General features: G+C 72.8%; 25 protein-coding genes (1 of these 25 running past the window's edge). 19 read left to right on the top strand and 6 right to left on the bottom strand.

The genetic code is table 11. The features are described 5' to 3' along the window. From ACWD01_RS27540 to ACWD01_RS27505, 8 genes are all read left to right on the top strand, one after another. A protein-coding gene (locus tag ACWD01_RS27540; protein ID WP_451165489.1) for a polysaccharide lyase 8 family protein crosses the window boundary here: on the top strand, positions 1–1448 show its 3' portion. Its footprint begins 970 nt before the window's first position; the window shows 1448 of its 2418 coding nt (coding positions 971–2418); its start codon lies off the left edge, out of view; the stop codon is at positions 1446–1448. Positions 1449–1483: 35 nt separating this feature from the next. Continuing rightward, a complete protein-coding gene (locus ACWD01_RS27535) occupies positions 1484–2212 on the top strand; it encodes a heparin lyase I family protein (RefSeq protein WP_451165488.1) in 729 nt (242 codons plus the stop codon). A gap of 126 nt (positions 2213–2338) precedes the next feature. Continuing rightward, the gene (locus tag ACWD01_RS27530) at positions 2339–3400 is read left to right on the top strand and encodes a substrate-binding domain-containing protein (RefSeq protein WP_451165487.1); all 1062 of its coding nucleotides are present in this window, start codon (positions 2339–2341) and stop codon (positions 3398–3400) included. A gap of 28 nt (positions 3401–3428) precedes the next feature. Beyond that, complete coding sequence (locus tag ACWD01_RS27525) at positions 3429–5204, top strand: beta-galactosidase (protein ID WP_451165486.1); 1776 nt, start codon at positions 3429–3431, stop codon at positions 5202–5204. A 154-nt stretch (positions 5205–5358) separates the two neighbouring features. Next, on the top strand, positions 5359–6669 hold the full coding sequence (locus ACWD01_RS27520; protein WP_451165485.1) for an ABC transporter substrate-binding protein: 1311 nt from the start codon (positions 5359–5361) through the stop codon (positions 6667–6669). Positions 6670–6733: 64 nt separating this feature from the next. Next, positions 6734–7636 carry a carbohydrate ABC transporter permease gene (locus ACWD01_RS27515; protein WP_451165484.1) on the top strand — a complete coding sequence of 301 codons (903 nt, stop codon included), beginning with the start codon at positions 6734–6736 and terminating at the stop codon, positions 7634–7636. A 2-nt stretch (positions 7637–7638) separates the two neighbouring features. Continuing rightward, positions 7639–8556, top strand: a complete 918-nt coding sequence (locus tag ACWD01_RS27510) for a carbohydrate ABC transporter permease (RefSeq protein ID WP_451165483.1) — start codon at positions 7639–7641, stop codon at positions 8554–8556. 38 nt (positions 8557–8594) lie between these two features. Further along, the gene (locus tag ACWD01_RS27505) at positions 8595–9575 is read left to right on the top strand and encodes a hydroxyacid dehydrogenase (protein WP_451165525.1); all 981 of its coding nucleotides are present in this window, start codon (positions 8595–8597) and stop codon (positions 9573–9575) included. Positions 9576–9590: 15 nt separating this feature from the next. Here the strand turns inward: ACWD01_RS27505 and ACWD01_RS27500 are convergent, their stop codons facing one another. Then, positions 9591–10373 carry an aminotransferase class IV family protein gene (locus tag ACWD01_RS27500; protein ID WP_451165482.1) on the bottom strand — a complete coding sequence of 261 codons (783 nt, stop codon included), beginning with the start codon at positions 10371–10373 and terminating at the stop codon, positions 9591–9593. 100 nt (positions 10374–10473) lie between these two features. On the opposite strand from ACWD01_RS27500, the gene ACWD01_RS27495 reads away from it, so the two are divergent. After that, positions 10474–10692 (top strand): hypothetical protein, encoded by a 219-nt coding sequence (locus tag ACWD01_RS27495; protein ID WP_451165481.1) that lies wholly within the window; start codon positions 10474–10476, stop codon positions 10690–10692. Then, entirely contained in the window at positions 10689–11417 is a 729-nt protein-coding gene (locus ACWD01_RS27490; protein ID WP_451165480.1) for a 4'-phosphopantetheinyl transferase family protein, read from the top strand. The genes ACWD01_RS27495 and ACWD01_RS27490 overlap by 4 nt, the downstream gene beginning before the upstream one ends. Here the strand turns inward: ACWD01_RS27490 and ACWD01_RS27485 are convergent. From ACWD01_RS27485 to ACWD01_RS27470, 4 genes are all read right to left on the bottom strand, one after another. Then, a complete protein-coding gene (locus ACWD01_RS27485; RefSeq protein ID WP_451165479.1) occupies positions 11410–12096 on the bottom strand; it encodes a LuxR C-terminal-related transcriptional regulator in 687 nt (228 codons plus the stop codon). The genes ACWD01_RS27490 and ACWD01_RS27485 overlap by 8 nt on opposite strands. Positions 12097–12460: 364 nt before the next feature. Further along, on the bottom strand, positions 12461–15304 hold the full coding sequence (locus ACWD01_RS27480; RefSeq protein ID WP_451165478.1) for a helix-turn-helix transcriptional regulator: 2844 nt from the start codon (positions 15302–15304) through the stop codon (positions 12461–12463). Positions 15305–15308: 4 nt separating this feature from the next. Further along, complete coding sequence (locus ACWD01_RS27475) at positions 15309–18062, bottom strand: LuxR C-terminal-related transcriptional regulator (protein ID WP_451165477.1); 2754 nt, start codon at positions 18060–18062, stop codon at positions 15309–15311. Positions 18063–18133: 71 nt separating this feature from the next. Further along, positions 18134–21055, bottom strand: coding sequence for an AAA family ATPase (locus tag ACWD01_RS27470; protein WP_451165476.1), 2922 nt, complete (start codon positions 21053–21055; stop codon positions 18134–18136). 794 nt (positions 21056–21849) lie between these two features. Between ACWD01_RS27470 and ACWD01_RS27465 the strand changes: the two genes are divergently transcribed. From ACWD01_RS27465 to ACWD01_RS27425, 9 genes are all read left to right on the top strand, one after another. Further along, complete coding sequence (locus ACWD01_RS27465) at positions 21850–23247, top strand: glycosyltransferase (RefSeq protein ID WP_451165475.1); 1398 nt, start codon at positions 21850–21852, stop codon at positions 23245–23247. A 38-nt stretch (positions 23248–23285) separates the two neighbouring features. Further along, complete coding sequence (locus tag ACWD01_RS27460; RefSeq protein ID WP_451165474.1) at positions 23286–24344, top strand: DegT/DnrJ/EryC1/StrS family aminotransferase; 1059 nt, start codon at positions 23286–23288, stop codon at positions 24342–24344. A gap of 32 nt (positions 24345–24376) precedes the next feature. Next, on the top strand, positions 24377–25558 hold the full coding sequence (locus ACWD01_RS27455) for a cytochrome P450 (protein ID WP_451165473.1): 1182 nt from the start codon (positions 24377–24379) through the stop codon (positions 25556–25558). A gap of 36 nt (positions 25559–25594) precedes the next feature. After that, positions 25595–25789: a ferredoxin gene (locus ACWD01_RS27450; RefSeq protein WP_451165472.1), complete on the top strand. Its 195-nt coding sequence runs from the start codon at positions 25595–25597 to the stop codon at positions 25787–25789. A gap of 65 nt (positions 25790–25854) precedes the next feature. Further along, on the top strand, positions 25855–26610 hold the full coding sequence (locus tag ACWD01_RS27445; protein ID WP_451165471.1) for a thioesterase II family protein: 756 nt from the start codon (positions 25855–25857) through the stop codon (positions 26608–26610). Further along, complete coding sequence (gene pabB / locus ACWD01_RS27440; protein WP_451165470.1) at positions 26610–28670, top strand: aminodeoxychorismate synthase component I; 2061 nt, start codon at positions 26610–26612, stop codon at positions 28668–28670. Before ACWD01_RS27445 ends, pabB begins: the two co-directional genes overlap by 1 nt. Positions 28671–28775: 105 nt before the next feature. Then, on the top strand, positions 28776–33938 hold the full coding sequence (locus tag ACWD01_RS27435; RefSeq protein ID WP_451165469.1) for a type I polyketide synthase: 5163 nt from the start codon (positions 28776–28778) through the stop codon (positions 33936–33938). Between the two features lie 167 nt (positions 33939–34105). After that, positions 34106–35113 carry an ATP-binding cassette domain-containing protein gene (locus tag ACWD01_RS27430; protein WP_451165468.1) on the top strand — a complete coding sequence of 336 codons (1008 nt, stop codon included), beginning with the start codon at positions 34106–34108 and terminating at the stop codon, positions 35111–35113. Continuing rightward, on the top strand, positions 35110–35958 hold the full coding sequence (locus ACWD01_RS27425) for an ABC transporter permease (RefSeq protein WP_451165467.1): 849 nt from the start codon (positions 35110–35112) through the stop codon (positions 35956–35958). Before ACWD01_RS27430 ends, ACWD01_RS27425 begins: the two co-directional genes overlap by 4 nt. An 80-nt stretch (positions 35959–36038) precedes the next feature. On the opposite strand, the gene ACWD01_RS27420 is transcribed toward ACWD01_RS27425, so the two are convergent. Continuing rightward, a partial coding sequence (locus ACWD01_RS27420) for an SDR family NAD(P)-dependent oxidoreductase (RefSeq protein ID WP_451165466.1) occupies positions 36039–57671 on the bottom strand: 21633 nt, incomplete at its 5' end.

Genomic DNA, 57671 nt, shown 5'->3' with positions numbered 1-57671 from the left:
ACAACGGCCTGATGATGGACAACGTCTCCTCCCGCGGCATCAGCCGGGCCGGCACCTCCGACCACAGCCGCGCGCACCCGCTGATGGCCACGATTCTGCTGGTCGGCCAGGGTGCGACGGCGGAGGAGAACGCCCGGTGGCGTGCCATGGTCAAGGGATGGCTGCGCCGGGACTACCACTACCCCGCGCTGAGCAATCCCGGCCTCGGGCTCACCCGGACGTCCCTGCTGCAGGCCCTCCAGGACGACGACTCGGTCAAGGCGGCCCCCGAGCCGATCGAGCACCGGCTCTTCCACAACATGGCCAGGGTCACCCACCGCCGCCCGGGCTGGGCCGCCTCCCTCTCCATGGCGGCCAAGCACATCGCCCACTACGAGTTCGGCAACGGAGAGCACGCCCGCGGCTACCACACCGGCGCCGGCTGGCTCTCCTGGTGGGGGGACGACTTCGGACTCGAGCAGTACGCGGACGAGTTCTGGCCCACCGTCGATCCCTACCGGCTTCCCGGCATCACGGCCTCCCGCAAGCCGCTCCCGGACGGCGCGGGCGGCAACTGGGGACAGCCCTGCCCGGACGCCACCTGGGTCGGGGGCACCACCGACGGACGGTTCGGCGCCACCGGCCAGCACCTCAAGGGGCTCCTCAGCACGATGAGCGCCCACAAGTCCTGGTTCTGGCTGGACGACTGCGTCGTGTGCCTCGGGGCCGGCATCACGTCCCGCGACGGGTTCGCCGTCGAGACGACGGTCGACAACCGGAACCTGGGCGCGAAGGGCGCCCCCGCCCTGACCGTCGACGGCACCGTCCAGCCGTCCGCCCAGGGCTGGTCGGCCGCCTTCGACGGCGCGCGGTGGGCGCACATCGCCGGGCAGGCGGGGTACGTCTTCCCCGAGGGGGCCGATCTGCGCGCCGTCCGCGAGGAGCGCACCGGGGCGTGGCGGGACATCAACGCCAACGGCCCCACCACCCCGGTCACCCGCCGCTGGCTGACGCTGCTCACCGACCACGGCGCCGACCCCGCCGACGCCTCCTACGCCTACGTCCTGCTCCCGGGCGCCGGCGCCGCCGCGACCGCTCGGCGGGCGGCCGACAGGGGATGGCTGAAGATCCTCGCCAACAGCCGTGAGCAGCAGGGCGTCCGGGCCCCGCGGGTGGGCTTCACCGCGGTCAACTTCTGGGCTCCGGGGACGGTCGGCGGGATCACGGCCAGTGCGCCCGCCTCCGTGCTGATCCGGGAGAACCGGGACGGCACGGCCACCGTCGTCGTCTCGGATCCGGCGCGCCGGGCCGCCGCCCTGGAGATCGTCTGGGACCGCGCCGTCTCCGCCGTGCTGTCCAAGCCGGCCACGGTGACGTCGGCCCGCACCGGCGACGCGCTGCGACTCACCTTCGGCGACCTCACCGGCCAGGCCGGCGCCCCGCAGCAGATCCGGGTCCGCCTCACCTGACTCGAAATCCGTCCCACCTGCCCGGAAGGATCACGATGCCTCCCACACGGATGCACACGTTCCACATGTCCCGCACCGCCCTGAGCCTGGCCGCCGGGACCGCCGCGATGACGCTGGTCATGGCGACGGACGCCTGTGCCGCCGTCCTCTGGGACGGGGACGCCGCCAAGGGCCCCGGAGTGTTCGAGACCGTGCTGTGCCCCTCGCCGGGCGGCGTGAGCGTCAAGAACTGGGGCGACGCGCACGGCGACTTCTTCGAGTTCCTGAAGCCCGCCGGTTCCGAACGCTGCGAAGCCCACAGCATCAACAGGCCCGAACTGCTGCGGAACAACGCGACGCTCTGGTTCGGCTGGGGCTCCATGACGAAAACCGGCAACGCCCAGACCGTCTTCCAGTGGAAGTCCAACGGCACCAACGACCAGAACCAGCAGAACTACCCCGTGATCATGAAGGTCGAGGACAGCCGGCTGAAGGTCTGGTACGTCGCGCCGGATGAACGGTGGATCTCCATCGGGAGCGCTCCGTGGGCCCCCGAGTCCTGGCACTCCGTCCAGCTCGGCATCACCACCAGCTCCGTCGGCGCCGGCACGGCCGAGGTCTGGCTGGACGGCAGCCGCATCGCCCGCAGGACCGGGATGCGGACCTGGGACGACCTGGGCAACAAGCCCCGCTGGGGCACGTACGGCTCGACCATATCCGGCGTCTCCTCGACCAACTGGGTCGACGATCCGATTTTGGGCAACGCACGCGGGGACGTCGACTGAGACACCCGGTCCGGCCTGACCTCCTCACCCCCCTTATGTTCATTCGAGCAAAAACGTTCACAAGCGATCGCGTGGGCGCTAGACTGCAGCTCAGTGGACCAACGGATGACGAGGGGACCCGGTCACGTGCACGCCGAGGAAAGGCACCAGGAGATACTGCGGCGGCTGCGTGAGCGCGGCTCGATCCGGGTCACGGAGGTGGCCGCGGAGCTGAACGTCTCCCCCATCACCGTGCGCCGCGACGTGGAGGCGCTGGCCGAACGCGGGCTCGTGGAGCGCGTGCACGGCGGGGCCGTGCTGCCACAGGCCGCGGGGGCCGGGGCTCCGGACGCGCCGGACCTGCCGTCGCGGAACGGCGGCGAGCGGGTGTTCGGCCTGATCGTGCCGGCCGCCGACTACTACTACCCCGAGGTGATCAAGGGAGCCCGGGAGGCGGCCGCCGAGCGCGGCATCCGTCTCGTGCTGGGCATCTCGCAGTACAACCCCGACGAGGAACGGGCGCAGGCCCTGCAGATGCTCGCCGACGGCATCGACGGCCTGCTGATCACCCCGTGCGGCCCGGCGCAGGCGCGGAGCTGGCCGGCCGAGCTCGACGTGCCGTACGTGCTGGTGGAGCGGCGTCCCGAGGACGACGCCACGGGCGCCGAGCGCGTGGTGACCGATCACGTCCACGGCGCCCGGATCGCCGTACGGCACCTCGTCGAGGCGGACCGGAAGCGGATCGGGCTGCTGCTGCGCGAGGACAGCCCGCACGGCGCGCTCGTCCTGGAGGGCTATCGCGGCGGCCTGACCGCCGCCGGGCTGCCCGCCGCCGACGAGGCGTTGTTCCGGCTGCCGCCGCCGGGGGGTGACGCCGCGGAGCGGGAGCGGGTGCTCGCCGCGTTCACCGAGGCGGTCGCCGAGGGTCGGCTCGACGCGGCGGTCGTGCACAACGACCACGACGCGATCGTCGTCCTCCAGCGGCTGCGGGCCCGCGGCGTCGACGTCCCCGGTGACGTCGCCGTCGTCGCCTACGACGACGAGGTCGCCGCCCTCGCCGACATCCCGCTGACCGCGATCGCCCCGCCGAAGCACGCGGTGGGCGTCGCCGCCGTCGACCTGCTCGCCCGGCGGATCGCCGATCCGTCCCGTCCCCGGCACCGGATCGCGATCCTGCCGGAACTGCACGTGCGCTCCTCGAGCGCCTAGTCCGACCCCGCACGACTGGAGAACCCTCATGTTCGAGATCGCACCCGGGGGTTTCTCCCTCGACGGCCGTCCGCTGCGTCTGCTCTCGGGCGCGCTGCACTACTTCCGCGTGCTGCCGGAGCAGTGGCCGCACCGGCTGCGGATGCTGCGCGCCATGGGCCTGAACACGGTCGAGACGTACGTGCCGTGGAACCTGCACGAGCCGCGCCCCGGCACGTACGACTTCGCGGGCATCGCCGACCTGGACCGATTCCTGCACGCCACGCGGGAGGCGGGCCTGCACGCGATCGTGCGTCCGTCGCCGTACATCTGTGCCGAGTGGGACAACGGCGGGCTGCCGTGGTGGCTGGCCGCCGACCCGGAGGTGCGGGCGCTGCGCTGCCGGGACACGGGCTATCTGGCGCACGTGGACCGCTGGTTCGACCGGCTCGTGCCCGTCATCGCCCCGCACCAGGTCACCCGGGGCGGCAATGTACTGATGGTGCAGGTGGAGAACGAGTACGGCTCGTTCGGCACCGACACCGGCCATCTGGAGCACCTGGCCGGCGGGCTGCGCTCGCGCGGGATCGACGTACCGCTGTTCACCTCGGACGGTCCGGACGACTTCTTCCTGACCGGCGGGACGCTGCCCGGGAGCCTGGCGACGGTGAACTTCGGCAGCCGCGCCGGTGAGGCGTTCGCCTCGCTCGCCCGGCTGCGGCCCGACGATCCCGCTATGTGCATGGAGTTCTGGTGCGGCTGGTTCGACCACTGGGGCGCCGACCATGTCGTCCGGGACCCCGAGGACGCCGCGGACACGATGGCGGAGATTCTGGGCTCCGGGGCGTCCGTCAACATCTACATGGCGCACGGCGGCACCAACTTCTCGACGTGGGCGGGCGCCAACACCGCGGACCCGGCGACCGGTGAGCGCTATCTGCCGACGGTCACCTCCTACGACTACGACGCGCCGATCGACGAACGGGGCGGCGTCACCGAGAAGTTCCACGCCTTCCGCAAGGTGCTGGAGCCGTACGCGGACGGCCCGCTGCCGGAGCCGGAGCCGCCCGCGCCGCTGCTCCCGGCCGGGCGGGCCGGGCTGACGGAGTCGCTGCGGCTGTTCGACGCGCTGGACGCCCTGGCGGGCCCGGAGGCCGAGGCGCCGCTGCCGCCGTCCTTCGAGGATCTGGACGTCGGCCACGGACTAGTGCTGTACAGCGGGCGGGTCCCGGGGCCCCGGCAGCCGTATCCGCTGTCCGTGCAGGGTCTCGCCGACCGGGCGCACGTCTACGTCGACGGGGCCTTCGCCGCCGTCCTGGAGCGGGACGCGGACGAGAGGGTTCCGGACGTGCCCGTGCCGTCCGACGGGGCCCGTCTGGAGCTGCTCGTGGAGTCGATGGGGCGGATCAACTACGGGGCCGGCCTCGGTGAGAGCAAGGGCGTGCGGCGGGTGCTGCACACGCAGCAGATCCTGCACGGCTGGCGGGCCCGCGCGGTGGAGCTGGGGCACGGGACGCCGGGGAAGCTGCGCTGGGACGCCGGCGCGTCGGCCGAGCGGGGCCCGCTGTTCCTGCGCGGTCACCTCGAGGTGGCCGAGCCCGGCGACGCATATCTGGCGCTGCCCGGCGGCGGCAAGGGGTACGTGTGGGTCAACGGCTTCTGCCTGGGCCGCTACTGGGCCTCGCGCGGCCCTCAGCGGACGCTCTACCTGCCGTGGCCGCTGCTGCGCGCGGGTGCCAACGAGATCGTGGTGCTGGAGCTGGACGCGGACCTCGGCGCCGTCCCGGCGGCCGTGGAGCTGCGGGACGCCCCCGACCTCGGCTGACGCTTGTTCGTTTCGCCCGCCACCTCAGCCCAAACGAACATCCTGATGTTCATTTGGCGCACATCGCTGATTGATTGTTCACTTCCTATTGACTCTGATCACACTTGGCCGAAAGATGTGCGTCAATTCGCACCGAACTCCCCAGGAGTCAGCAATGAAGCCGTCCTCCCCCGCTCTCGCCGCCACGGCGGCATGCCTCGCCCTCCTCGCCACCGCCTGCGGCGGTCAGGACCAGAGCGAGGCTGGCGCCGGCACCGCCGACAAGCCCGTCGAGATCACCTACTGGTCCTGGATGCCGGGGACCAAGGAACTGGCCGCCGAGTTCAACCGGACCCACAAGGACATCAAGGTCACGTTCTCCGAGATACCGGCCGGCCTCAACGGCGGCCACGACAAGCTCGCCAAGGCCGTCAAGGCGGGCAACGCCCCCGACGTCATCAACGTCGAGTACCAGTCCCTGCCCGACCTGGTCACCCAGGGCCTGCTCCGTGACTCCACGGCGGAACTCGGCGAGGCCGTCGAGGGCTACGCCCCCGAGTCCGTGCGCGGCATGGTCACCCTCGGGGACAAGACCTGGGCCGCGCCCTACGACGTCGGGCCGCAGACCTTCTACTACCGCAAAGACCTGTTCGCCAAGTACGGCGTGGAGGTGCCCAAGACCTGGGAAGAGTTCGAGGCCGCCGCGGAGAAGGTGAAGACCGCCTCCAAGGGCAAGGCCCGCATCCTGGACTTCTGGGGCGACGACGTCGCCACCTGGGCCGGACTCTCCCAGCAGGCCGGCGCCCGCTGGTACGGCTCCTTCGGGGACGCCTGGAAGGTCGACATGACCGACGACTCGACCAAGAAGGTCGCCGGCTACTGGAAGAACCTGGTCAAGACGGACCTGGTGCTCAACCACAAGGCGTGGAGCCCCGAGGCCACCAAGGCCGTCACCGACTCCCGGGCCATCGCCCTGCTCGGCGCGTCCTGGAGCGCCGGCGGCATCAGGACCACCTACCCCGAGCAGGCCGGCAAGTGGGCCGAGGCGCCGCTGCCGCACTGGGGCACGCCCGCCACCGGCGCCGTCGGCGGCTCGTCGTTCGCCCTCTCCAAGGACACGAAGAAGGCCGAGGCCGCCGCCGAGTTCGCCATCTGGGCGACCACGGACAAGGCAGCCGTGAAGTCCCGTCTCGCGGCCGGCACCTCCAGCGGCCTGCCCGTCGCCGAGGACCTGCGCGCCACCGCCAGGGAGTCCTTCGACGCCTCCTTCTTCGGCGGCCAGGACATCTACGAGACCGCCGGCTCCCAGGTCCCCCTGATCGCCGAGGGCTGGATGTGGAGCCCGGTGCACAACTCGACCTCGATGACCCTGCAGACCGAACTCGGCAAGGCTCAGAAGACCGGCGAGTTCTGGCAGGCGTTCCTGGCGGGACAGCGCGCGGCCGAGAAGTCGATCACCGACCGCGGGCTCAAGCTCGCCAAGTGACGTCACGTCCCGAGAGCCCGGCTCCCCCGCGCGGAGCCGGGCCCGGCACCAAGGAGCTCCACCCATGGCATCGACCCGGCTCAGCCGCGGACGGCACGCCGCACCCGCCTTCTTCCTCGCCCCGTTCCTGCTGCTCTTCGCCACCACCCTCCTCGCCCCGATCGGCTACGCGGTCTGGATGAGCCTGTTCCGGGAGCAGGCGGCCTCCGGACTCGGTTTCGGCGGCACGAAGACGCTCTTCGTGGGCATCGACAACTATCTGCGTGCCCTGGGCGACGACGGCTTCCGCCGCAGCTTCACGCACATCGCCCTGTACTGCCTCGTCTACATCCCGGTGATGGTGGGCGGCGCGCTGGCCCTGGCCCTGCTGGTCGACTCGACGCTGGCCCGCGCCAAGCGGTTCTTCCAGCTGGCCTACTTCCTGCCGCACGCGGTGCCGGGACTGATCGCCGCGATCGTCTGGGGCTTCCTCTACACCCCGGGGCTCAGCCCCGTCATCGACTTCCTGTCCGTCTTCGGCGCGGACTGGGACCTGCTCGGTCCCGACGCGGTGGTGTTCGCCATGGCCAACGCCGCCACCTGGCAGTGGCTCGGCTACAACATGGTGATCTTCTACGCCGCGCTCCAGGCCGTGCCGCGCGAGACGCTCGAGGCGGCCGTGGTCGACGGGGCCGGCGAGCTGCGCACCGCCTGGTCCGTGAAGATGCCGATGATCCGTTCCTCGGTCGTGCTGACCACACTGTTCACCGCCGTCGGCGCGATCCAGCTGTTCAACGAGCCCGAAGTGCTGCGCAGCCGGTCGTCCGCGATCTCGCCCGACTGGAGCCCGGTCATGTTCATCTACCAGGCCGCCTTCACGGAGCACGACTACGGCCTCGCCGCCGCGGCCTCCCTGCTGCTCGCCGTGCTCGGCGCCGTGCTGTCCTTCGTCATCACCAAGCTCGGCAACCGCTGGAAGGAGGCGTGACCATGGCCGTCGACACGCTCCCCCCGAAGCAGCCCACCGCGTCGCCCGCCCCGGATGCGGCACCACGCCCGCAGCCCGTACTCAGGTCGTCCTGGTCGTCCCGGGCCGTCGTCAACACCGTGCTGGCGATCGTCGCCGTGTACACCCTGATGCCGCTCAGCTGGCTGCTGGTCAACGCCACCAAGGACAACGGCGACCTGTTCGGCAGCCCCGGCTTCCGGCTCGGCGACTTCAACCTGTTCGGCAACATCGCCGATCTCTTCGCGTACCACGACGGCGTGTTCGGCCGCTGGATGGTCAACAGCCTGCTGTACTCGGTGGTCGGCGCGCTCGCCGCCACGCTGATCTCACTGCTGGCCGGCTACGCCTTCGCGACGTACTCCTTCCGCGGCCGCGAGAAGGTGTACGGGCTGGTCCTGCTCGGCATCCTCGTGCCACCCACCGTCGTCTCCCTGCCGATGTACCTGCTCGCCTCCGAGGCCGGCCTCGTCAACACCTACTGGTCGGTGCTGATCCCGAGCCTGGTCAACCCCTTCGGCGTGTACCTTGCCAGGGTGTTCGCCGAGTCGTACGTACCCAACGAGACGATCGAGGCCGCGCGCATGGACGGCGCCGGTGAACTGCGCGCGTTCCGCTCCGTGGCTCTGCCGATGCTGGCCCCGGCCTTCGTGACCATTTTCCTGTTCACGTTCACCGCCGGCTGGAACAACTTCTTCCTGCCCCTGGTGATGCTGAACGACTCGTCCCTCTACCCGGTGGGCCTCGGCCTGTTCAGCTGGAACGCCGTCCTGCCGCAGGAGCCCCAGCTGTACGCGCTGGTCGTGACGGGCTCCCTGCTGTCCGTCGTTCCGCTCGCCGTCGCCTTCCTTCTGCTGCAGCGCCACTGGCGTTCCGGCCTGACCGCGGGAGCCGTCAAGTGACCCCCACGCCCGTCCGTCGCCCCCGCACCGTCCTGGCGATGAAACCGCCCGTCCACGCAGCACTCTTCGACCGGGCGGCGCTCGACCGGCTGGCGGCACTCGCCGACACCGATCCCTCGCTCGTCGTCGGCGACTTCACCGCCCCGGCGGTGGCCGCCGCCCTCGCCGAGGCGGAGGTGCTGCTGACCGGCTGGGGCTGCCCTCCCCTCACCGCGGAGGCACTGGAGCGCATGCCGCGGCTGCGTACGGTGATCCACGCGGCGGGCTCGGTCAAGCACCATGTGACGGACGCCTGCTGGGACCGCGGCATCACCGTCGCCTCGGCGGCCGCCGCCAACGCCGTGCCCGTGGCGGAGTACACGGTCGCCGCCGTCCTGTTCTCCGGCAAGAAGGTCCTGCACGCCGCGCGCGTGTATCGCGAGAAGCGGACGTGGGTGAACGCCCTCGACGTCATCGGCGCCGGCGGAAACCACCAGCACACCGTCGGCGTCGTCGGTGCGTCCCGCATCGGCCGCCGGGTCGTCGAACTGCTGCGCCCCTACGACATGCGGGTCCTGCTCCACGACCCGTACGTCGACGACGACGAGGTTCGGGCCCTCGGCGCGCACCCGGTCCCTCTGGACGAACTCGCCGCGCACAGCGACACCGTGACCGTCCACGCGCCCGAACTCCCGGAGACGTACCACCTCTTCGACCGCCGCCGCCTCGCCCTCCTCCAGGACGGCGCGACGCTGATCAACACCGCCCGCGGCTCCCTCGTCGACACCGCGGCCCTGACGGAGGAACTGCGCTCGGGCCGGCTGAACGCGGTCCTGGACGTGACCGACCCCGAGATCCTGCCGCCCGACTCGCCCCTGTACGACCTCCCGAACGTCCTGCTCACCCCGCACATCGCGGGTTCGCTCGGCAACGAACTCGGCCGGATGACCAACGCCGCGCTGGACCAGCTGGAGCGCTACGCGAGCGGACTGCCGTACACGGACCCGGTGCACCCGGAGGACCTCACGCGCTCGGCGTGAGCGGAGGACCGTGTCCTACGGGGCTTCGCCGGGGACGGACCGGTAGGTCTCGCGAAGGCGCGTCAACACGTGGTGCTCCCTGGGGAGTTCCGTGTCGTCGATCGCCGCCAGGGATCGCACGCCGATGCTCGTGTTCGTCGCGAACGCCGCCGCCATGCGCTTCGCCTCGTTCAGTGTGACCGCGGCGACCCGGTGCTCGGCGTGCTGCTGGAGCAGGGCCATGGTCACGCCGGGCAGCACCTGGGCCTGCGGCCACACCACGGCCCCGGCGGCGTCGACGAAGCCCACGTTCCAGGTGCTGCCCTCGCTGACGAGTCCGTCACGGCCGACGAACAACGCGTCGCCGAATCCGGCCAGTTGGGCCGTGCGGCGGGCGTGCAGCGACCCGAAGAGCCCGACATGCTTGACCTCGGGAAGGTCGCGTTCGTAGGACACACTCATCGCCCGCAGTGGTTCCGCCGGCATCGCTCCGGCGCCGCGTACGGACACCATGATGTGCGGCCGGCCAGCGTCCGCGGGGCGGCCCAGGTCGACCTGAGGGTCGTAGATCGTGACGCGCACGGTGCACGGGCCGCTCCGCCCGTCCAGGCCCTGCCGGACGTACTCCCGGACACGTCCGGTGTCCAGGTCGGTGCCCCAGACGATTCCGCAGTCCTTCACGAGGCGTTCCAGATGGAGGGCGAGGCCGCGGACACGGCCGTCGGCGTCGACCCGCATGGACGTGAAGTGGCCCAGGTTGGTGAGGGCCAGCGGAAGCAAGTCGTCCGTGGATACGGGCTTTCCGTTCAGTGTGACCATGCGCCCAGCATGACACCGCAGGGCATCGGTACGTCCCTACGAGTTTCACTAGCCGCTCGTCCGTAGCCTCGAAGCCCGGCAACGGATGAGGGGCGATGTCATGACGTCGGTCGAGGGAACGGGCGTGCACGGACTGCTGGCCTGGGTGTGCGATCTGCACCGGTTGAACTCCGTCCTGGCGTCGGCACCCGAATCCGGTGCCGTGCCACAGCCCCCGGCGGGGCCCGCGCCGACGGCCGACGTCCCGGACTGGGCCACCCGCTTCTGGCCGCCACCGGGTCCCGCGGTGGCCGCCCCTCCCGAGACGGGTTCCCCATGATCGAGCGCATTCTCCCCATGTCCGTGGTGGGCGTCGACGCCTTCGGTGACCTGCCCCACGCCGCCCTGCACCCGTTGGAGGCCGTGGCTGTGAGGCACGCGACCGGCGCCCGCCGGCGCGAGTTCGCCACCGGGCGGTGGTGTGCGCGGCAGGCGCTGGCCGGACTGCGCGTCCCCGAGGCGCCGTTACTGCCCGGCCGTCACCATGCCCCCGGCTGGCCGGAGGGGGTGGTCGGGAGCATCACGCACTGCGACGGGTACCGGGCGGCGGCCGTGGCGCACAGGTCGGACGTGCGCATGCTCGGAGTGGACGCGGAGCCCCATGCCCCGCTGCCCGCAGGGGTGTTGGAGAGCATCGCGCTTCCCGAGGAGCGGGCGATGGTACGCGAGCTGGGCATCGTCGCACCGGACGTCCACTGGGACCGACTGCTGTTCAGCCTCAAGGAGACCGTGTACAAGGCGTGGTATCCGGCGACCTCCCGCCGGCTGGAGTTCGAGGACGCGCGCATCACGATCGACGCCCCGGCCGCGACCTACTGCGCGCGGGTCCTCGTACCCTCGCCGTTGCGGCAGTCTGGCCGGCCGCTCGACCGTCTGAACGGGCGCTGGCTGGTCAGCCGCGGGCTCCTGGTGGCCGCCCTCGCGATTCCGGCGGAGGAGGCGGCCAGAGCGGCCGGGCCCTTGGGCTCCGGCTGCTCCCGGCACTCCTCGGCATCGGCTACCTGACGAAGTCCTCGACCACCTTGGGCGGCCACACACCCACCTTCAGCACGCCCATGGAGTAGGCGCGCGACACCAGTGCCGCCCTGTTGGGCACCCGCAGCTTCCGGAACAGACAGGTCACGTGGTACTCGACACCCTGCCGGCTGAGGTACAGACGCGCGGCGAGCGGAACGGTCGAGACGCCGGCCGCTATCCCTTCGAGTATCCGGGCGTCGATCTCGCTCAGTATCTTCTTCCGGCTGGGCATGACGTCGGCGTCCACCGGCTCCTCGTCCGAGGTCATCATCACCCAGATCGCCGACACGTCCGGGGTGCTGCTGCGCACGGCGCAGGCCGAGAGTGAGGCGGTGAAGGCCTGGCCGTCGGGCCCGACCGCGAGCATCTCGCTGGTGAAGCGGTCACGTCTGCCCTCGGTGAGCCCGGCGAACTTCCGCAGCAGCGGCTGTTGCGCGCTGGGATGCACCAGATCGGCGAACGGCCGGCCGCAGGGCTGGGTCGAGTCCCCGCCGAACCGTCCGAAGAACTCCTGGTTCGCCTGCTGCACCGTCAGGCTCCGGTCGAGGCAGGCCATGGTGAGGCCCGGCCGGTTGAACAGCGGGTCCCCCGGACCCTTCGGGTCGGCGGTGAAGCCCTGCACCACGGTCTGCGCCACATCTGGCAGCGCGCTTACGGAAGTCGCCATGGAATATCTCGGTCCTTTCATGGCGTGAGGTTTTGCGAAAACGACTGAGTGGAATCCCCGTGAGTCCATGCGGTCCCGATATCGGAGAGACCCGCCAGAACTGAACTCTGCTGTCAACACTAAGCAGTCGACTTCCTGCCGGTCAACGCCGACCCGGCACCGTGGATCAACACTGTGGTCATGGGGTCCAAGGGTTCGGTACGACTCTTGCACTTCGGTGGTTCGGTACGGTGCGGTCTCACTGCGCCGCAGGTCAGCCAGGTGGAGGGCATATGACGGGGACCTCACGGCGGGACGGTCGGTCCACCGAAGCGAGCTTGCAGGACACCGAACCATCCCGTCGGTACCGAAGTGGGGGCTCTGCTCAAGTGCGCGTGGATATCGTCCGCGTGCCCGACATCAGGGCCCGGAGTTGCGGACGTCCCGATATCCCGAGTTTTCTGTAGGAGTTCGTCAGATGCTTTTCCACCACCCGTGAACCAACCCCAAGTTCCGTCGCGATCGCCTGGTTGGTGAGGCCGCTGCCGGCCAGCACCGCCACCCTCGACTCGGTGGGCGTGAGGGTCGGTTCCGGCCGGGCGTCGGCCGGTCCCGGTGTGCCGGGCCGGTCCCGCTCGGCCTGCCAGGGCACGCCGCAGGCCATCGCGAGCGCCGCCGACTCGCACTGCAGCTCCCGCGCCTCGGCGCCCTCGCGCACCGCGCGTGCCAACGCCCGCAACGCCCGGGCCAGTTCCAGCTCGTTGGCCGATCCGCGCAGTACGTCCACCGCGTCGCGCAGCAGGGCTGTGCCCTCACTGTCGCCGCGGAGGCCACCGCGCAGCAGTTGCGCGCGTCCGATCGCGACGGGCGCACCCCAGATCCGGGCCTGGGCATACTCCTCCTCGGCGAGTGCCCGCGCGGATTCCAGTTCGCCACGACGGTGCAGAAGCCGGATCGTCCAGGGCCGCCACGGGAACAGCACCGGGTTTCGCCAGCCGGCCGCCTCCAGTTGGCGGCCGCAGGCGAGCACGGTGTCCAGGGCCCGGTCCGGTTCGCCTCGTTGGGCCTCCGACTGCGCCTCCGTCAGCCGCAGCAGGGTGGTGGAGAACAGGTTGCCCGCCGACCGCTGTCCACCGGCCTCGGTCCTCACCCGCTGGCCGAGGGCCGTGTCCCCGGTCTCCAGGGCGACGGCGGCCAGCACGCCGACAGCGCCGGCGGCGGTGTCGCCGTGCCGGACGCTCACGGCGTGCTCGAAGGCCAGTTCGGCGTGCTCCCGCGCGTGTGCCGGCCGGCCCCGGGCCAGCAGGACCGTGGCGAGTTCGACCTGGACCAGGGGATCCGGTCCGCCGCCGGCCCGCTGGTGCCGCTCGCGGGCCGCCAGCCAGTCGGCCAGTGCGTCCACCTGGTCGGCGGCGGTGAACACCGCTGCCAGCAGCGGCAGCACGGACGGGGAACCGGAACCGGTGGCCGGCACCCGCTCCAGGATCCGCGCGGCCTGCCGGGCGGCCTCGTACGCGGGCAGCCGGCCGCTGAGCGTGGCCGCGTAGAGCAGTACGGCGAGCAGCTCGCGGTCGGCGCCGGAGCAGACGGCCGGCTCCTCGGGCCGCTCACGCAGCCACTTCACCGCCCCCGCGAGTTCGGCGGGCTCCTGACGGGCGCTGTGCCGCAGTCGGGCCTCCAGCCGCAGGGCCAGCCCGCGTGCCGAGCCGGTCAGCCGGTCCGGGGAACCGAGATCGGCGGCGGCCTGCCGGAGGATCTCCATGCCGGAGGGGCCGACCGTGCGGAGGAAGCCCGGCGAGATCCGCAGTGCGGCCGCGGCCCGGTCGTGCGGGGTGTCCAGCAGGGCGACCGCCTGGGCGGTGTGGCGTTCACAGGCGGCGCTGTCGTAGGCGCTCTCCGCCGCCGCCAGGTCGATCAGCAGACGCGCGCGGTCCTCACCTTGTTCGGGGCTGTCGAGCAGGGTGCGTCGCAGGAAGCGGGCGGCCTCCTGGGGGGCGCCCCGCCGCAGCGCCGCGTCCGCCGCGGTGCGCAGGACGGCGGCGGACCATCCGTCGCCCGGGGTGGCGGCCGACATGATCTGGCCCGCGACTTCTTCGGCGGGGTGTCCGGCCTCGTGCAGCAAGGCGGCCGCCCGCTCGTGCCAGCGTCCACGCTCGGCCATGGACATGGCGGCCTCGGCCGCGTCCTGGACCACCGGGTGGACGAATTCCGGGACGCCTTCGGCCACGAGCAGTCCCAGCCGGTACAGGACGCGCAGGGCGCCGGACTCTCCGATCGCGTCGAGGCCGGCCAGTCGTCCGGCGAGCCCGGGGGTCTCCTGCCCGCCGAGGACCGCTATCGCGGCGGTCAGGTCGCGGACCGGCGCGGTCTGCGCGCGCAGGCAGTCGGCGAGCCGTTCGCGCAGCGGCACCGGCCGCAGCGTGCCGACGGCCGCAGCGTGTGCGGCGCCGGGCCGCGCCCCGGCGGCCTCCAGGGCCGGCAGCAGCGCGCGCAGGAACACCGGGTTGCCGCCGGACGCCCGGTGGCAGGCCCGGACGAATTCCTCCTCGCCGCTCTCCCCGAACTGTTCACGCACCAGCTGCCCGGTCGCCTCGGTGGACAGCGGGGCCAGTCGCGTCACTTGGGTCGCGGCGTCGGTCACCGCGCACACCAGCGGGTGCCGGGCGCGCGGGTCGCCGTCGCGCAGGGTGCAGACGAGGACGGCGCGCATGCCGTGCGGGCGGCCCGCGAGGTAGGACAGGAGCCCCAGCGACCGGGTGTCGGCCCACTGGACGTCGTCGACGAGGATCAGCAGGGGCCGGTCACGGCCGAGCCGGGTCAGCATGACGCGCAGGTCCGGCAGGAACGCGTCGAGGGGCGCCGACGGGTCGTCCACACCGGCCGACAGGAGGTCTTCTGCTCCGGTGTCCTCATCGGGCGGGAAGACGGCCGCTCCCCCTTCCCGCTCGGCGAACCCAGCAGAGGCGCCGAGGTCGTCAGAGGCGTCGAGGGTCAGGCTGTCGAAGAGCTGGCGCACCACGCCGAAGGCGAAGTCCTGTTCCATGACCGCCGCGTTGGCGCGCATGACCCGCACGTTCTGGACGTCGAGCCGTCGCGGCAGTTCCCGCAGCCAGGCGGATCGGCCGATGCCGAGGGGTCCGGCGAACAGCAGGAGCGAAGACCTGCCGTCGGCGGCCGCCTGCAGGGCCTCCTGCACCAACGCCGTCTCGGCTGTCCGTTCGAGCAGCATGGGCTCACCGTCCTTCCATGTCGCGTACGAGTACGCGGAGTTCTTCCCGGCCGGCGATCCGCAGGGTCCGGTAGACCCGGCTCAGCCGGAGCTCAACGGCACGGCGCGACAGGGACAGAAGTTCAGCGATCCGGGTGTTGCTGTGCCCGTGGGCGGCGAGCGTCGCCGTACGGGCGTCCCGTTCCGACAGCTCGGCCCAGACGGCGGGCCGGGAGGTGTCGGGGCCCCGCGCGGGCGAGAGTTCCGCGCCGAGCCGCCGGACGCACTGGGCCATCGGGCCGCGCGGGTAGGTGGCCGTGAGCACCCTGAGTTCGGCGACGGCCGCGGCCGCCGCGTGCCGGCTGCCGCCCGCCGCGAGCTCCGCGGCGGCGAGGTCGGCGAGCGCGCGCTGGTACGCGGGGCCCGCCGGGCCGCGGCCGAGAAGACCTGCCGCGTACCGGGCGCGGGCCGGACCGTCGTGTGCGGTCAGCGGTCCGGCGTTCAGCTCCGCCCAGCCGACCGGACCGGGCGCGCCCCATTTGCGGGCCAGCCGCAGCTCCTCCGCACCCAGCCGGTGCGCCTCGGCCTCCTGCCCGGTCGAGCGCAGGATCCGCGCGGCGGCCGAACGCCAGGGCAGTAGCGCGGGGTTGACGTGGCCGCGGTGCAGCAGCAGGCGGCCGCATTCACGCAGCAGGTGCACGGCGTCGACGGGGTCCTCCGCGGCGGCGACCATGGCCCGGGCGAAGAGCAGGTGCGGCCAGTACGCGCTGCGGCGCGCGGCTTCCCGGACCGGCTCGGCGGCGAGTGTCCCGGCCCGTGCGGTGTCTCCGCGTTCGAGGTCGACGGCGATGCGCATGGCCCGTAGCTGTGCCGTCACGGCGGGGTGCGTGCTGGGCCGTGGCAGCGCGCGTTCGGCGGCGGCGATGTCCCGTTCGGCCGCGGCGAGCAGGCCGCCGCGCAGGTTGAGTTCCGCACGCGCGGCGAGGATCCGGGGGGCCGCTATCCATTGGCCGTCGGCCTGTACGCAGGTGAGCAGGGCGCTCAGGCCTGCCTCGGCCTCCTCGTGGTCCCCGGTCAGGCACAGTGCCTCGCAGGCTGCGAGGCGGGGCATGAGCAGGGCGCCGCGCGCCGGTCGGGCGAGGGCGGTGCGGGCGAGGTCCCGCACCGTGGCCAGGCCCTCACCGGCCAGGGCGAGCTGCCAGGCACGGGGCCCGGCCTGAACGGGGGAGGCGGGGAGGGCGGGCAGCGGGGGCATCCGGGGAACGACGCGTTCGGCGGGTTCCCGGTCGGCCGGGTCGGCCGCCCAGAACAGGGCGACGAGGGCCTCCTGTTCCTCCGCGGCGACAACCGGGCGGGCCTCCGCGGCGGCCCGGCGCATCCCGTCGGTGTCCCCCGCGGACAGCCCCAGGTCCAGCGCGCGCAGCCGCAGGGCGGAGCGGCCGCTGTCGCGGGTCCGGATGAGCTCGCCGAGCCGGCGGACGCCCGCCTGTGGAGAGGTGACGAGTTCGGCGGCGGCCAGGTCGAGCGTCGTACGGGCGTACGGCTCCTCGTCGAGCGGTTCGCGCAGGGCGCGGGCCAGGAAGGCGGCCGCCCGGGCGTGGTCGCCCTCCCGATGGGCCGCCACGCCGGCACGGCGCAGTACCGGAACCGACCAGGGCTCACCGAGGGGACGGGCGTGCAGCAGCAGTCCCCCGACCTCCTGGTCGGCGGCGCCGGTGCGCCGGGCGAGCCGGGCCGCGGCGCCGTGCAGGGCGGCCCGTTCGGCCGCTTCCGTCTCGGCCAGGACGCGCAGGCCGGCCTCGGCGCCGATGCGGGTGCCGGCGCGGGTGGTGCGGACGAAGCCGGTGGCGTCCAGGACGGCGCGCAGCCGGGCTTCGCCGAGGTGGCCGAGTCCTGCGAGGGCGCAGACGGACGGGAAGTCGAGGACCGGGCCGGCGACGGCGAGGACGCGCAGCGCGGCGACGGTCTCCGGCGGCAGCCCGCGCAGCACCCGGCCGATGTGGTCGTCCAGCGCCGCGCGGCCGACGGCTTCGAGTTCGGCGATGCGGGGGGCGACCGGGAGGTGCCCCCGCCGGGCGAACTGCCTCAGCGCCGCGTGGAGCACGGCCGGGATCGCTGCCGACGTCCGCAGGGCGGCCGCGGTGAACTCCGATTCGCCCTCGACCCCGCACACGGCGCGTACGGTGCGTACGGCGTCCGCGAAGGACGGCGGGGCCAGCACCAGTTCGCAGGCGCTGTCCGGGTCGGGGGAGGCGGCGGCCAGGCCCCGCCAGCCGGGGCCGAGGACGGCGGCGTCGCTGCCGCTCGCCAGCACGGCCAGGGGCGCGGTGGCAGAGCGTCGTATCAGGGCCAGGAGCCAGTGCAGCGAGTCCGGGTCGGCCCATTGGGCATCCTGGAGGACCAGCAGGAGGGGGTTCCGGCGGGCCGCGCGCAGCACCGGAGCCGGCCCGGCGCGGACGGACGCGTCGAGACCGGTGAGCAGTTGGGCGGCCACGCCGTGGCGCATCCCGGGCTCGGACGGAACCGCCCGGGCAGTGAGCACCCGCAGGCCGCGGGCCCTGGCGAGCCGCGCACACCAGCGGGCCAGGGCGTTCTGACCGTAGCCGGGGCGCCCGGTGAGGGTGACGACGCAGGAGCGTCCGGCGGCGAGACCGTCGAGCAGCAGACTCAGGGTGTCCTGTTCACGGCTGTGATGCGACAACGGGCCGTCGGCCCCGCGCGGGGCGGGTTCCGGCGGGGCGGCGGGGAGCGGGAGGTCCGGGAAGACCGAGAGCGACATGGAGGGGACCGGGTTCCGGGGTCGTTGGTGGGGGGACGGACCTGCGGTTCCGACGTGCGGGCCGATGCCGGTCAGCCGCCCCACGCGGGGACGGCGGGGGTACGGAGGGCGGCGGCCAGCGCCGCGCGGCTCCGGACCCCCAACTTGCGGTAGGCGCTGGTCAGATGGGTCTCGACCGTGCGCAGCGTGACGCACAGGGACTCGGCGGCGTTCCGGTTGCTGGCGCCGTCCAGGACCAGCCCGACGACCCTGCGTTCGGCCTCGGTGAGCAGGTCCTCCCGTGAACCGGTGAGCTCCGGCATGCGCCCGCCCGCGGTGATGAGCAGCCGGCGCGCGCCGAGGGCGAGGGGCAGCGCCCCGCAGGTGTGGGCGAGGTCGGCGGCGGAGCGCAGCTGCGGGCGGGCCTTGGCCCGGTCCCCCTGGGCCAGCAGGCGGCGGCCGAGCAGGAAGGAGGCCCGCGCGTACTCGGTACGGGCGGGCGAGGCGGCCAGTGCGTCGGCGGCCTCCCCGAGCAGTTCGAGGCCGGCCCGGCCGGGGGTGATGACACCGCGGGCGAGGGCGGCGATGCCCAGGGCGTGCGGGGTGCCCCAGCGACGGGCGAGTTCACCGCCGTATTCCGCGTGGCCGCGGGCATCCTGCGGCCGGCGCAGGGCGGCGAGGGTGTGGCATGCCTCGGCCCACCAGGGGGCGAACACCGGGTTGGCGAGGCCGGCTTCCCGCTGTGCCCGGCCGGCGGCGAGCAGCAGGCGCAGCGCCCCTTCATGGTCGCCGAGGGCGCTTCGGGTACGGGCGTGGACCATCAGGCAGAGGTGCTGTTCCATGACGGGTCCGGTAGACGACTGCGGGGCGGTCCCCGCGAGGACGCCCTCGGCACGGGCGGCCTCGCCGCTGTCGCTGAGGGCCGCCGCGAGCACCAGCCGGGGCAGGTGCAGGCGCGGCGGCGCCCCACCGGCCGCGGCGAGGGCCGCGCGGGCATCGGCCATCGCCTCGTGGATGGCGCCGGTGCCGTGCAGCACGAACGCGCGGGCGGACAGGACGAGGGCTGCGGCCCAGCCGGCTTCCGGCTCCTCGACGCGGGCCGTGGTCTCGGCCCGGGTCCTGGGCGTCCGGGTCTGGGTCGTCTGGGTCTGGGGCGTCTGGGTCTGGGCCTGGGTCACCGCGTCGTTCAGGACGGTGAGGGCTTCGCCGCTCTCTTCGGCGAGGGCGAGCACCGTGCAGGACGCCAGCACCGGCCAGGAGGCACGGAGCCCTGGGGCGTCCAGTGCTCGGCGGGCGTGCGTGGTCGCGGTGTCGCGTGCGTTGTCGTAGAGCGCGGTGACCAGGGCGCTCACGGCCTCCGTGTCGGCCGGGCGGGGCCCGGGCGTGCGGTCGTCAGCCCCGAGCTGCGCCGTGGTGCTCGTACGGCCGGTCGAGCCTGTCAGGAGCAGGGCCGATTCCAGGGCCAGGGCCGGCTCCTGGAGGCCGGTCCCCGAGCGCAGTTCGGCCAGCACCCGGGTGGGGGCCCGGCCGGGGGGAACGCCCTGCCCGGCGGCCAAACAGGTGGTGGTGTACTGCACGGCCGCCGCGGCACGCGCCCGGAGGTCGGGTGCCTGGTCGAGGGCGTCGCGGAGCAGGGCGAGGGCGGCGTCCGGGTCGGTGTGGGCCACGAGGCCGGCCAGCCGGAGCCGTAACGTGTGGTCCTCGGGCGTGGCGTCGAGCACGCGGCGCAGATAGCGCGCGGCGGCGGTGGGGGCGCCGCGGTTCTCGGCGCCGGCGGCGGCGTCCGTCAGCAGCGAGATCATCCAGGGCCGGGGGGTTCCGGGGATCGCCAGCAGGTGTCCGGCGACCTCTTCTGCCGGGCGGCCGGCGTCGCTGAGGAGCTGGGCCGCCCGGGCCCGGAGCCGGGCGAGGGCGGCGGGGGCGAGCGGTTCGAGCACCGCGGTGCGTACGCCGTCGCTCGTGAAGTCGGTGCGGCCGGGCGCCAGGAACTCCGTTTCGCGCAGTACGGAGACGGCGTCCTCGACCTGGACGGTGGAGACGCCGGCCAACGCGGCGACGTGGTCGGGCAGATCGTCGCCGAGCACCGCTATCGCCGTGGCGACGGCCTCCACCCAGCCGGGTCTTCTCTCGAAGAGGGCTCTGATCGACAGCGCGTTCAGGCGGCCGCTCAGTTCAGTGGCGTACCGGGCGCCTTCGAGGTCGGGCCGGACCCCCGCGCGCCGCAGCTCCGCCAGCAGCCGGACAACGTTTCCCGGATTGCCGCCGCAGGCGTCGGCGACCCGGTCCGCGAACGGCGGCTCGACCGGGCGGCCGAAGGCCCGGCGCGCCATCTCGCCGACCGCGGCCGGGCTCAGCGGACCCAGAGGCACGGTGGTGCACGAGGGGTGGGCGGCGAACCTCGCCCACGGGGTGCTGTCGGCGGTCGAGGCCTCGGTGCCGCGGGCCAGGATCAGCAGCAGGGGCAGCCCGTCCGCCCTGCGCAGCAGGAAGTCGAGCCAGCGCAGGGTGTACGCGTCGCACAGGTGGGCGTCGTCCAGGACGAGGGCGAGGGGGTGGCGCGCGGCCAGGCTGACGGTGAGCCTGAACAGCCCCTGGAGCACCGTGTAGTCGGCGTCGAAGGCGAAGGGCGGGCGGTCCGTCCCGGGCATCAGCGCGGGCAACGCCCGACGGGCGGTGCCACGCAGCAGCGGGTGAGCCGGGGCGCTCTCGCCCACCAGGCCGAGCGGCCGCAGCAGCGCCCGGATGCCTTCGTACGGGGCGGTGGCGGTGTCCGCGCCGCCGCACGTTCCGTGCAGCGCCCGCATGCCCCGTGGTCCGGGGCGGGTTCCGCCGCGGTCGCCCCCGAGGAATGCGTGGACGAGGCTGCTCTTCCCGATACCGGGCGGTCCGGTCAGGACCACGATTCCGGAGAGCCCCACGCGCGCCGCCGCGGCCCGCGCGGACAGCACATCGATTTCTTCGTCGCGGCCGAATACAGCTCCGCTCGTGCCTGCGGGTCCCGACTGGTCAGTCAAAGACGCCCCCTATATGGAACGAAAAGGGCCGAATCCCCATCAGGCCCAATTTCGACAGGAATCCAAACGATCATCCTGTGGCAGGATACCCGAGCCAACCGGCCCCCTGCGTATGGAATCCAGCCAAGGAGAGTAAAGACAACGTGGCCTGGACGGACTCGATCGACATGCCGAACTTTCCCCTCCGCCCGCGCCCGCGCAGGCCCGCGGAGGCGCTGGACGCGCCAAGTCCAAGCAGGCATCTGATCTATTTAGTTGGTGGTTCGGGGTGATTTCGCGACTGCCCGCACGGGCGGTCGTTGGACGGCGCGTGAATGCTCGTCGTCCTTATCGCGACGATGTCTCCTCCGATGCGCGCCCGGCTTTGTTCGAATCGGTCTTCACCGCGTGGCAAGGCGGCCGAACGGGCCCTGGCCCGGCGACCCGGGCGCACGCTGCTCCCGGGCGCGGCCCGGAACCACCGCGGCCGTGTTCGATGCGCGGGGCATGTGAGAACCTCGGCCAACGTGGCCGAGATCAGCCGGGTCGGCGACGCCGGCAGCAGGATCGAACAAGGCGGACGCACCCGATCAGGCCGGTGCGCGGCCCCGGCTCCGTGCGGCGCTCCTGGCCGAGGCCCGCAGCACGGACGCCCTCGCCCTCGCCGGGCGGCGGCCGGCGGCTCGTCCCCGCCGGGGCCGGCGCGGCCGGCCCCGGGTGTCACTCCGTTAGGAGATCTAAGGATTTCCCGGTACGGCCCGTGAGACCAAGTACGGGTGCAGCCAACCCCACCGGGCGATGCCCCCAGGAGTGCGATGAGCCCCACCCAGAACACCGCGCAGCGGCCCGTTCTCTTCGTCAGCCTGCCGGAGAGCGGGCTGTTGAACCCGCTGCTCGTGCTCGCGGCCGAGCTCTCGCGGCGGGGCGTGCCCGATCTCTGGTTCGCGACGGACGAACCCCGACGGGCCGATGTGGAGCGCCTGTCGGAGGGTTCCGGCGTCGGATTCGCCTCGCTGGGCGAGGTCTTCTCCGAGCTCTCCGCGGTCAGCTGGCCGGACGAGGTGTACCGCGAGGTGACCCAGGCCTCCCGCTTCAAGGCGCACCGCGCCGTGGTCCGGCAGTCCTACCGTCCCGACCTCCAGGCCGAGAAGTTCAAGCGGCTGGATTCGCTGGTCGGGAAAATCAACCCGACCCTCATGGTGATCGACTGTGTCGCCTCGTTCGGTATCGACGTGGCGCTCACCCGCAATGTTCCGTATGCGCTCAGCGTCCCCTTTCTGCCGACCAATGTACTCACCTCGCTCAACCCCTTCGGGCCGTCCGGAACGCCCCGCGACTTCCCTGTCCCGCATTCCGGATTTCCGTACCCGATGAGCTTTTCCCAGCGCATACGTAACGAGCTGTTCAAATACCGCACCCTGGGCATGTTTTTCCACCCGGCCATGGGCAAAGTGCTGTCCGAGGACGCGCGTCTGCGCAAGGAACTGGGCCTGCCCAAGCCCAATCCGATGACCAGGGTCGACCGGGCCGAGCTGGTCCTGTGCAATTCCGTCGCCGAGTTGGACTACCCGTTCACCGTGCCGGACCGGATGAAACTCGTCGGGGCCATGGTGCCGCCGCTGCCGGAGGCTCCGCGCGGCGAGGAGGACGGCGGGCTCGCGGACTGGCTGGACGCCCAGTCCTCGGTGGTCTACATGGGTTTCGGGACCATCACCCGGCTCACCCGGGAGCACGTCGCCTCCCTGGTCGAGGTGGCCCGCCGGCTGCAGGACCGTCATCAGGTCCTGTGGCGTCTGCCCGCCGAGCAGCAGCACCTGCTGCCGGCCGCCGACACCCTGCCCGGCAATCTGCGGATCGAGAGCTGGCTGCCCTCCCAACTCGACGTGCTCGCCCATCCGAACGTCCGGCTGTTCTTCACGCACGGCGGCGGCAACGGCTTCAACGAGGGCATGTACTTCGGCAAGCCGATGGTGGTCCGGCCGCTCTGGGTGGACTGCTACGACCAGGCGGTGCGCGGTCAGGACCTCGGTCTGAGCCTGACCCTGGACCGGCCGCGGGACGTCGACCCCGACGACATCGTCGACAAGCTGACCCGGGTCCTCGGCGATCCGGGATTCCGCGAACGCGCCGAACGGATCGGCGAGCTTCAGCAGGCGGCCGGCGGGCGCGGCACCGCGGCCGACCTGCTCCTCGGGCTGCCCGCCCTGTCCTGAACCAGCCTCTCTGCCCCGCCACTTCGACCGAGGACGACATGTCCATCAAGTACCCCGTTTCCCGGCCCAGTCTCAAGGGCCGGGAACTCGCCTACGTCACTGAAACGATCACCGACGGCTGGATCTCCTCCCAGGGGCCGTACGTCCGGCGCTTCGAAGAGGCGTTCGCCGAGTACTCCGGTATCGCGCACGGCGTCGCCTGTTCCTCCGGGACCGCGGCCCTGACCCTGGCGCTGCGCGCACTCGGCGTCGGCCCCGGCGACGAGGTGATCGTTCCGGAATTCACCATGGTGGCCTCGGCCTGGGCGGCGAGCCATGCCGGCGCGACCCCGGTGTTCGTGGACTGCGCCGACGATCTCAACATCGACCCGGCGAAGATCGAGGAGAAGATCACTCCCCGGACCAGGGCCGTCATGCCCGTCCATGTCTACGGCCGCCGCTGCGCCATGGACGCGATCATGAACATCGCCCACGACTACAACCTGCGCGTGGTGGAGGATTCCGCCGAGGCGCACGGCATCCCCCCGGTCGGTGACATCGCCTGCTACTCGCTCTTCGCGAACAAGATCATCACAGCGGGCGAGGGCGGCATCTGCCTCACCGACGATCCCCGGCTGGCCGGGCAGATGGCCCATCTGCGCGCGATGGCGTTCACCGAGGACCACAGCTTTCTGCACAAGAAGCTGGCCTACAACTACCGTATGACCGCCATGCAGGGCGCCGTGGCGCTCGCCCAGGTGGAACAGCTCGACGACTTCCTCGACCTGCGCCGCGCGATCGAACGCCGTTACGACCAGGGCCTGGCGGACATCCCCGGCATCACACTGATGCCGCCGCGCGACGTGCTGTGGATGTACGACCTGCGGGCCGAGCGCCGGGACGAGCTGCGGGCCTTCCTGGCCGCAGAGGGCATCGAGACCCGGGTGTTCTTCAAGCCGATGAGCCGCCAGCCCGGCTACCACGACCCCGTCTGGCCGTACCTCAACGCCAGCCGGTTCAGCGAAGACGGGCTCTATCTGCCCACGTACACCGAACTGACCGCCGCGGACCAGGAATACGTGACCGGGAAGGTCCGCGCCTTCTACGACGCGGCCTGAGCCCGCGCACCGACCGACGGAGAACGAGGGCCATGACCGGCACCGCCGAACCGAAACTTGTCCCCTTCCCACTGCGGGTACCGGGCGAACCGTTCCCGCCGCCCCGCTACGAGTCGTACCGCCGCAGCAAGGGGCTGGTGCCGACCCAGCTCCCGAACGGCAGCCGGGTCTGGCTGGTGACCCGGCACGCGGAGGTGCGGGCCGTCCTTACCAGCAAGAAGATCAGCGCGAACCCCGACCGCGAGGGCTTCCCGCACATCAGCGACACGATGGGCGTGCCCCGCCAGGAGCAGATCCCCGGCTGGTTCGTCGGCCTCGACTCGCCCGAACACGACCGGTTCCGCAAGGCTCTGATCCCTGAGTTCACCGTGCGCCGCGTACGCGCGATGCGCCCGGCGATCGAACGCACCGTGGACGAGCTGATCGACACCATGCTGGCGGCCGGCAACTCGGCGGACCTGGTGGCGGACTTCGCCCTGCCCGTGCCGTCCCTGGTGATCTCCTCGCTGCTCGGCGTGCCGCCGGTGGACCGCGACTTCTTCGAGTCCCGTACCCGCACCCTGGTCGCCATCCGCACCACCACCGAACGGCAGCGCGACACCGCGGCCAAGGAGCTGCTGCGCTACATCAACCGGCTCGTCGGCATCAAGGCGCAGTGGCCGGGCGACGATCTGATCAGCAGGCTCCTCGCCACCGGCGCCATCAGCACCCAGGAGATGACCGGGGTGCTGATGCTGCTGCTCATCGCGGGCCACGAGACCACCGCGAACAACATCGCCCTCGGCGTGGTGACCCTGCTGCTCAACCCGCAGTGGATCGGCGACCAGCGGGCGGTCGAGGAGACGCTGCGCTTCCACTCGGTCGCCGACCTGGTGTCCCTGCGTGTCGCCGTCGAGGACGTCGAGATCGGCGGCCAGCTGATCCGGGCCGGTGAGGGCGTCATCCCGCTGGCCGCGGCGGCCAACCACGACGAGTCGGCGTTCGCCTGCCCGCACGCCTTCGATCCCGCCCGCACCGAGCGCCATCACGTGGCCTTCGGTTACGGCGTGCACCAGTGCCTGGGACAGAACCTGGTCCGCGCCGAGATGGAAATCGTCTACCGGCGGCTCTTCGAGCGGATCCCGACCCTCGAACTCGCCGTGCCGGTGGAGGAACTCCCGCTCAAGCACGACGGCGTCCTGTACGGACTGCATGAACTCCCCGTCCGCTGGTAGCCGTTGCCCGCGGCCCGCCCTCCCGAAAGAGAACCGATGCGTATCACCGTGGACACCGACCGCTGTATCGGCGCCGGACAGTGCGTGCTGTCCGCACCCGGCGTGTTCGACCAGGACGAGGACGGGCTGGTCCTCGTCCGCGGCTCCGACCCGGCGCCCGAGGACCACGACACCGTGTACCAGGCGGGCGACCTGTGCCCCGCCCACGCCATCACCGTCCACGAGGACTGAACATCCCACCGCGCCGCCCCCGCACCGGCCGACACCCTCCCCCGCTCCTCAGAAAGGACCGTGCCTTGAACCGCTCGGACCACTCCTCGGCGCTGTGGCTGCGCCGCTTCCACCCGGCCGCCGACCTCCCCGTCCGGCTGGTCTGCTTCCCGCACGCCGGCGGATCCGCCAGCTTCTTCCACCCGGTGTCGGCACGGTTCTCCTCCGCCGCCGACGTCATCGCCCTGCAGTACCCCGGCCGCCAGGACCGCCGCAAGGAGCCCTGTGTCCAGGATCTCGGCACCCTGGCCGACCTCATCGTCGACGAGCTGCTGCCCCTCGACGAGAAGCCCACCGTGTTCTTCGGGCACAGCATGGGCGCCGTACTCGCCTTCGAGACGGCCTGGCGGCTGGAGCAGAAGGGCGCCCACGAGCCGAAGTCCGTGATCGCCTCCGGCCGTCGCGGCCCGTCCACCACGCGCGCCGAGACCGTGCACCGCCGCGGCGACGACGGCATCATCGCCGAACTCCGGCTCCTCAACGGCACCAACCCGGACCTCCTCGGCGACGAGGAGGTGCTGCGCATGGCCCTGCCCGCCATCCGCGGCGACTACGAGGCCATCGAGAAGTACCACTGCCCGGCCGGCCGCACGCTGCGCTGCCCGGTCACCGTGCTCACCGGGGACGCCGACCCGCGCACCTCGCGCGCCGAGGCCCGGGCCTGGCAGGAGCACACCGAAGGCGCGTTCCGGATGGAGGTGTACCCGGGCGGCCACTTCTTCCTCACCGACCACATCAAGGCCGTGGGCGACGAGATGGCACGAGAACTCGGGATCCTGTGATGCGCACCCTCCTCGTCGACAACTACGACTCCTTCACCTACAACCTCTTCCACTACCTCGCCGAGGTCAACAGCCAGGAGCCGGAGGTGATCCGCAACGACGACCCCTCCTGGCGGGAGGGCCTGCTCAAGGAGTTCGACAACGTCGTGCTGTCGCCGGGGCCCGGCACGCCGCACCGCCCGGCCGACTTCGGCCTGTGCGCGCGCATCGCCGAGGAGGGCCGGCTCCCGGTGCTCGGCGTGTGCCTCGGCCACCAGGGCATGGCGCTCGCCCACGGCGGCGGGGTCGGCCCGGCCCCGGAACCGCGCCACGGGCGGACCTCGCTGGTGCGGCACGACGGCACCGGGCTGTTCGAGGGCATCCCCGACCCGCTGGAAGTGGTCCGGTACCACTCGCTGGCCGTCACCTCGCTCCCGCCCGTGCTGGAGGCGATCGCCCACAGCGCCGACGACGGGGTGGTGATGGCGCTGCGCCACCGCACCCTGCCGCTGTGGGGCGTGCAGTTCCACCCCGAGTCGATCGGCACGGACAGCGGGCACCATCTGCTGGCCAACTTCCGCGACCTGACGTACGCGCACGGCCGCCGCCCACGGCGCCCGGCCCGCCCGCAGGCGCCGGCCCCGGCCACCACACCTGGCACAGCACCCGCCCGCGAGCTGCGGGTACTGGTCGAGCGGCTCGACACCCGCTGGGACGCCGAACCGGTCTTCGACCAGCTCTTCCGCACCGGCGCGCACGCCTTCTGGCTGGACAGCAGCCGCACCGACGCCCGGTTCGGGCAGGTCTCGGTCATGGGCGACGCCTCGGGGCCGCTGGCCCGCACCGCCACCGCCGACGTGTCGGCCGGCACCGTCGCCGTCACCGCCAACGGGGAGACGCACACCGTGCGCAGCCCGTTCTTCGACTGGCTGGAGCGGGATCTCGGCGCGCTTCACACCGAAGTCCCGGACCTGCCCTTCGAGTTCGCGCTCGGCTGGGTCGGCTGCCTGGGCTACGAGCTCAAGGCCGAGTGCGGCGGCGAGGCGGCCCACCGCTCCCCCGACCCGGACGCCGTGATGGTGTTCGCCGACCGGGCCGTCGTACTCGACCACCGTACGGACACCACGTACCTGCTCGCGCTCGCCGAGGACGGCGACGAGGCCGCCGCCCGCGCCTGGCTGCGCGCCACCACCACCGAGCTGGCCCGGCTCGCGGGGCGGCCGCCCGCGTCCTGCGCGCCGCCGCCCGGGCTCACCGCGGCGGACCTGCGCCCGCGCCACGACCGCGACGCCTACCTCAAGCTCATCGCCGTCTGCCACGAGGAGATACGCGCCGGCGAGACGTACGAGGTCTGCCTGACCAACATGATCGAGGCGGAGACCGCCCTCGACCCCTGGCAGGCCTACCGCCATCTGCGCCGGGCGAGTCCGGCCCCGTTCGCCGCCTTCCTCGGCTTCGGCCCCCTGTCGGTGCTGAGCACATCCCCCGAGCGGTTCCTACGCATCGACCGGCAGGGCCGGATGGAGTCCAAGCCCATCAAGGGCACGCGCCCGCGGCACGCCGACCCGGCAGAGGACGCCCTCCTCGTCGCCGACCTCGCGCAGAGCGAGAAGGACCGTGCCGAGAACCTGATGATCGTCGACCTCGTCCGGCACGATCTCGGCCGGTGCGCCGAGCTGGGCACGGTCGTCGCCGACCCGGTCTTCCAGGTCGAGTCCTACGCCACCGTGCACCAGCTCGTCAGCACGGTACGGGCGCGACTGCGCCCCGGCACCGGCGCGGTGGCGGGCGTCCGCGCGGCGTTCCCCGGCGGGTCCATGACGGGCGCGCCGAAGATCCGCACCATGCAGATCATCGACCGGCTCGAGGGCGGCCCCCGCGGCGTCTACTCGGGTGCGATCGGCTACTTCTCGCTCACCGGCGCGGCCGATCTCAGCATCGTCATCCGCACCGTGGTGCTGAGCGGCGGCAGACTGCGCTACGGCGTGGGCGGCGCGGTGATCGCCCTGTCCGACCCGGCGGCCGAGTACGAGGAGACGCTGGTCAAGTCGGCGCCGCTGCGCGCCCTGCTGCACGGCTAGCCGACGCGGTGCGCACCCGCGTCCGCAGGGTCTAGGGCTTTTCCCGGTCGGCGCGGGGCCAGCATGGGGCGGCAACACACCCAGCGGCCGGCCTTCTCGGGAGTAATGGTGTCCGTCCATGTCGATGACTACGCGGTCCGACCGGCCGCCGACCCGTGCGGAGCGCTGCGCGGCCTGACCCTGCCGGCCGTCTTCCGCGCCGCCGCGCGGCAGGATCCGGAGGCCGTGGCCCTGAGCGACGGCGACCGGCACCTGACGTGGCGGCAGTGGTCGGCGGAGGTCGACGCGCTCGCCCGGGCCCTCCAGGAACGGGGTGTCGGCGTCGGGGACGTGGTCGCGGTCCAGTTGCCCAACTGCTGGGAGTACCAGAGCCTGCACCTCGCCGTCGCGGCGATCGGCGCTGTCATGCTGCCCGTCCACCAGGGCCATGGCAGCGCCGACGTGCTGGCGCTGGTGGAACGGGTGGCGCCGGTGGCGATGGTGCTGCCCCCGGACTCCGCGCACGCCGCCGACGCCCGGGCCCTCGCCGCGATGCGGGCGGCCGTGCCCTCGCTGCGTTCGGTCCTGGTGCCGGGCGCCGGCTCGGCGGGCCTTGTCGGTGTCGGCGTACTGCTGGAGCAGTGGGCGGGCGCCGCCCCGCACCCGGTCGACGTACGGCCGGAGATGCCGCTGGTGCTGCTGCCGTCCTCCGGGACGACGTCCGCCCGGCCCAAGATCTGCCTGCACAGTCACGACGGGCTGATGTCGAACACGGCTGCCGTGACCGAGGAGGCGGCCGGCACCTTCGACGGAGCGGTGCTCACCGCCTGCCCGCTCACCCATCTCTTCGGCCTCCAGTCCCTGCACTCGGCGCTCTTCGCCCGCTGCCGGCAGGTACTGCTGCGCGGCTGGGACGTGGACCGGTTCCTGGACCTGGCGCGCGAGGCGCGCCCCGGCGTGGTCTTCGCCGTGCCCGCCCAGCTCCACGACGTGGGCGCCCGGCTCGCGGACACCGGGGCCCCGGCCGGATTCCGGCCGCGCGAGGTGCGGACGGCCGGCGCGGCCGTGCCGGCCGCACTGGTCGCCCAGGTGCGCGAACTCCTCGGCTCCCCGCTGGTCGTGGTGTGGGGCATGTCCGAACTGGGCACCGGCACCTGCACGTCCGCCGCCGACCCCGCCGAGGTGGCCGCCCGCAGCGTGGGCCGCCCGACCTTCGGCGCGAGCGTACGCGTCGTCCGCGAGGACGGCGCCGAGTGCGCGCCCGGCGAAGCGGGCGAGCTGCGGTACCGCAGCCCCGGCATGTTCCGCGGCTACTACGGGGATCCGGAGCTGACCGGGGCGGCGGTAACCGAGGACGGCTGGCTGCGCACCGGCGACCGGGCGAGCGTGGACGGCGACGGTCGGGTGCGCTTCCTCGGCCGCTCGGCCGAGCTGATCAACGTCGGCGGCCGAAAATTCGACGCGACCGAGATCCAGGGGCTCCTCGCGGACATGCCGGGCCTCGGCCCGGCGGCCGTGGTCGCCCGACCCGACCGACGGCTGGGCGAGTACCCATGCCTGGTGGTCACCGGGCGCGCCGAACGCGCCGTCACGCTGGCGAAGGTGACCGCGTTCCTGCTGGAGCGCGACATCGCCGACTACAAGATCCCGCTGGAGCTGGTGACGGTCGACGAGCTGCCGCGCACCCCCGCCGGCAAGCTGCACCGGCGGGCCCTGGAAGCCCTGCTGGCTGAACGGGGACCGGCCGCCGGGACCGGTGGCGGCTCGGTGCCCGCGTCCCACGCACAGGCCCTGGAACTGGTCCGCGCGTGCGTCACCGAAGCACTGGCGCCGGCCAGCGAGGCCGCCCCCATCCAGGCGGGCGCCACCTTCCGCAGCCACGGCCTGGACTCCGTCCGCAGCATCCGGCTGCGCAACCTGCTCGCCGAGGCGACCGGTCTCCCACTTCCCGCCTCCCTCGCCTTCGACTTCCCCACCCCGCAGGCCGTGGCCCGCCACCTGCGGGGCGAGAGCGGCGAGGACGCCGCTGCCTCCCCACCCGTGGCGAGCGACGACCCCGTCGCCGTCGTGGGCATGGCCTGCCGGCTGCCCGGCGGAGTCCACGGCCCCCAGGACCTGTGGGACCTGGTGGCCAACGGCCGGGACGCGATCGGGCCCTTCCCCGAGGACCGCGGCTGGGACCTCGGCCGGCTCTTCGACGAGGACCCCGAACGCCCCGGCACCTCGTGCACCCGCGAGGGCGGATTCCTCGCCGGCGCGGGCGCGTTCGACGCGGGGTTCTTCGGCTTCTCCGACCGGGAGGCCCTGGCCTCCGACCCCCAGCAGCGACTGCTGCTGGAGACCGCGTGGGAGGCCCTGGAACAGGCCGGGATCGACCCGGCCACGCTGCGGGGCACGGACACCGGGGTCTTCGCGGGCGCCATGTACCACGACTACACACCCTCGGTGTCCGGCGGCGACCGTCCGGACCTGGAAGGGCTGCTGGCCCTCGGCACCGCCGGCAGCGCCCTGGCGGGCCGGATCTCGTTCACCTTCGGCCTCCAGGGGCCCGCGCTGACCGTGGACACGGCCTGCTCGTCCTCACTGGTCGCGCTCCATCTCGCCTGCCGCTCGCTGCGGTCGGGCGAATCCTCCCTGGCACTCGCGGGCGGAGTGGCCGTGATGGCCACCCCGGCGTCCTTCACCGAGTTCTCCCGGCTGCGCGGGCTCGCCCCCGACGGCCGCTGCAAGTCCTTCGCCGACGCCGCCGACGGCGCGGCCTGGTCGGAAGGCGTCGGGCTGCTCGTCCTCGAACGGCTCTCCGACGCCCGGCGCAACGGGCACCCGGTCCTCGCCCTGGTCCGCGGCTCTGCGATGAACCAGGACGGCGCGTCCAACGGGATCACCGCGCCGCACGGACCCGCGCAGCGGCGGGTGATCCGGCAGGCACTCGCCGATGCCGCGCTGACCGCCGCCGACGTGGACGCGGTGGAGGCGCACGGCACCGGAACCACGCTAGGCGATCCGATCGAGGCGCAGGCCCTGCTCGGCACGTACGGCGCCGCGCGCGACGCGGCCCGGCCCCTGTGGCTGGGCTCGGTGAAGTCGAACATCGGCCACGCGCAGGCCGCCGCGGGCGTCGCCGGGGTGATCAAGACGGTGCTCGCGCTGCGCAACGGCGTACTGCCCAAGACCTTGCACGTGGACGCGCCGACCTCCCACGTGGACTGGTCGCCCGGCACCGTACAGCTGCTCACCGAGGCGCGGCCGTGGCCCCGGGAGACCGGGCGGGCCCGCCGGGCCGCGGTGTCCTCGTTCGGGATCAGCGGGACCAACGCGCACGTGATCCTGGAGGAGGCCCCGGAGGAGACCGCGAAGGAGACCGCCGGCGGCCGGCCGGCCGGCCCGGTGGCCTGGGTGCTGTCCGCGCGCGAAGCGGCCGCCCTGCGCGACCAGGCCCGCCGGCTGGCGGCGCACGTGGCGGCCCGGCCCGAGCTGTCGGCCAGGGACGTCGCCTACTCGCTGGCCACCGATCGGACCGTGCATCCGCAGGCCCAGGCGTTCGTCGTCGGCACAGCACCGGACGAACTTCTGGATTTCGTCGGGGAACTGACCGGACGCGAGTTCCCGGCCGGTGTCCCGGCGGACGGGGACCTGGCGTACGTCTTCGCCGGGCAGGGCAGCCAGCGGCCCGGCATGGGGCGCGAACTGGCCCGTGCGTACCCGGTGTTCGCGACGGCGCTACGGGAGGTGTGCGACGCGCTCGACCCCCTGCTGGACCGGCCGCTGACCGAGGTGATGTGGGCGGCCGAAGGCCCGGACGCCGAGCTGCTGGACCGTACGGGCTACACACAGCCGGCGCTCTTCGCCCACGGTGTGGCCCTGTACCGGCTGTTCGAGTCGTGGGGCGTGGCGCCCGGCCGGCTGGTGGGCCATTCGGTGGGCGAGATCACCGCCGCGCACGTCGCGGGACTGCTCTCCCTCGAGGACGCGGCCCGACTGGTCGCCGCCCGGGGACGGCTGATGCAGCAACTGCCGCAAGGTGGCGCGATGCTGGCCGTACGGCTCCCGGAAACCGAGCTGGGCCCGTGGCTGGAGGGCCTGGCCGGTGGGCCGGTCGCGGTGGCCGCCGTCAACGGGCCGCACTCCGTGGTCCTTTCCGGCGCCGCGGAGCCGGTGGAGGAGTTGGCCGGGAGGCTGGTGGCCGCCGGTGTGCCGGCGAAGCGGCTCGCCGTCAGCCACGCCTTCCACTCCCCGCTGATGGACCCGATGCTGGACGAGTTCCGCGAGGCCGTCGGCGCACCGCCGGTCGGGGCGTCGGCGGTTGACGCATCGGCCGTCGGCGCGGCGGCCGGCGCCGCGTTGGGTTTCGCCGCACCAGCCGTGCCGGTCGTGTCGTGTCTGACGGGGGCCCCGCTCACCGCCGCCGAGGCACACGATCCGGACTTCTGGGTACGGCACGTCCGCGAGCCGGTCCGCTTCCACGACGCGGTCGGCCGACTGCTGGCCGACGGTACCGGAGCCTTCCTGGACTCGGGCCCTCGGCCCGCCCTGACGCCGATGCTCGACGAGTGCCTGGCCGAACGCCCGGCGCCGGCGGCCGTCGTCCCCGCCGGGGGCGGCGCCGAGGAGCGGTCGGTGCTCGCGGCGGTCGCACGGCTGCATCTGCACGGGACGCCGGTGGCCTGGGAGTCGGTGCTCCCCGGCGCGGTGGCCGTGCCGCTGCCCACGTACCCGTTCCAGCACCGCACCTACTGGGCCGCGGGCGGGGTTCCCGTGGCGGATCCCCCCGCGACGCCGTCGATGCCGGCGGACCGGCTCCGCGGTCTGGGCCCGGCCGAACAGCGGGCGCTGCTCACCCGGTTGGTGCTCGACGAGACCGAAGCCGTGCTCGGCGGCCACCCCCTGACCGCCGACGACGCGGAGGCGGCCTTCTCCGACATGGGCATCACGTCGGTCAGCGCCGTCGAGCTGCGCAACCGGCTGACGGCGGCCACCGGGGCGCGACTCCCGGCCACCCTGGTGTTCGACCACCCGACCCCGGCGGCCGTGGTCCAGCTCGTACAGCAGGGCCTGGCGGAACGACCCGGCGGGCCGGCCGGCCGTACCGCGGCCGGCCTCGTGGCCGAGCTGGACGAGTTGCTGTCCGCAGGCTCGGACCTGGACCCGGACAGCGCGGCCCGCCTGCGGGCCCTCGTACGCGCCCGGGGGCCGGTTCCCCCTGCCGGCAGTTCGGCCGCCGCCCCCTTCGACCTCGACACCGCCTCCGACGAGGACCTGTTCCGGCGTCTGGACGGCGTCGACCACTGACGGACCGCCCCGGTCCTGCATCACAGCCGATCGGCACCCGTGCCGGTCGGCTGTTCCCCTTCCCGGACTCACCCGAGTCCTTCCGGACTCCCCGAATCAACAACCCCACGACTCAACACCCCGACGGCTGAACAGCCTGCAACAACCCGACGACCCAGGAGAACTCCATGAACGGGCTCCCCATCGAGCCTCCCGAGACCATGATCGAGGCGCGGGGCCTGAGCAAATCCTTCGGCACGGTGCACGCCTTGGACTCGGTCGACCTTTCCGTCCCCCGGGGTACCGTGCTGGGCCTGTTGGGCCACAACGGCGCGGGCAAGACCACTCTGGTGGGCGTCCTCACCACCGCGCTCCCGCCGACCTCCGGCACGGCATCGGTCGCCGGGTACGACGTGGCGTGCCGACCGCGCGAGATACGCCGACGCATCGGCCTGACCGGGCAATTCGCCTCGGTGGACGGCCAGTTGACCGGCCGGGACAACCTGGTGCTGATCGCCAGGCTGCTGGGCGCCGGCCGCCGGGCGGCCCGGGTCCGCGCCGACGAACTGCTCGAACTGTTCGCCCTCCAGGAGGTGGCCGGGCGGCGCGCCCGCACGTACTCCGGCGGGCTCCGGCGGCGGCTCGACCTCGCGGCGGGCCTGGTCGGCCACCCCGAGGTGGTCTTCCTCGACGAGCCGACCACGGGCCTGGACCCGGCCGCCCGGCTGGGCCTGTGGGAGATCGTCGAAGGGCTGGTGGCCGAGGGCGCCACGGTGCTGCTCACCACCCAGTATCTGGAGGAGGCCGACCGGCTCGCGGACTCCATCACCGTCCTGTCGGGCGGCCGGGTCATCGCCAACGGCACGGCGGCGGAGCTGAAGGCGGCCGTCGGCCGTCGCACCGTCACCGTCACGCTGGACCCGGCGGCCGACCGGGAGGCCGTGGTCGGGGCGCTCCGCCGGGCCGCCATGGACCCGGCGGTGGCCCCGCAGACCGACTGCCTCGTCATCCCGATCGACGCGTCGAAGGACGTGGCGACAGTGATCCGCGTCCTGGACGGGGCCGGGGCGGAAGCGACCGAGCTGTCCTTCGGCGAACCCTCCCTCGACGACGTCTACCTCGCCCTGGCCGGCCGGGCTCCCGCGGCCACCCGGCATCCCTCGCTCGCCCTGTCCGCAGGAGGACCTGCCGCATGACCGCCACCACCACCGCCACCCCAGCCGTCACCGCCGGCCCGCTGCCGCTGCGGCGGCACGAGTGGCCGGACAGTTCGGTGTTCCTCCAGATCCGCGTGCTGACCGCACGCTCACTGCGCTCGATGGTGACCGACCCGGGCGTGGTGCTCTTCGGCCTGCTCCAACCGGTGATCATCCTGTTCGTGCTGACGCAGGTGTTCAGCAAGATGGGCGCACCGCCGCACTTCCCCGCCGGGATCACGTACCTCGATTTCGTGCTGCCCGCGGTGCTGGTCGACAACGCGGTGCAGTCGGCGGTCCAGTCGGGCGTCGGGCTCGTCGACGACCTGAAGAACGGGGTGGTGGCCCGGCTGCGGTCGCTGCCGATCATGCCGTCCTCGCTGCTCGTCGCCCGCAGCCTCGCCAACCTGGTGCGCAGCGCGGTGCAGGTCGTGGTCATCCTGGCGCTCGCCTCCGGTGTGCTCGGCTACGCGCCGAACGGCGGGGCGGCCGATCTGGTGGCCTCGGTCGGGCTGACCCTGTTCATGAGCTGGTCGCTCGGCTGGGCGTTCATCGCGGCCGGCGCCTGGCTGCGGCGGGCCGAACCGATGCAGAACCTCGCGGTGATCGCCATTCTGCCGATGATGTTCGCGTCCAGCGCCTACATCCCGGTCAAGGACCTGCCGGACTGGCTGGCCGCGGTCGCCGGGGTCAACCCGCTCACGTACGCGATCGACGCAACGCGCGCGCTCGCGCTGGGCATTCCGGGTGCGGACGCGATCGTCCCGGCGCTGGTCATCGGCAGTGTGATCGCCGCGGTGGGCGGCGCCCTCGCGGTGCTCGGCTTCCGCCGGCCGGTGCAGTAGCCACCCGCGGAACCGCACAAAGCCCCTGGCCCGGACTTCCATGGAAGTCCGGGCCAGGGGCTTTTCCCGCCGTCGGGCGGTTACAGACCGAGCTGCTTGTCCAGCAGGTCGAAGACCTCGTCGTCGGAGGCCGCGTCGAAGTCGAACTCGCTTTCGCTGTTGGTGGATTCGCCGGAGGGGGCCGCGCGCAGCGCGCCCCACTTCTCCTTCAGGACCTCGAGCCGTCCCTCGATCTGGGCGAAGCCCTCGTCGCTGACCTCCGCCCCGGTGAAGGCCAGCTCCAGCCGGGCCAGTTCGGCCAGCAGGGCGGCGGAGGCGTCGGGCTGTGCCTGCGGCGCCAGGTCGAGGAGCGCGTACAGGTGGTCCACCAGTTCCCCGGTCGTCGGGTAGTCGAAGACCAGGGTGGCGGGCAGCCGTGTCCCGGTCAGGGCGCCGAGCCGGTTCCGCAGCTCGATCGCGCTCAGCGAGTCGAGACCGAGGTCCTGGAACGAGCGCCCCGGGTCCACGTCCGCGGCCTGCGCGTGCCCGAGGACCGCCGCCGCCTGGCCGCGCACCTCGGCGAGCAGGGCGTCGTACCGCTCGGCCTGCGGCAGTGCGGTGAGCCGGGCGGCGAGCCCGCCGCCCGTCCCGTCCGCCGCGGCGGTGCGGCGGACGGCCGTACGGATCAGGCCCCGCAGCAGGGGAGGCACCTCTCCGTGGGCGCGGAGCGCGGCCAGGTCGAGGCGGACGGGGAGCACGGCCGGCTCTGCGCCGCCCGCCGCGGAGTCGAACAGCTCGAGCCCCTGCTCCGGGGTGAGCGGCGGGAGTCCGGCCCGGGCCATGCGTTCGGCCTCCGCCGCGGTCAGTTCACCGGTCATGCCGCCGGTGCGCGTCCACGGGCCCCAGGCCAGGGAGGTGCCGGGCAGGCCCTGCGCGCGGCGGTGCCGGGCGAGGGCGTCCAAGTAGGCGTTGGCGGCGGCATAGTTGGCCTGGCCGGCGTTGCCGAGGGTGCCGGCCGCTGAGGAGAACAGGACGAACGCCTCCAGGTCGAGGTCCTTGGTCGCCTCGTGCAGGTTCCAGGCCGCGTCCACCTTGGGGCGCAGGACCTCCGCGAGCCGCTGCGGGGTCAGCGATCCGAGGACCCCGTCGGCCAGCACGCCCGCGGTGTGGACCACCGCGCGCAGGGGGTGGCGGGCGACGAGCCGCGCCACCGCCGCCGGATCCGCGACGTCGCACGCCTCGACCACCGCGTGGGCACCGGCCCCGGCGAGCTCGGCGACGAGTTCGGCCGCTCCTTCGGCGTCGGCGCCGCGTCGGCTGACCAGCACCAGTTCGCGTACGCCGTGCTCGACGGCCAGGTGCCGGGCGACCAGCCGGCCCAGACCTCCCGTACCGCCGGTGATCAGGACCGCGCCCTCGCCCGCCCATGCCGGGGCCGCCGGGACCGGGTCGTCGACCCGGTCCAGCCGGGCCGCGAGGACCGCGTCACCGCGCAGGAGGAGCTGCGGCTCTCCGGTGGCGAGCGCAGGCGGCAGGAGGGCCGGCGCATCCGCCTCTTCGAGGTCCACGAGACCGAAGCGGCCGGGGTTCTCCGAGATCGCCGAGCGCACCAGGCCCCAGGCGGCCGCAGCCGCGAGGTCCGCGCCCGACGCCGCGCCGCGGGTGACGAACACCAGGCGTGCGTCGGCGAAGCGGTCCTCGGCCAGCCACGCCTGCGCCAGCTCCAGGACCCGGACCGTCTGCCCGTGCACCGCCTCCGGCGTACCGCTGTCCGGTCCGTCGTCCGTCAGCGGTACGAGGACCACGTCCGGGACTGGTTGCGCCTCGTCGGCGGCCAGTTCGGCGAGACCGGCGTACACCGGGTGGTCGCCCAGGGACGCGGGGGCCGTGGCACTGGCCGGGCCGCTCGGCGTGGCGCTCGGTGTGGCGCTCGGTGTGGCGAGCACCGCGGTCCGCAGGTTCCGGTCGGCGGCGCTGCCGGGCTCGACGGGTGTCCAGTCCAGGTGGAACAGGGAGTCCCGGCCGGTCCGGCCCGCCGCGCCCAACTGCTCTGGAGCGATGGGCCGTACGACCAGGGACTCGACGGAGGCCACCGGCACGCCCGCGGTGTCCGCGAGGGCGAGGGACACCGCGTCGCCGGTACCGGACCGGCTCAACCGGGCCCGCACCGTCGACGCACCGGAGGTGTGCACGGAGACACCGGACCAGGAGAACGGGACACCCCCGCTCCGTTCCTCCGTGGCACCGTCACCGCTGCCGCCGAGGAGTGCAAAGGCATGCAGGGTGGCGTCGAGCAGCGCCGGGTGCAGGGCGAAGGCCGAGCCTTCGACGCCTTCGGGCAGGGCCACCTCGGCGTAGAGCTCGTCGCCGAGGCGCCAGGCCGCGCGCAGTCCCTGGAACACCGGCCCGTACTCGAACCCGGCTTCGGCGAACCTCTCGTACACGTCGGTCACGTCGAGGTTCTCCGCGCCGGCCGGCGGCCAGGCCGCCGCGTCGAGCGACTCGCCTCCACCGGCGGGGCCGTCGGCGAGCACGCCGCTGGCGTGCGACGTCCACGGTTCGTGGGCACCGCCGCCGGCCGGCCGGGAGTGCACGGTGAGGGTGCGCCGGCCCGACGTGTCGGGGGCGGCCACGGCCACCTGCAACTGCACCGCGGCGCCTTGATCCGGGAGCACCAGGGGCGCTGCGAGCGTCAGTTCCTCAACGGTGGCGCAGCCGAGCTCGTCACCCGCTCGGACCGCCAGTTCGAGCAGGGCCGTGCCGGGTACCACCACGGAGCCCATGACGGTGTGGTCGGCCAACCACGGGTGGGTGGCGGCCGACAGGCGGCCTGTGAACAGGAATCCGTCCGATCCTGCCAGCTCCACGGCACCGGAGAGCAGCGGGTGTTCGGCGGACCGCAGCCCGAGCGCCTCCGCACCGCCGCGCCCGGCGGGTGCGCCGGTGGGCCAGTAGCGGCGGTGCTGGAAGGCGTAGGTGGGCAGTTCCACGACGCGGGCACCCGTGCCGGCGAAGAGGGCGGCCCAGTCGACGTGTGTGCCGCTCACGTGAAGCTGGGCGAGTGCTTGGAGAGCAGACAGTTCCTCGTCACGGTTCTTGCGCAGGAGCGGTACGAGGACGGCGGCGTCGCTGTCGTCAGGCAGGGAGTCGGTTGCCATGGCGGACAGCACGCCGTCCGGGCCGAGTTCGAGAAACCGGGTGACGCCGGCGTCGGTGAGGGTGCGGATGTCGTCGGCGAAGCGGACCGCATCGCGGACGTGCCGCACCCAGTACTCGGGGTCACAGACCGTGTCGGGGTCCGCCGCGAGGGGGATCGTGGGCGTCGAGAACGTGAGGCCGGACACGACCGTGCGGAAGTCGTCCAGCATGGGGTCCATCAGCGGGGAGTGGAAGGCGTGCGAGACGCGGAGGCGGGTCGTCTTGCGGCCCAGCGCCTCGACGTGGACGCGGATCGTGTCGACCGCGTCCTCGGCCCCGGAGACGACGACGGCCGAGGGACCGTTGATCGCGGCGATCGACACCGACTCGCCCAGCAGCGGGAGGACTTCGTCCTCCGTGGCCTGCACCGCGAGCATCCCGCCGCCTTCGGGCAGGGCCTGCATCAGCCGGCCTCGCGCCGCCACGAGAGCACACGCATCCGGGAGGGAGAACACCCCGGCCACATGGGCTGCGGCCACCTCGCCGATGGAGTGACCGGCCAGGAAGTCGGGCTTCACGCCCCATGATTCGACCAGCCGGAACAACGCCACCTCGACGGCGAACAGCGCCGCCTGGGCGTACATGGTCTGGTTCAACGCTGAGGCGTCCTCGCCCCAGACCACTTCCCGCACCGGGACATCGAGCTCCGCACACACGGCGTCGAAGGCCGCTGCGAACACCGGGAAACGGGCATACAGCTCCCGGCCCATACCCAGCCGCTGCGACCCCTGACCTGAGAACAAGAACGCCGTCTTCCCGCTCCGCGCCTGCCCCACGACGACCTGCTCGCCGTTCAGCACCACGGCCCGGTGAGCGAAGACCGACCGGCTCACCGTGGACAGACCCACATCGACGGGCCGCAACGCCGAACCCTCCACGTACGAACGCAGGCGGGCGACCTGGTCGTGCAGGGCCTCTGCCGTCTTGCCTGACACCAGCCACGGCACCACCCCCGGAGCGACTTCCGCGACCGGCACCTCTTCAGCCGGCTCGAACTGCTCCAACACCACATGCGCGTTCGTACCGCTGATCCCGAACGACGACACACCCGCCCGACGGGCACGACCCGACTCCGGCCACGCCGTCCCGTCCGTCACCAGCTCGACCGCGCCCGCAGACCAGTCCACATGCGACGACGAGCCGTCCACGTGCAACGTCCGAGGCACAACCCCGCGCTCCATCGCCATCACCATCTTGATGACACCCGCGACACCCGCCGCCGCCTGCGCGTGCCCGATGTTCGACTTCACCGAACCCAGCAACAACGGGAGTTCACGGTCCTGGCCGTACGTCGCAAGCAACGCCTGCGCCTCGATCGGATCACCCAGCGTCGTCCCCGTACCGTGCCCCTCCACCACATCCACATCAGCAGTCGACAACCCCCCACTGGCCAACGCCTGCCGGATCACCCGCTGCTGCGACGGACCATTCGGCGCCGTCAAACCGTTCGACGCACCATCCTGATTCACCGCCGAACCACGCACCACCGCCCACACACGATGCCCCTTACGCACCGCATCCGACAGCCGCTCCAACACCACCATCCCCACACCCTCGCCCCACCCGACACCGTCGGCGGCCTCGGCGTATGCCTTGCAGCGGCCGTCGGCCGCGAGGCCGCGCTGGCGGGAGAACTCGATGAAAGTTGTCGGCGTCGACATGACCGTCACACCACCGGCCACCGCCAACGAGCACTCGCCCGATCGCAGCGCCTGCGCCGCCAGATGCATCGCCACCAGCGACGACGAACACGCCGTGTCCACCGTCACCGCCGGCCCCTCCAGACCCAACGCATACGACACCCGACCCGAGGCAATACTCCCCGCGCTTCCACTGCCCTGGTGCCCCTCGAACTCCCGGCCACCCAGCAGACTCGCATAATCGCTGTACATCACACCCGCGAACACACCCGTCTGCGAACCGCGCAGCGACACCGGATCCACCCCGGCCCGCTCCACCGCCTCCCACGTCGTCTCCAGCAACAACCGCTGCTGTGCGTCCGTCGCCAACGCCTCACGCGGACTCATCCCGAAGAACTCCGGATCGAACTCGGCGGCATTGGTCAGGAAGCCGCCGGAGCGGGTGTAGCTGGTGCCGAGGTGTGCCGGGTCCGGGTGGTAGAGCGACTCCACGTCCCAGCCGCGGTCGACGGGGAAGTCTCCGACGGCGTCCACGCCGTCGGAGACGAGCTGCCACAGGCCATCGGGCGAGGTCACGCCACCCGGGTAGCGGCAGGCCATGCCCACGATGACCACCGGATCGTCCGCGTTCCCCGCCGCGTCGCCCGACAGCCGTACGGCGGGCAGCCGCGCGGCCGCGGCGGCCTCGTCGCCGGAAAGTTCGCCGAGGAGGAAGCGTACGAGCGCGTCCGCCGTCGGGTAGTCGAAGACCAGGGTCGCCGGCAGCCGCAGGCCGGTCGTCGCGTCGAGCCGGTTGCGCAGTTCGACCGCCATCAGCGAGTCGAAGCCGAGGTCCTGGAAGACCCGGGACGGGTCCACCTCCGCCACGCCCGCATGGCCGAGGACGAGTGCGATCTGCGTGCGTACGACGTCGAGCAGTGTCTCGTGGCGTGCCTGCGGGTCGAGACCCGTCAGTCGCCGGGTGAGGCCGGTGTCCGCGCCGGCCGCCGCGGTGCGGCGGGCGGGCGTGCGGATCAGGCCGCGCAGCAGCGCCGGAACCTCGCCCTGTGCCCGGATCGCGGCCAAGTCGAGCCGGACCGGCAGGACCGCCGGCCGCTCGCCCGACAGCGCGGCGTCGAACAGGGCGAGTCCCTGCTCCGACGCCAGGGGCGGCACTCCCGAGCGCGTCATACGTTCTGTGTCCGCCGGGGTGAGGACGCCGGTCATGCCGCCGTCCGCTGCGGCCCACGGCCCCCAGGCCAGGGAGACGCCGGGCAGGCCGAGGGCGCTCCGGTGGCGTGCGAGGGCGTCCAGGAAGGCGTTGCCGGCGGCGTAGTTGGCCTGGCCGGTGTTGCCGAAGGTGCCCGCGACGGAGGAGAACATGACGAAGGCCGCGAGGTCCTGTCCCTTGGTCGCCTCGTGGAGGTTCCAGGACGCGTCCACTTTGGGGCGGAGCACGGAGGCCAGCCGTTCCGGGGTGAGCGAGGCGAGCAGCGCGTCGTCGAGCACACCGGCGGTGTGGACGACGGCGTGGACCCGGTGGCGGGCCAGGAGCCCGTCCACGGCGGTCCGGTCGGTGAGGTCGCAGGACTCGACGACCGCGTCCGCGCCTGCTTCGGCGAGTTCCGCGACGAATTCCGTAGTGCCTTCCGCCTCGGCGCCCCGGCGGCTGACGAGCAGCAGGCTGCGTACGCCGTGTTCGGCGGCCAGATGCCTGGCCACGGCCCGGCCGAGGGCGCCGGTTCCGCCGGTGATCAGGACCGGTCCCTCGCCGACCCACGCGGGAGAAGCGGGGGCAGCCGGATCCGCGACCCGGGCCAGCCGGGCGGCCAGCACCTGGCCGTCACGGACGAGCAGTTGGGGTTCTCCCAGGGAGGCCAGGGACTTGAGCAGGTCGTCCTCAGGCTCCTCGCCCGCCACGTCCACCAGCACGAACCGGCCGGGGTTTTCGGACTGTGCCGATCGCACCAGTCCCCATGCGGCGGCAGCGGCCAGGTCGTCGCCCGACACCGCGCCCCGGGTCACCAGGAGCAGGGGGGCGTCGGCAGCCGTCCGCTCCTCCTGTACGAGCTCCAGCGCACGCGCGGCGAGTGCGTGCACCGATCCGGCGACGTCGCCGGGGTCCGCGGTCCCGTCCAGCCGGACCAGTTCCACGTCCGGCGCCGTAGTGCCGGGAGCCGTGACCGGTGTCCACTCCACCGCGAACAGCGCATCGCGTACGGCAGCACCCTGTTCGCCCAACTGCCGGGCGGACACCGGCCGTACGGCAAGTGAGCGGACGGAGGCGACGGGTGCGCCCGTCCCGTCCGCCAGGGCCACGGCCAGCGAGCCGTCGCCGCCGGGGGTGAGCCGGGCCCGCAGGGCGGAGGCGCCGGACGCGTACAGCGACACACCGGACCACGCGAACGGCACACCGCCGCCCGCCGCGTCGCCCGCTCCCGCCGCCACCGCGTGCAGGCTCGCGTCGAACAGGGCCGGGTGCAGAGCGAACGCCCCGCCGTCCACGTCGTCGGGCAGCGCAACCTCGGCGTAGATCTCCTCGCCGAGCCGCCAGGCCGCCCGCAGGCCTTGGAACACCGGCCCGTACGCGAACCCGGCTTCGGCGAACCGCTCGTACACGTCGGAAACGTCCAGGGCGAGGGCGCCCGTGGGCGGCCAGACCTTCGCGTCGAACTCCGGTGCCCCGGCGGAGGCAAGGGCGAGGAAGCCCTCGGCGTGGCACGTCCATGCCGCGTCCGAGCCTGTGTCCGGGCGGGAGTGCACGCTCACCGGCCGACGGCCCGAGTCGTCCGGCTCGCCCACCGACACCTGGAGCTGTACGCCGCCTTCGGCGGGCAGCACCAGCGGCGCGCCCAGCGTCAGTTCTTCCAGCGCCGCGCACCCGACCTCGTCACCCGCCCTCGTCACCAGTTCGACCAGTGCGGTGCCGGGCACCAGGGCCGCGCCCATGACCGTGTGGTCCGCGAGCCACTGGTGTGACCGCATCGACAGCCGGCCGGTGAACAAGTGTCCGGCGGAGTCGGCGAGTTCGACCACGCCGGTCAGCAGGGGGTGGTCCGCGGCCCTGAGCCCCACGGACTCCGCGCCGCCCGCGTACGCCATGAACGTCGGCCAGAACCGCCGGTGCTGGAAGGGGTAGGTGGGCAGATCGACGCGCCTGGCTCCGGAGTCCGCGTAGAAGGCGAGCCAGTCGACCTCCACTCCGTACGTGTGGAGCCGGGCCACCGCCTGCCGTACGGCGGACTCCTCCGGGACGTCCCGGCGCAGTGCGGGGACCAGGGCGGCACCGTCGGCGGCCGACTCGTGGGCCAGGGCGGTGAGTACCCCGTCCGGGCCGAGTTCCAGGAAGCGGGTTACGCCGAGGTCGCCGAGGGTGCGGATGCCGTCGGCGAAGCGGACCGCCTCACGGACGTGGCGCACCCAGTACTCCGGGTCGCACAGCCGCTCGCTCTCGGCGAGGGCACCGGTCAGGTTGGACACGACGGGAATCGAGGGCTTCGCGAAGGAGAACCCGGCGAGGACCGTGCGGAACCCGTCCAGCATGGGGTCCATCAGCGGCGAGTGGAACGCGTGCGAGACGCGGAGACGGGACGTCTTACGGCCCAGCCCGTCGAAGTGGACGCGGATCGTGTCGACCGCGTCCTCCGCCCCGGACACAACGACCGACGAGGGACCGTTCACGGCCGCGATCGACACCGACTCGCCGAGCAGCGGGAGGACTTCGTCCTCCGTAGCCTGCACTGCGAGCATCGCGCCGCCCTCGGGCAGGGCCTGCATCAACCGGCCACGCGCCGCCACAAGCGCACACGCGTCCGGGAGGGAGAACACGCCGGCCACATGGGCGGCGGCCACCTCGCCGATGGAGTGACCGGCCACGAAGTCCGGCTTGACACCCCACGACTCGACCAGCCGGAACAACGCCACCTCGACGGCGAACAAGGCCGCCTGGGCGTACATGGTCGGGTTCAGCGCATCCGCGTCCTCGCCCCACACCACGTCCCGCACGGGAACGTCCATCTCTTCGCACACCGCGTCGAATGCCGCTGCGAACACCGGGAATCGGGCATACAACTCGTGCCCCATGCCCAGTCGTTGTGATCCCTGTCCGCTGAACAGGAACGCCAGCGGTGCGGCGGTGGCGACGGCTGTGGCCGTCTCGCCGCGCGCCAGGGCTCCGAGTCCGGCCAGGAGTTGTTCCCGGTCCGCCGCGGGGAACGCGGCGCGGTGGTCGAGTGCCGTCCGTGTCGTCGCGAGCGAGTAGCCGAGGTCGGCGAGCCGTATCCCTTCGGTCTCCTCGACAAGGGCCAGCAGTTGTCCGGCCTGGGCGCGCAGGGCCTCCGGGGTCGCGGCGGACACCACGAGGGAGGCGGGGCCTTCGTGGCGGGGCTCGTCGGCAGGAGGTGCCGGCGTCGCCGGGGCCTCCTCGATGATCACGTGCGCGTTGGTGCCGCTGATCCCGAAGGACGAGATGCCCGCGCGGCGGGCGCGCCGGCCGTCACCGCCCCAGTCACGGGCCTCGGTGAGCAGCCGTACGGCTCCCGCTCCCCAGTCGACCTCATGGCTCGGTTCGTCCACGTGCAGTGTCGCGGGCAGCGCCTCGTGGCGCATGGCCATGACCATTTTGATGATCCCGGCCACACCGGCCGCGGCCTGCGAGTGGCCGATGTTCGACTTGACCGAGCCCAGCCAGAGCGGCTGGTCCGCCGGACGCCCCTGACCGTAGGTGGCGAGCAGGGCCTGCGCCTCGATCGGGTCGCCGAGCGTCGTGCCGGTGCCGTGCGCCTCGACGGCGTCGATCTGGTCGGCGGCGAGGCGGGCGTTGGCGAGGGCCTGGCGGATCACGCGGCGCTGCGAGGGGCCGTTCGGGGCGGTCAGGCCGTTGGAGGCGCCGTCCTGGTTGACGGCGGAGCCGCGGATCACGGCGAGCACCTGGTGCCCGTTGCGGACCGCGTCCGAGAGCCGTTCGACGACGAGGAGGCCCGCGCCCTCGGCGAATCCGGTACCGTCGGCCGCCGAGGCGAACGACTTGCACCGGCCGTCGGAGGCGAGCCCGCCCTGACGGCCGAACTCCGCAAACACGCCCGGTGTCGCCATCACCGTCACACCGCCGGTCAGCGCCAGCGAACAGTCTCCCTGCCGCAGTGCCTGCACCGCGAGGTGCAGCGCGACGAGCGAGGACGAGCAGGCGGTGTCGACGGCGACGGCGGGGCCTTCGAGGCCGAGCTTGTAGGAGACCCGGCCGGAGACCACGCTGCCGTTGCCGTCGCTGCCCGGGTAGTCGTGGTACATCACCCCGGCGAACACGCCGGTGCGGCTGCCCCGGAGCGAGGTCGGGTCGATGCCTGCGCGTTCCAGTGCCTCCCAGGCCAGCTCCAGGGTGATCCGCTGCTGCGGGTCCATGGCGAGGGCCTCGCGCGGTGAGATGCCGAAGAAGCCGGGGTCGAAGTCGGCCGCTCCGGTGAGGAATCCGCCCGTACGGGTGTAGTACGCCTCCGGGCCGCTGCCGTTCGGGTCGCGCAGGGAGGACAGGTCCCAGCCGCGGTCGGTGGGGAACGCGGAGATCGCGTCGCCGCCGGAGGTGACGAGCCGCCACAGGTCCTCGGGGCCGGTCACGCCGCCCGGATAGCGGCAGGCCATGCCGACGATCGCGATGGGTTCGTGCCGGCCGGCGGCGAGCTTGCGGTTGTCGTTGCGCAGCCGGGCGGTCTCGCGCCGGGCGGCCGCCAGCGCGGCGCCGTCCGTGTCGTCGTCTTCGTCTGCCGTCTCCCGGTCCTGGTGTTCCTCGTCCTCGATGAGGTCGGCCGGGGTGACCCGGATCTCCGCGAGCTCGAGGAGGCTCTCCATCAGGCCGGCGTCGCGCAGTCGGCTCGTCGGGATGCTCCGGAGCGCCTCGCGGATCCCCTCCTCGTCCGATGTCCCGTCGCTCCCGCTTCCGCTTCCGCTTCCGCCGAGGAGGGTGAGGACGTGGTCGGTGACGGCTTCGGCGTTGGGGTGGTCGAAGGCGAGGGTGGCGGGCAGCCGCAGGCCGGTGGCCCGGTTCAGCTGGTTGCGCAGTTCGGTCGCGGCGAGCGAGTCGAAGCCCAGCTCCTGGAACGCCCGGTCCGCGCCGATCGCCTCGGCAGAGGCGTGCCCGAGCACGGACGCGATCTCACCGCGGACCAGTTGGAGCACCGTACGCCGGCGCTCACCCACCGACAGACCGGACAGCCGGTCGTTCAGGCCCGGTTCGGCGGCGACCGTGCCGCTGCCGGCCGCCGCGGCCCGCCGTACGACGGGCGCGATGCCGCGCAGCAGCGCGGGCACGTCGTCCTTGCGGCTGCGCAGGGCGGCCGTGTCGACCCGTACGGGGACGACGGCGGCGTGCTCGGAGCGCAGGGCGGCGTCGAAGAGGGCCAGGCCCGCTTCGTGGGTCAGGGGCGGCACGCCCTGGGTGGCCATCCGCTTGCGGTCCACGTCGCGCAGGTACGCGCCGAGTCCACCGCCGACCTCCCAGAGGCCGAAGGCCATGGAGGTGGCGGGCAGTCCTTCGGCCGCGCGCTGCACGGCGAGGGCGTCCAGGAAGACGTTGGCCGCCGCGTAGTTCCCCTGCCCGGCGGTCAGCACCAGACCGCCGGCGGAGGAGAACATCACGAACGCGGCGAGGTCGCACTCCCGCGTCAACTCGTGCAGATACCAGGCCGCGTCTGCCTTCGGCGCGTACACCGTGTCCAGTTGTTCGTATGTGAGCGCGTCCATGACGGCGCTGTCGCCGACGCCGGCGGCGTGGAAGACGGCGGTCAGCGGACGTTCGGCGACGGTCTCTGCGAGCAGCTCCGCGAGTGCCTGGCGGTCCGACACATCGCAGGCGGCGATACGGACCTCGGCCCCCAGCGCGACCAGCTCGGCCGCCAACTCCTCCGCGCCGCGGGCCGCCAGGCCCCGCCGGCTCGTCAGCACCAGGTGCCGTGCGCCGTACTCCGTGACCAGGCGACGGGCCACGACCGCGCCCAGACCACCGGTACCACCGGTCACCAGCACCGAACCACCCGCATCGAACTCGGGAACGCGGTCGGCTGAAGCATCGAGGTGCACCAGGCGCGGCACCCAGACCTGACCGGCCCGGACCGCCGACTCCGGTTCCTCCGCCGCCAGCGCCTGTGCGGCCTCACCGACCGCCTCCCCGGGTTCCACGTCCACCAGCACGAACCGGCCCGGATTCTCCGCCTGCGCCGCACGCACCAGACCCCACACCGGAGCCTGAACCACATCCAGCCCCGCGCCCTCCGACACCGCCACCGCACCACGCGTCACCACGACCAGACGCGACGCCGCGAACCGCTCGTCAGCCAGCCACGCACGCACCACGTCCAGTACCCGGTACGACACCGCGCGCACGCCCGCAGGAACATCCGCCCCTGCGTCAGTACCGCAGTCGAACACCACCACATCCGGCACCGGACCCTCGGCCGGCACCTCGTCCCAACCGACCCACGACACATCCGCGCCGCCACCCGGCACCACCGACCACGTGATCCCGAACAACGGGTTCCCAACGGGCTCGAGTTGCTCGGCCGAGACCGGGCGGCTGACCATCGAGCCGACAGAGAGCACCGGAGCTCCGGTGACGTCTGCGAGGGCCAGCGTCCAGCCGTCCTCACCGACCGGGGTCAGCCGCACCCGCACCTCGGACGCACCGACGGCGTGCAGCGCCACGTCGTTCCAGACGAACGGGATGGCGGTCTCGCCCGTACTCGTGAGGATCGCCGCGTGCATCGCGGCATCCAGGAGTGCGGGGTGCAGACCGAACCGGCCCGCCGCGTCCCGCTCCTCCGCCGGCAGCACCACCTCGGCGAACAGCTCCTCGCCACGCCGCCACGCCGCCCGCAGCCCCTGGAACACCGGACCGTAACCGAACCCGGCCCCGGCGAAGCCCTCGTAGGCGCCCTCGACCGGCACTTCCTCCGCGCCGGCCGGCGGCCACGTCACCGCGTCGAACCCGGCGACCGCATCCACGGCGGCCGCGCTCAGCACCCCGCCGGCGTGCCGTACCCACACCCCGTCCTGCTCCTCGTCCGGCCGGGAGTGCACGGTGACCTGCCGACGGCCGGACTTGTCCGGCTCTCCGACCCACACCTGGACTTGTACGCCGCCCTGCTCGGGCAGCACCAGCGGCGCCGCGAGCGTCAGCTCCTCCACCACCGCACAACCGACCTCGGCCCCCGCCCGCAGGACAAGTTCCAGCAGACCGGTACCTGGCACCAGAACCCTGCCCATCACCGTGTGGTCTGCGAGCCACGGGTGCGTGCGGAGCGACAGCCGTCCCGTGAAGAGGTAGCCGTCGGCCGTGACGAGTTCCATCGCGGCGCCCAGCAGCGGGTGGTCGGCGGAGGCGACACCGACCGAGTCCAGGTCGGCCGCCCCCTGAGTCGCGTCCAGCCAGTACCGCTGCCGCTGGAAGGCGTACGTCGGCAGGTCGACGCGACCGCCGGCCGCGGCACCGAAGAACTCCCGCCACTCCACCGTGACCCCGGCGCAGTGCAGTGCACCGAGCGCCGCGACCAGAGTGGCGGCCTCGTCCCGGCCCGCGCGCAGCAGGGGCAGAGCGGCGGTGCCGTCCTGGCAGTCCCCGGCCATCCCGGAGAGCACGGCGTCGGGGCCCACCTCCAGGCAGCGAGTGACGCCCAGCTCGGTCAGGGTGCGGATGCCGTCGGCGAAGCGGACCGCGTCCCGAACGTGTGTGACCCAGTACTCCGGAGTGCACAGCCGACCGGTCTCGGCGATGTCACCGGTCAGCAGGGAGACCACCGGGACGGACGGCGCGGAGAAGGACAGCTCGGACACCACCGCGCGGAAGTCGTCGAGCATCGGGTCCATCAGCGGCGAGTGGAACGCGTGCGAGACGCGCAGCCGGGTCGTCTTGCGGCCCAGCCCGTCGAAGTGGGCCCGTACGGACTCCACCGCGTCCTCCGCGCCCGAGACCACGACGGACGACGGCCCGTTGATCGCGGCGATCGACACGAACTCGCCGAGCAGCGGCAGGACTTCGTCCTCGCCGGCCTGCACGGCGAGCATCGCGCCGCCCTCGGGCAGCGCCTGCATCAGCCGGCCGCGCGCCGCGACCAGCGCACACGCGTCGGCCAGCGAGAACACCCCGGCCACATGGGCCGCGGCGACCTCGCCGATGGAGTGACCGGCCACGAAGTCGGGCGTCACACCCCAGGACTCGACCAGCCGGAACAGCGCCACCTCGACGGCGAACAGCGCCGCCTGGGCGTACATCGTGCGGTTCAGCGCGTCCGCGTCCTCGCCCCACACCACCTCGCGGACCGGCATGTCCAGTTCCGCGCACACCACGTCGAAGGTTGCCGCGAACACCGGGTAGCGGGCGTGCAGTTCACGTCCCATTCCCAGCCGCTGCGATCCCTGGCCGGAGAACAGGAACGCGCACGTCCCGGCCCCGCGGGCGGATTCCCTGACGACACCACCGGGAAGTGTGCGACCACCGCCGTCCGCCAGGCCGCGCAGCCCGTCGATCAGCTCCGTACGTCCGGCGCCGGCGACCGCGGCCCGGTGCTCCAGCGCGGACCGCGTGGTCGCCAGCGCGGCGGCCGTCGCCACGAGGTCGAGGTCCGGTCGGGACTCGACGTACGACAGCAGGCGGGCGGCCTGTTCGCGCAGGGCCTCCGGCGTTGCCGCGGACACCAGCCACGGCAGCACGCCGGCGTCCGGTCCGTCCGTGGCCCGGGGCTGCGGTCCGTCCGTGGCCCCGGTCTCCCGCGCCGGGTCTTCCGTTACGGCGGCCTGTTCCAGGATCACGTGCGCGTTGGTGCCGCTGATGCCGAACGCCGAGACGCCCGCCCGGCGCGGGCGGCCGGTATTCGGCCACTCCACAGCCTCGCCGAGCAGCGCCACCGCGCCCTCGGTCCAGTCCACGTGCGGCGAGGGCTCCTCCGCGTGGAGGGTGCGCGGCAGCACGCCCTCGCGCAGGGCCATGACCATCTTGATCACACCCGCGACGCCGGCCGCGGCCTGCGCGTGCCCGATGTTCGACTTGACGGAGCCGAGCAGAAACGGCTGGTTCTCCGGCCGGTCCTGACCGTACGTAGCGATGAGCGCCTGCGCCTCGATCGGGTCGCCGAGTGTGGTGCCGGTGCCGTGCGCCTCCACCGCGTCGACCTCGGTGGCCGTGAGGGCGGCCGAGGCGAGGGCCTGGCGGATGACCCGCTGCTGCGAGGGGCCGTTGGGTGCGGCGAAGCCGTTGCTGGCGCCGTCCTGGTTGACGGCGGAGCCGCGGATCACGGCCAGGACCTGGTGCCCGTTGCGCTGCGCGTCGGACAGCCGCTCTACGAGCAGCACGCCGACGCCCTCGGACCAGCCGACCCCATCCGCACTGCCCGCGAACGCCTTGCAACGGCCGTCGGCGGACAGCCCGCGCTGCCGGCTGAACTCGATGAACATGCCGGGCGTGGACATGACCGTCGCGCCGCCCGCGAGGGCCAGGGAGCACTCCCCCGCCCGCAGGGCCTGCACCGCGAGGTGTAGGGCCACCAGTGAGGACGAGCACGCGGTGTCGACCGTGACGGCCGGACCCTCCAGGCCAAGCGTGTACGAGACCCGGCCGGACACGACGCTTCCGCCGCTGGTGCCGGACGGGTTCGCACCGAGCGCGTAGTCGTGGTACATCACACCGGCGAAGACGCCCGTGCGGCTGCCCTTGAGCGAGGCGGGGTCGATACCGGCCCGCTCCAGGACCTCCCAGGACGTTTCGAGCAGGAGCCGCTGCTGCGGGTCCATGTAGAGAGCCTCGCGGGGCGAGATGCCGAAGAAGCCCGGGTCGAAGTCCGCCGCCTCGTGCAGGAAGCTGCCGCGGCGCGTGTAGCTCTTGCCCTCCTTGCCGGGCTCCGGGTCGTACAGGTCCTCGATGTTCCAGCCGCGGTCGGCGGGCAGGTCGGAGACGGTGTCCCTGCCCTCCATCAGCAGCCGCCACAGGTCCTCGGGCGAGGTCACCCCGCCCGGATAGCGGCAGGCCATGCCGACGATCGCGATCGGGTCGTCGTCATCGAGGGGGCGCCGTTGCTCGGTGCCCCGTACGGCCGCGTCCGAGGCAGCCTCGGCGGTGCCGAGGAGAGCGAGGAGGTGACCGGTCACGGCCTCGGCGTTGGGGTGGTCGAAGGCGAGGGTGGCGGGCAGCCGCAGGCCGGTGGCCCGGTTCAGCTGGTTGCGCAGTTCGGTCGCGGCGAGCGAGTCGAAGCCCAGCTCCTGGAACGCCCGGTCCGCGCCGATCGCCTCGCCAGAGGCGTGCCCGAGCACGGACGCGATCTCACCGCGGACCAGTTGGAGCACCGTACGCCGGCGCTCACCCACCGACAGACCGGACAGCCGCTGTGCCAGCGAAGCGGCTGCCGCGCTGCCGGATCCGGCGACCGCGCGCCGGGCGCGGCGTGGGGCGAGTCCGCGCAACAGGGCGGGTATCTCGTCGGTTCGGGCGCGCAGGGCCGCCGCGTCAACCGTGACGGGAACGACGGCGGGCCGGGCGGACCGCAACGCCGCGTCGAAGAGTTCCAGACCGGTCCCGGCCGACAGGACCGGCAGGCCCTGGGCCGCCATCCGCTTGCGGTCCACGTCGGCGAGGAGCGCGCCCATGCCCGCGCCCGCGTCCCAGAGGCCGAAGGCCATGGAAACGGCGGGCAGTCCTTCGGCCGCGCGCAGCACGGCGAGGGCGTCCAGGAAGACGTTCGCCGCCGCGTAGTTCCCCTGCCCGGCGGTCAGCACCAGACCGCCGGCCGAGGAGAACATCACGAACGCGGCGAGGTCGCACTCCCGCGTCAACTCGTGCAGATGCCACGCCGCATCGGCCTTGGGCGCGAGGACTGCGTCGAAGCCGTCCTCGGTCAGGGCTCCGACGAGGCCGTTGTCGCTGATTCCGGCGGCGTGGAAGACGGCGGTCAGCGGACGTTCGGCGACGGTCTCTGCGAGCAGCTCCGCGAGTGCCTGGCGGTCCGACACATCGCACGCGGCGATACGGACCTCGGCCCCCAGACCGACCAGCTCGGCCGCCAACTCCTCGGCGCCGCGGGCCGCCAGGCCCCGCCGGCTCGTCAGCACGAGATGCCGTACGCCGTACTCCGTCACCAGGCGACGGGCCACGACCGCGCCCAGACCACCGGTACCACCGGTCACCAGCACCGAACCACCGGCATCGAACTCGGGAACGCGGTCTGGAACGCGATCGGCGGCCGTGTCCAGCCGGACGAGACGAGGCACCCACACCTCGTCCCCGCGCACCGCCGACTCCGGCTCCTCGGTCCGCAGCGCGTGAGCGATCGTGTCCACGGCCGCGCCGGGCTCCACGTCCACCAGCACGAACCGGCCCGGATTCTCCGCCTGCGCCGCACGCACCAGACCCCACACCGGAGCCTGAACCACATCCAGCCCCGCGCCCTCCGACACCGCCACCGCACCACGGGTCATCACCACCAGACGCGACGCCGCGAACCGCTCGTCAGCCAGCCACGCACGCACCACGTCCAGTACCCGGTACGACACCGCGCGCACGCCCGCAGGAACATCCGCCCCTGCGTCAGTACCGCAGTCGAACACCACCACATCCGGCACCGGACCCTCGGCCGGCACCTCGTCCCAACCGACCCACGACACATCCGCAGCACTACCCGGCACCACCGACCACGTGATCCCGAACAACGGGTTTCCGGGAGCCTCGAGTTGCTCGGCCGAGACGAGACGGCTGAGCATCGAGCCCACGGTGAGCACGGGCTGTCCGGCCGTGTCGGCCATCTGCAGGGACAGGCCCTCGTCGCCGACCTGCGTCAGCCGCACCCGCGCCTCGGACGCACCGACGGCGTGCAGCGCCACGTCGTTCCAGACGAACGGGACGACCGTGTCGTCGCCGTCGCCCTCCAGCAGACCCGCGTGCAGGGAGGCGTCGAGCAGCGCCGGGTGCAGGCCGAACCGGCCCGCCGCGTCCCGTTCCTGCGCGGGCAGCACCACCTCGGCGAACAGCTCCTCGCCACGCCGCCACACCGCCCGCATCCCGCGGAACACCGGACCGTAACCGAACCCGGCCTCCGCGAACCGCTCATACGCGCCCTCGACCGGGACCTCCTCGGCGCCGGCCGGCGGCCACGTCACCGCGTCGAACCCGGCGACCGCATCCACGGCGGCCGCGCTCAGCACGCCGTTTGCGTGCCGTACCCACATCCCGTCGCCGGTTCCTTCGGCGCACGAGTACACGCCGACCGTGCGACGGCCGGCCTCCTCGGGTGCCGACACTCGCACCTGAAGCTGTACGCCGCCCTGCTCGGGCAGCACCAGCGGCGCCGCGAGCGTCAGCTCCTCCACCACCGCACAACCGACCTCGGCCCCCGCCCGCAGAACGAGTTCCAGCAGACCGGTACCGGGCACCAGCACGACGCCCTTGACGGTGTGGTCGGCCAGCCACGGGTGGGTGTGCCGCGAGAGACGGCCGGTCAGCACGGTCCCGTCCTCGTCGGCCAGGCTCACCAACGCGCTCAGCATCGGGTGCTCCGCCGCGCCGAGTCCCGCGAACCGCACGTCACCGGCCCGCAGCACCGCCCCGGCGGGCCAGTACCGCTGCCGCTGGAAGGCGTACGTGGGCAACTCGACCCGGCCGGCGCCGGTTCCGGTGAACAGTGCGCTCCAGTCCACGCTCACACCCTGGACGTACAGCTCGGCCACCGCGCGTACAGCCGTCCCCTCCTCGTCGCGGCCCTTGCGCAGGGCGGCGACGAACAGGGCGTCGGACGCGGCCGACTCCTGGCCCATGGCCGAGAGGACACTGTCGGGGCCGAGCTCCAGGTAGCGGGTGACGCCGGCGTCGGTGAGGGTGCGGATGTCGTCGGCGAAGCGGACCGCGTCGCGGACATGCCGCACCCAGTACTCCGGGTCGCACACGGTGTCGGCGTCCGCCGCGAGGGGGATGGTGGGCGTGGAGAACGTGAGGCCGGACACGATGGTGCGGAAGTCGTCCAGCATCGGGTCCATCAACGGGGAGTGGAACGCGTGCGAGACACGCAGGCGGGTCGTTTTGCGGTCCAGCGCCTCGAAGTGGACGCGGATCGTGTCGACCGCGTCCTCCGCCCCGGACACAACGACCGACGAGGGGCCGTTGATCGCGGCAATCGACACGGACTCGCCCAGCAGCGGTAGGACTTCGTCCTCGGTGGCCTGCACTGCGAGCATCGCGCCGCCTTCGGCCAGGGCCTGCATGAGCCGGCCACGTGCCGCCACGAGGGCACATGCGTCCGCGAGGGAGAGCACCCCGGCCACGTGGGCGGCGGCCACCTCGCCGATGGAGTGACCGGCCACGAAGTCGGCCTTCACACCCCACGACTCAACCAGCCGGAACAACGCCACTTCCACGGCGAACAAGGCCGCCTGGGCGTACATGGTCCGGTTCAGCGCGTCCGCGTCCTCGCCCCAGACCACGCCCCTCACGGGGACATCCAGCTCGGCGCACACCGCATCGAAGGCCGCTGCGAACACGGGGAAACGGGCATACAGCTCCCGGCCCGTACCCAGCCGTTGTGATCCCTGGCCACTGAACAGGAACGCCGTCTTACCGGCCCGTGCCTGTCCCTCCACAACCTGCTCGCCGTTCAGCACCACGGCCCGGTGAGCGAAGACCGACCGGCTCACCGTGGACAGACCCACATCGACGGTCCGCAACGCCGAACCCTCTACGTACGAACGCAGGCGGGCGACCTGGTCGTGCAGGGCCTCCGCCGTCTTCCCGGACACCAGCCACGGCACCACGCCCGGAGCAACCTCTGCGACCGGCACCTCTTCAGCCGGCTCGAACTGCTCCAACACCACATGCGCATTGGTGCCGCTGATCCCGAACGACGACACACCCGCCCGACGGGCACGACCCGACTCCGGCCAGGCCATCCCGTCCGTCACCAGCTCCACCGCGCCCGCAGGCCAGTCCACATGCGACGACGGCGCATCGACATTGAGCGTCTGAGGAACGACCTCGTGCTCCATCGCCATCACCATCTTGATCACACCGGCCACACCGGCCGCCGCCTGCGCATGCCCGATGTTCGACTTCACCGAACCCAGCAACAGCGGCCGGTCCGCCGGCCGGTCCTGGCCGTACGTCGCAAGCAACGCCTGCGCCTCGATCGGATCACCCAGCGTCGTCCCGGTCCCGTGCCCTTCGACCACGTCCACATCAGCCGTGGACAACCCCCCGCTGGCCAACGCCTGCCGGATCACCCGCTGCTGCGACGGACCATTCGGCGCCGTCAAACCGTTCGACGCACCATCCTGATTCACCGCCGAACCACGCACCACCGCCCACACACGATGCCCCTTACGCACCGCGTCCGACAGCCGCTCCAACACCACCATCCCCACACCCTCGCCCCACCCGACACCGTCGGCCGAATCCGAGAACGACCGGCATCGCCCGTCGGACGACAGACCCCCTTGCCGCGCGAATTCCACGAATGTCGTGGGCGTCGACATGACCGTCACACCGCCGGCCACCGCCAGGGAACAGTCACCAGAACGCAACGCCTGCGCCGCCAGATGCATCGCCACCAGCGACGACGAACACGCCGTGTCCACCGTCACCGCCGGCCCCTCCAGACCCAACGCGTACGACACCCGACCCGAGGCAATACTCCCCGCGCTCCCGCTGCCCTGCTGGCCCTCGAACTCCCGGCCACCCAGCAGACTCGCGTAATCGCTGTACATCACCCCCGCGAACACACCCGTCTGCGAACCCCGCAGCGACACCGGATCGATTCCGGCCCGCTCCACCGCCTCCCACGTCGTCTCCAGCAACAACCGCTGCTGCGCATCCGTCGCCAGTGCCTCGCGCGGACTCATCCCGAAGAAGTCGGGATCGAACTCCGGAGCGTCGTAAAGGAATCCGCCCGCCCGCTCGAACGACTCACCCTCCACGTCCCAGCCACGGTCCGCGGGGAAGTCACCAACGGCGTCCACACCGCCATCAACCAGGCGCCACAGATCCTCCGGCGACGCCACCCCACCCGGATACCGGCACGCCATACCCACGATCACGATCGGGTCGTGAGCGGCCGCGACCTGGCGCACGGCCACGGGCGCGGCCTCGGCTTCTTCTCCGAGGATCTCGTCGCGGACGAATCCCGCGAGCGCGTCGGCCGTCGGGTAGTCGAAGACCACGGTGGCGGGCAGCCGCAGACCGGTCACCGAACCGAGCCGGTTGCGCAGCTCGACCGCTGTCAGGGAGTCGAAGCCCAGGTCCTGGAAGGCCCGCGCCGGATCGATGTCGTCCGCACCTCCGTGGCCGAGGACCACCGCGATCTGTGCGCGCACCAGATCGAGCACGGCTTCGTGCCGCTCCGCGGCCGCGAGGCCGGACAGTCGCGCCCGCAGTCCGGCCGAGTCGGCGGATCCCGTACGCAGGCTACGGCGCGCCCGAGTCCGGATCAGGCCGCGCAGCAGCGCTGGAACCTCGCCCAGCGCCCGGATCGCGGCCAGGTCGAGGCGGACCGGCAGAACCGCCGGCCGCTCCACCGACAACGCGGCGTCGAACAGGGCCAGCCCGTCCTCGACGGACAGTGCCGGCATTCCCAGCCGGGCGATGCGCTCCCTCTCGGCGTCCGTCAGCGAGCCCATCATTCCGCCGACCCGGTCCCACGGGCCCCAGGCCAGCGAGGTGGCAGGCAGTCCGGCGGCTCGGCGATGCGCGGCGAGGGCGTCGAGGAAGGCGTTGGCGGCAGCGTAGTTCGCCTGGCCCGGGCTGCCGAACGCGGCGGCGACGGACGAGAACACCACGAAGGCCGCGAGCTCCCGGTCCTTCGTCGCTTCATGCAGGTTCCAGGCGGCGTCCACCTTGGGCCGCAGGACCGCCGACAGCCGCTCGGAGGTCAGCGCCTCCACCACCCCGTCGTCCAGCACGCCCGC

The organism is Streptomyces sp. NPDC002835 (assembly GCF_053591995.1).
Note: the sequence above shows the minus strand (reverse complement) of the source record. Positions and strands in the feature narration are given on the sequence as shown.

What these genes read in the sequence shown, in the direction of transcription:
- ACWD01_RS27485 (WP_451165479.1), bottom strand. Translation starts at nt 12,096, where the DNA reads ATGGCGACTTCCGTAAGCGCGCTGCCAGATGTGGCGCAGACCGTGGTG.
- ACWD01_RS27465 (WP_451165475.1), top strand. Translation starts at nt 21,850, where the DNA reads ATGAGCCCCACCCAGAACACCGCGCAGCGGCCCGTTCTCTTCGTCAGC.
- ACWD01_RS27510 (WP_451165483.1), top strand. Translation starts at nt 7,639, where the DNA reads ATGGCCGTCGACACGCTCCCCCCGAAGCAGCCCACCGCGTCGCCCGCC.
- ACWD01_RS27450 (WP_451165472.1), top strand. Translation starts at nt 25,595, where the DNA reads ATGCGTATCACCGTGGACACCGACCGCTGTATCGGCGCCGGACAGTGC.
- ACWD01_RS27505 (WP_451165525.1), top strand. Translation starts at nt 8,595, where the DNA reads ATGAAACCGCCCGTCCACGCAGCACTCTTCGACCGGGCGGCGCTCGAC.
- ACWD01_RS27475 (WP_451165477.1), bottom strand. Translation starts at nt 18,062, where the DNA reads ATGTCGCTCTCGGTCTTCCCGGACCTCCCGCTCCCCGCCGCCCCGCCG.
- ACWD01_RS27460 (WP_451165474.1), top strand. Translation starts at nt 23,286, where the DNA reads ATGTCCATCAAGTACCCCGTTTCCCGGCCCAGTCTCAAGGGCCGGGAA.
- pabB (WP_451165470.1), top strand. Translation starts at nt 26,610, where the DNA reads ATGCGCACCCTCCTCGTCGACAACTACGACTCCTTCACCTACAACCTC.
- ACWD01_RS27435 (WP_451165469.1), top strand. Translation starts at nt 28,776, where the DNA reads ATGGTGTCCGTCCATGTCGATGACTACGCGGTCCGACCGGCCGCCGAC.
- ACWD01_RS27490 (WP_451165480.1), top strand. Translation starts at nt 10,689, where the DNA reads ATGATCGAGCGCATTCTCCCCATGTCCGTGGTGGGCGTCGACGCCTTC.
- ACWD01_RS27495 (WP_451165481.1), top strand. Translation starts at nt 10,474, where the DNA reads ATGACGTCGGTCGAGGGAACGGGCGTGCACGGACTGCTGGCCTGGGTG.
- ACWD01_RS27535 (WP_451165488.1), top strand. Translation starts at nt 1,484, where the DNA reads ATGCCTCCCACACGGATGCACACGTTCCACATGTCCCGCACCGCCCTG.
- ACWD01_RS27515 (WP_451165484.1), top strand. Translation starts at nt 6,734, where the DNA reads ATGGCATCGACCCGGCTCAGCCGCGGACGGCACGCCGCACCCGCCTTC.
- ACWD01_RS27425 (WP_451165467.1), top strand. Translation starts at nt 35,110, where the DNA reads ATGACCGCCACCACCACCGCCACCCCAGCCGTCACCGCCGGCCCGCTG.
- ACWD01_RS27480 (WP_451165478.1), bottom strand. Translation starts at nt 15,304, where the DNA reads ATGCTGCTCGAACGGACAGCCGAGACGGCGTTGGTGCAGGAGGCCCTG.
- ACWD01_RS27430 (WP_451165468.1), top strand. Translation starts at nt 34,106, where the DNA reads ATGAACGGGCTCCCCATCGAGCCTCCCGAGACCATGATCGAGGCGCGG.
- ACWD01_RS27520 (WP_451165485.1), top strand. Translation starts at nt 5,359, where the DNA reads ATGAAGCCGTCCTCCCCCGCTCTCGCCGCCACGGCGGCATGCCTCGCC.
- ACWD01_RS27500 (WP_451165482.1), bottom strand. Translation starts at nt 10,373, where the DNA reads ATGGTCACACTGAACGGAAAGCCCGTATCCACGGACGACTTGCTTCCG.
- ACWD01_RS27455 (WP_451165473.1), top strand. Translation starts at nt 24,377, where the DNA reads ATGACCGGCACCGCCGAACCGAAACTTGTCCCCTTCCCACTGCGGGTA.
- ACWD01_RS27525 (WP_451165486.1), top strand. Translation starts at nt 3,429, where the DNA reads ATGTTCGAGATCGCACCCGGGGGTTTCTCCCTCGACGGCCGTCCGCTG.